At 44.0% G+C, this 57,671-nt stretch carries 47 protein-coding genes, 2 pseudogenes and 1 riboswitch (1 of these 50 running past the window's edge); of the genes and pseudogenes, 24 read left to right on the top strand and 25 right to left on the bottom strand.

Annotation, left to right across the window (positions count from 1 at the left end; genetic code table 11):
* Both queC and queE read right to left on the bottom strand, forming a co-directional pair.
* On the bottom strand, positions 1-248 hold the 5' portion of the coding sequence (gene queC, locus AB6E78_RS00245; RefSeq protein WP_004733611.1) for a 7-cyano-7-deazaguanine synthase QueC. Its footprint begins 448 nt before the window's first position; 248 of the gene's 696 nt are visible here — the first part of the coding sequence; the start codon lies at positions 246-248; its stop codon lies off the left edge, out of view.
* A gap of 58 nt (positions 249-306) precedes the next feature.
* The gene (gene queE / locus AB6E78_RS00240; RefSeq protein ID WP_346762947.1) at positions 307-975 is read right to left on the bottom strand and encodes a 7-carboxy-7-deazaguanine synthase QueE; all 669 of its coding nucleotides are present in this window, start codon (positions 973-975) and stop codon (positions 307-309) included.
* A 184-nt stretch (positions 976-1,159) separates the two neighbouring features.
* On the opposite strand from queE, the gene AB6E78_RS00235 reads away from it, so the two are divergent.
* A complete protein-coding gene (locus tag AB6E78_RS00235) occupies positions 1,160-1,969 on the top strand; it encodes a Cof-type HAD-IIB family hydrolase (RefSeq protein ID WP_372132264.1) in 810 nt (269 codons plus the stop codon).
* Between the two features lie 100 nt (positions 1,970-2,069).
* Here the strand turns inward: AB6E78_RS00235 and AB6E78_RS00230 are convergent, their stop codons facing one another.
* From AB6E78_RS00230 to AB6E78_RS00180, 11 genes are all read right to left on the bottom strand, one after another.
* Positions 2,070-3,482: an NUDIX domain-containing protein gene (locus AB6E78_RS00230; protein ID WP_372132267.1), complete on the bottom strand. Its 1,413-nt coding sequence runs from the start codon at positions 3,480-3,482 to the stop codon at positions 2,070-2,072.
* Between the two features lie 86 nt (positions 3,483-3,568).
* Positions 3,569-4,048, bottom strand: coding sequence for a GNAT family N-acetyltransferase (locus AB6E78_RS00225; protein WP_009846623.1), 480 nt, complete (start codon positions 4,046-4,048; stop codon positions 3,569-3,571).
* Between the two features lie 215 nt (positions 4,049-4,263).
* Positions 4,264-4,665 carry a glycine zipper domain-containing protein gene (locus AB6E78_RS00220; RefSeq protein WP_017062298.1) on the bottom strand — a complete coding sequence of 134 codons (402 nt, stop codon included), beginning with the start codon at positions 4,663-4,665 and terminating at the stop codon, positions 4,264-4,266.
* Positions 4,666-4,901: 236 nt separating this feature from the next.
* Positions 4,902-5,348, bottom strand: coding sequence for a hypothetical protein (locus AB6E78_RS00215; protein ID WP_050648228.1), 447 nt, complete (start codon positions 5,346-5,348; stop codon positions 4,902-4,904).
* Between the two features lie 147 nt (positions 5,349-5,495).
* Positions 5,496-7,400: a propionyl-CoA synthetase gene (locus AB6E78_RS00210; protein ID WP_372132270.1), complete on the bottom strand. Its 1,905-nt coding sequence runs from the start codon at positions 7,398-7,400 to the stop codon at positions 5,496-5,498.
* A gap of 118 nt (positions 7,401-7,518) precedes the next feature.
* A complete protein-coding gene (prpF, locus tag AB6E78_RS00205) occupies positions 7,519-8,691 on the bottom strand; it encodes a 2-methylaconitate cis-trans isomerase PrpF (protein WP_017062295.1) in 1,173 nt (390 codons plus the stop codon).
* A gap of 9 nt (positions 8,692-8,700) precedes the next feature.
* Positions 8,701-11,337 (bottom strand): Fe/S-dependent 2-methylisocitrate dehydratase AcnD, encoded by a 2,637-nt coding sequence (acnD, locus tag AB6E78_RS00200; protein WP_102321434.1) that lies wholly within the window; start codon positions 11,335-11,337, stop codon positions 8,701-8,703.
* 101 nt (positions 11,338-11,438) lie between these two features.
* Positions 11,439-12,653: a 2-methylcitrate synthase gene (prpC, locus tag AB6E78_RS00195; RefSeq protein WP_372132273.1), complete on the bottom strand. Its 1,215-nt coding sequence runs from the start codon at positions 12,651-12,653 to the stop codon at positions 11,439-11,441.
* A gap of 147 nt (positions 12,654-12,800) precedes the next feature.
* Positions 12,801-13,697, bottom strand: a complete 897-nt coding sequence (prpB, locus tag AB6E78_RS00190) for a methylisocitrate lyase (protein ID WP_086049501.1) — start codon at positions 13,695-13,697, stop codon at positions 12,801-12,803.
* Between the two features lie 100 nt (positions 13,698-13,797).
* Complete coding sequence (locus AB6E78_RS00185) at positions 13,798-14,517, bottom strand: GntR family transcriptional regulator (protein ID WP_372132315.1); 720 nt, start codon at positions 14,515-14,517, stop codon at positions 13,798-13,800.
* A gap of 391 nt (positions 14,518-14,908) precedes the next feature.
* Positions 14,909-18,082, bottom strand: a complete 3,174-nt coding sequence (locus AB6E78_RS00180) for an HD domain-containing phosphohydrolase (RefSeq protein WP_372132276.1) — start codon at positions 18,080-18,082, stop codon at positions 14,909-14,911.
* A gap of 499 nt (positions 18,083-18,581) precedes the next feature.
* Between AB6E78_RS00180 and AB6E78_RS00175 the strand changes: the two genes are divergently transcribed.
* From AB6E78_RS00175 to AB6E78_RS00155, 5 genes are all read left to right on the top strand, one after another.
* Positions 18,582-19,553, top strand: coding sequence for a tripartite tricarboxylate transporter substrate binding protein (locus AB6E78_RS00175; RefSeq protein ID WP_017062289.1), 972 nt, complete (start codon positions 18,582-18,584; stop codon positions 19,551-19,553).
* A gap of 245 nt (positions 19,554-19,798) precedes the next feature.
* Positions 19,799-20,299, top strand: a complete 501-nt coding sequence (locus tag AB6E78_RS00170; RefSeq protein WP_004733594.1) for a tripartite tricarboxylate transporter TctB family protein — start codon at positions 19,799-19,801, stop codon at positions 20,297-20,299.
* 10 nt (positions 20,300-20,309) lie between these two features.
* Complete coding sequence (locus tag AB6E78_RS00165) at positions 20,310-21,830, top strand: tripartite tricarboxylate transporter permease (RefSeq protein WP_012603793.1); 1,521 nt, start codon at positions 20,310-20,312, stop codon at positions 21,828-21,830.
* A 192-nt stretch (positions 21,831-22,022) separates the two neighbouring features.
* Positions 22,023-22,781, top strand: coding sequence for a sulfite exporter TauE/SafE family protein (locus tag AB6E78_RS00160; RefSeq protein ID WP_102333369.1), 759 nt, complete (start codon positions 22,023-22,025; stop codon positions 22,779-22,781).
* Positions 22,782-23,007: 226 nt separating this feature from the next.
* The gene (locus AB6E78_RS00155) at positions 23,008-23,199 is read left to right on the top strand and encodes a hypothetical protein (protein ID WP_017059711.1); all 192 of its coding nucleotides are present in this window, start codon (positions 23,008-23,010) and stop codon (positions 23,197-23,199) included.
* Positions 23,200-23,331: 132 nt separating this feature from the next.
* On the opposite strand, the gene AB6E78_RS00150 is transcribed toward AB6E78_RS00155, so the two are convergent.
* Entirely contained in the window at positions 23,332-23,745 is a 414-nt protein-coding gene (locus AB6E78_RS00150; protein ID WP_010438513.1) for a VF530 family DNA-binding protein, read from the bottom strand.
* A gap of 239 nt (positions 23,746-23,984) precedes the next feature.
* Between AB6E78_RS00150 and AB6E78_RS00145 the strand changes: the two are divergent.
* Positions 23,985-24,191 (top strand): annotated as a pseudogene (locus tag AB6E78_RS00145) (metal-dependent phosphohydrolase); the annotation flags it as partial.
* Positions 24,192-24,329: 138 nt separating this feature from the next.
* Here AB6E78_RS00145 and gnd read toward each other — a convergent pair.
* The 5 genes from gnd to AB6E78_RS00120 form a co-directional block, all read right to left on the bottom strand.
* A complete protein-coding gene (gene gnd, locus AB6E78_RS00140; RefSeq protein WP_017059712.1) occupies positions 24,330-25,778 on the bottom strand; it encodes a decarboxylating NADP(+)-dependent phosphogluconate dehydrogenase in 1,449 nt (482 codons plus the stop codon).
* Positions 25,779-25,806: 28 nt separating this feature from the next.
* Entirely contained in the window at positions 25,807-26,541 is a 735-nt protein-coding gene (gene pgl, locus AB6E78_RS00135; protein WP_017066266.1) for a 6-phosphogluconolactonase, read from the bottom strand.
* Positions 26,538-28,040, bottom strand: a complete 1,503-nt coding sequence (gene zwf / locus AB6E78_RS00130) for a glucose-6-phosphate dehydrogenase (protein ID WP_372132318.1) — start codon at positions 28,038-28,040, stop codon at positions 26,538-26,540. Before zwf ends, pgl begins: the two co-directional genes overlap by 4 nt.
* Before the next feature lie 410 nt (positions 28,041-28,450).
* Positions 28,451-29,146 carry a response regulator gene (locus AB6E78_RS00125; RefSeq protein ID WP_372132280.1) on the bottom strand — a complete coding sequence of 232 codons (696 nt, stop codon included), beginning with the start codon at positions 29,144-29,146 and terminating at the stop codon, positions 28,451-28,453.
* Between the two features lie 66 nt (positions 29,147-29,212).
* Positions 29,213-30,820, bottom strand: a complete 1,608-nt coding sequence (locus AB6E78_RS00120; protein ID WP_372132321.1) for an ATP-binding protein — start codon at positions 30,818-30,820, stop codon at positions 29,213-29,215.
* A gap of 669 nt (positions 30,821-31,489) precedes the next feature.
* Here AB6E78_RS00120 and AB6E78_RS00115 point away from each other — a divergent pair.
* The 6 genes from AB6E78_RS00115 to AB6E78_RS00090 all read left to right on the top strand — a co-directional run bounded on the left by AB6E78_RS00115 (position 31,490) and on the right by AB6E78_RS00090 (position 38,930).
* A complete protein-coding gene (locus AB6E78_RS00115; RefSeq protein ID WP_009846577.1) occupies positions 31,490-31,717 on the top strand; it encodes a hypothetical protein in 228 nt (75 codons plus the stop codon).
* Positions 31,718-31,932: 215 nt separating this feature from the next.
* Positions 31,933-33,372, top strand: a complete 1,440-nt coding sequence (locus AB6E78_RS00110) for a TolC family protein (protein WP_017063805.1) — start codon at positions 31,933-31,935, stop codon at positions 33,370-33,372.
* Positions 33,373-33,375: 3 nt separating this feature from the next.
* Entirely contained in the window at positions 33,376-34,350 is a 975-nt protein-coding gene (locus AB6E78_RS00105; protein ID WP_017070946.1) for an HlyD family secretion protein, read from the top strand.
* A gap of 7 nt (positions 34,351-34,357) precedes the next feature.
* Positions 34,358-35,659 (top strand): ABC transporter permease, encoded by a 1,302-nt coding sequence (locus AB6E78_RS00100; protein ID WP_372132283.1) that lies wholly within the window; start codon positions 34,358-34,360, stop codon positions 35,657-35,659.
* A complete protein-coding gene (locus tag AB6E78_RS00095; protein WP_372132286.1) occupies positions 35,656-36,828 on the top strand; it encodes an ABC transporter permease in 1,173 nt (390 codons plus the stop codon). The genes AB6E78_RS00100 and AB6E78_RS00095 overlap by 4 nt, the downstream gene beginning before the upstream one ends.
* A gap of 560 nt (positions 36,829-37,388) precedes the next feature.
* Entirely contained in the window at positions 37,389-38,930 is a 1,542-nt protein-coding gene (locus AB6E78_RS00090) for an alanine/glycine:cation symporter family protein (protein ID WP_372132289.1), read from the top strand.
* Positions 38,931-39,073: 143 nt separating this feature from the next.
* Here AB6E78_RS00090 and AB6E78_RS00085 read toward each other — a convergent pair whose 3' ends face one another.
* Together AB6E78_RS00085 and AB6E78_RS00080 are read right to left on the bottom strand one after the other, a co-directional pair.
* Entirely contained in the window at positions 39,074-39,289 is a 216-nt protein-coding gene (locus AB6E78_RS00085; RefSeq protein WP_372132292.1) for a hypothetical protein, read from the bottom strand.
* 322 nt (positions 39,290-39,611) lie between these two features.
* The gene (locus AB6E78_RS00080) at positions 39,612-40,346 is read right to left on the bottom strand and encodes a chromosome partitioning protein ParA (protein ID WP_372132295.1); all 735 of its coding nucleotides are present in this window, start codon (positions 40,344-40,346) and stop codon (positions 39,612-39,614) included.
* Between the two features lie 609 nt (positions 40,347-40,955).
* Positions 40,956-41,075: riboswitch (glycine riboswitch) on the top strand.
* A 128-nt stretch (positions 41,076-41,203) separates the two neighbouring features.
* Between AB6E78_RS00080 and AB6E78_RS00075 the strand changes: the two genes are divergently transcribed.
* The 4 genes from AB6E78_RS00075 (at position 41,204) to AB6E78_RS00060 (ending at position 46,265) form a co-directional block, all read left to right on the top strand.
* A complete protein-coding gene (locus tag AB6E78_RS00075; protein WP_372132297.1) occupies positions 41,204-42,574 on the top strand; it encodes an alanine/glycine:cation symporter family protein in 1,371 nt (456 codons plus the stop codon).
* A gap of 384 nt (positions 42,575-42,958) precedes the next feature.
* On the top strand, positions 42,959-43,771 hold the full coding sequence (locus AB6E78_RS00070; protein ID WP_372132300.1) for a transcriptional regulator: 813 nt from the start codon (positions 42,959-42,961) through the stop codon (positions 43,769-43,771).
* The gene (locus tag AB6E78_RS00065) at positions 43,768-44,229 is read left to right on the top strand and encodes a hypothetical protein (protein ID WP_017059728.1); all 462 of its coding nucleotides are present in this window, start codon (positions 43,768-43,770) and stop codon (positions 44,227-44,229) included. Before AB6E78_RS00070 ends, AB6E78_RS00065 begins: the two co-directional genes overlap by 4 nt.
* A 560-nt stretch (positions 44,230-44,789) precedes the next feature.
* A complete protein-coding gene (locus AB6E78_RS00060; RefSeq protein WP_017063796.1) occupies positions 44,790-46,265 on the top strand; it encodes an aerolysin family beta-barrel pore-forming toxin in 1,476 nt (491 codons plus the stop codon).
* Between the two features lie 106 nt (positions 46,266-46,371).
* Here the strand turns inward: AB6E78_RS00060 and AB6E78_RS00055 are convergent, their stop codons facing one another.
* Positions 46,372-47,007 (bottom strand): LysE family translocator, encoded by a 636-nt coding sequence (locus tag AB6E78_RS00055; RefSeq protein WP_017077131.1) that lies wholly within the window; start codon positions 47,005-47,007, stop codon positions 46,372-46,374.
* A gap of 297 nt (positions 47,008-47,304) precedes the next feature.
* On the opposite strand from AB6E78_RS00055, the gene AB6E78_RS00050 reads away from it, so the two are divergent.
* The gene (locus AB6E78_RS00050) at positions 47,305-48,777 is read left to right on the top strand and encodes a carboxypeptidase M32 (RefSeq protein ID WP_372132304.1); all 1,473 of its coding nucleotides are present in this window, start codon (positions 47,305-47,307) and stop codon (positions 48,775-48,777) included.
* Positions 48,778-49,107: 330 nt separating this feature from the next.
* On the top strand, positions 49,108-50,019 hold the full coding sequence (locus AB6E78_RS00045; protein WP_017069525.1) for a LysR family transcriptional regulator: 912 nt from the start codon (positions 49,108-49,110) through the stop codon (positions 50,017-50,019).
* A gap of 529 nt (positions 50,020-50,548) precedes the next feature.
* Here the strand turns inward: AB6E78_RS00045 and AB6E78_RS00040 are convergent.
* Entirely contained in the window at positions 50,549-50,827 is a 279-nt protein-coding gene (locus AB6E78_RS00040) for a hypothetical protein (RefSeq protein ID WP_102321458.1), read from the bottom strand.
* A 391-nt stretch (positions 50,828-51,218) separates the two neighbouring features.
* Here AB6E78_RS00040 and AB6E78_RS00035 point away from each other — a divergent pair.
* The 5 genes and pseudogenes from AB6E78_RS00035 to AB6E78_RS00015 all read left to right on the top strand — a co-directional run.
* A pseudogene (locus AB6E78_RS00035) lies at positions 51,219-51,488 on the top strand (carboxypeptidase M32); the annotation flags it as partial.
* A 461-nt stretch (positions 51,489-51,949) separates the two neighbouring features.
* The gene (locus AB6E78_RS00030; RefSeq protein WP_108085955.1) at positions 51,950-53,155 is read left to right on the top strand and encodes a DUF1611 domain-containing protein; all 1,206 of its coding nucleotides are present in this window, start codon (positions 51,950-51,952) and stop codon (positions 53,153-53,155) included.
* Positions 53,152-54,288 (top strand): alanine/ornithine racemase family PLP-dependent enzyme, encoded by a 1,137-nt coding sequence (locus tag AB6E78_RS00025; protein WP_372113046.1) that lies wholly within the window; start codon positions 53,152-53,154, stop codon positions 54,286-54,288. Before AB6E78_RS00030 ends, AB6E78_RS00025 begins: the two co-directional genes overlap by 4 nt.
* Positions 54,245-54,610, top strand: coding sequence for a type II secretion system pilot lipoprotein GspS-beta (gene gspS2, locus AB6E78_RS00020; RefSeq protein WP_016788065.1), 366 nt, complete (start codon positions 54,245-54,247; stop codon positions 54,608-54,610). Before AB6E78_RS00025 ends, gspS2 begins: the two co-directional genes overlap by 44 nt.
* On the top strand, positions 54,611-54,841 hold the full coding sequence (locus AB6E78_RS00015; protein ID WP_065584872.1) for a hypothetical protein: 231 nt from the start codon (positions 54,611-54,613) through the stop codon (positions 54,839-54,841).
* A gap of 164 nt (positions 54,842-55,005) precedes the next feature.
* On the opposite strand, the gene AB6E78_RS00010 is transcribed toward AB6E78_RS00015, so the two are convergent.
* Together AB6E78_RS00010 and ltrA are read right to left on the bottom strand one after the other, a co-directional pair.
* Complete coding sequence (locus AB6E78_RS00010) at positions 55,006-55,602, bottom strand: tyrosine-type recombinase/integrase (protein WP_016792302.1); 597 nt, start codon at positions 55,600-55,602, stop codon at positions 55,006-55,008.
* Positions 55,603-55,761: 159 nt separating this feature from the next.
* The gene (ltrA, locus tag AB6E78_RS00005; protein ID WP_017091811.1) at positions 55,762-57,234 is read right to left on the bottom strand and encodes a group II intron reverse transcriptase/maturase; all 1,473 of its coding nucleotides are present in this window, start codon (positions 57,232-57,234) and stop codon (positions 55,762-55,764) included.
* Between the last annotated feature and the right edge of the window lie 437 nt (positions 57,235-57,671).

The raw sequence follows: 57,671 nt of genomic DNA, 5'->3' as shown, positions 1-57,671 counted from the left end.
TGAGACACAGGAATATCGTCACGAGTCAAAGAGCTGATAGCCAGTTCATTCAACAGAGTCACATCCATCACTTTGTGCGCTTTCACACCAAGCTCTTTCGACAATGACTCAGCAACTTCAATCTCGAGTCTATGGCGCTGACCATAATCAAACGTAATCGCATGAACTTCATCATACTCTTTTAATGCTTGAACAAGACACGTTGTTGAGTCTTGACCACCACTGAATACTACCACTGCTTTTTTCATCTTAAATCCTTACGAGAACCTTCTACTAGCGACTTATCTTGCCCAGTAAAAATACAACCTATGCGATGCTCAAATATTTGTGAGTTTGTATTGATAAGCGCCAATTGCGCTCAATGCAGGTATCAATACAAAGCTGAGTAGCGCGGTCTTTTTGGCTGATTGGTTGCAGAGCGATAACAGTGTCGTTAGGAACTGCTGCTCGCTCCAATAAACCGTCAAGTTGTTCGATGTCTTTGCTTGTACCTACTGGATGCTTAATTTCGTTAGCACGTTGCAAGGCGCTATCTAAGATTTCCAGTTTCGCTTTCATCGCCACTTTCGGTGACACCGTAACCCAAGTGTCCGGTGTGGCTTTAACTTCTGATGTTCCGCTAGTCTCAATCTGACAGCGACAACCGTGCTGCTCAAACGCTTCAGTAAGAGGAACAAGATCATAAATGCATGGCTCACCACCAGTAATCACAATGTGCTTAGCAGTGTAACCTTGCTTGATATATTCATTCACGATTCCTTGAGCATCGATTGCTGACCAAGTAGGTGAATCTTCTGTCTTAACCATAATATCGCCAAGGCTGGTTTCCTCTTCTGGCAACGCTTCCCAGGTCTGCTTGGTATCACACCAAGAACAGCCCACTGGGCAAATTTGCAGACGAACAAAAACAGCGGGAACGCCAGTAAACACGCCCTCACCCTGAATGGTTTCAAACATTTCATTAATCTTGTACAACTTTCCCTCAGCTCAATCATTTGATGAAATTAATCAACCGCAGACCTTAAAGCACTTCCCCCTTTTGGTCAAACAAATGAGTACTGATAAATGAGTTGATCAAAGCCCTAGCCTGAACTTTCAAGTTCCCTTATCCTTTCGCCCATAGATTTCGTTAGCTTTTAATTTTTTATTAAGGAACAACATGTACAAACTGATTGCTCTTGATATGGATGGCACACTGCTCAACAGTGATAAAGTAATTTCTCAAGAGAACAAAGACGCGATTGCCAAAGCACGCGCTGCAGGTGTGAAAGTGGTTCTGGCTTCTGGTCGTCCTTTAGAAGGCATGCAGAGTAAGTTAGACGAGCTTTCAATCAACGGCGAAGATGACTTTGTGCTCTTCTACAACGGCTCTATGGTTCAAAACGTCTCTACAAAAGAACTCATTCACAGTGAGATCAGCAATGGTAAAGCCGCTAAAGAGATCGCAGCCCTCGCTGTACAGCTTGGCGGTTATGTTCATGCATTCAGCAAGATTCATGGCTTAATCACCCCTGAAAACAATGAGTACACAGCTATTGAAGCGCGTATTAACGGCTTAGAGATTACCGAATTCGACTTTTCTCAACTAGAAGACGACCATGAAATCATCAAAACTATGATTGTTGCAGAGCCAAGCAAGCTCACCGAAATAATCAGCAAGTTGCCACAAGAGCTTAAGACTCAGTTTACTATCGTGCAAAGTGCACCATTCTTCTTAGAATTCCTAAACCCAAATTCAAACAAGGGTGTCGGTATTGAGGCGATAGCTAAGCACTTGGGTATTACAGCAGAAGAAGTAATCTGCATGGGTGACGCTGAAAACGATCATCATATGCTTGAATACGCTGGCCTTGGCATTGCAATGGAAAACGCAATGGAAGAAACCAAGAAACTGGCGGATCACATCACAGCGAGCAACGACGACCATGGTGTAGCGGTCGCGATTGAGAAGTTTATCTTCAACTCATAAACGCTCAGCAGCTATAGTGATAATTACTTTTTGCTTGTTGTACAAATGACAAAGGCTGTGCACTGCACAGCCTTTTTTGATTTTATATTAGTCGGTTCGCCTACTCTCTTTTCCATGGCAGACGAAATGCCACCACACCAAACAGAATCAAGATTGGGAAACGTAACGTTTCAACAATAAATGAAGCAATACCGCTGAAAGAGACAAAGCTTCCAGCCCAGCTAATCAGAAGATTTCCCGCTAACAACATCGCCATCACTCCAAGAACGATCTTGAATGAGAACTGACCAACCAAAGGTTTCGAGTCTGTTAACGTCACTAGGCATGCAATCGTCATCAAAATCGCCACCCAGAATGAGAATGTTGGCAGTGGCCATATCACCGTCAGAACAATCGACAGTAAGCACAATGCCCACCAAACACCTTTAGAACTCAATAAGGCGCTAATATCAACATCCGGTTTCGCGTCTAATCTCACGATATGCCACGTCGTTAAAGCGCCTAATACGCCACCCATTAATACATCACTAAAAAACGCACTACCTGAATAAGACTTAAATAGCATGATCCACAGCAGGCCAGCGAGCACTACCAGAATGGCTTTTTGCTCCAAGAGGCGCTTTAGTTTCCAAAAGACTAACAAGGTTAAACTGACCCACAAGGCAGCCAACAGACTTGGAAAACTATACCCACTGCTCATCACCAGTTTCAATGTTGGCATGTAAGCGTGTGGACGTGGAAAACCAAAACCTTGGTGCGCGATTAAAGTAAGTAGTGTCACCGAGATCAAAGTGAAGCAAAACTTCAACGCGAAGTTACGGCCAAAGTACCAAGCAATTAACGGCAATATCACAATGAAGACCCATGGCTTGGCCAACAAGTCAGTCAAAAGCACAGTATTCGCAAATACGCTTGGCATCTTATCGAACGTGTTTTGAAGTGACACAATCCAATTTAATTCAACTTGATGGACTTTGGGTGCCGCGCCCACCAGCTCAGTCACATACGTCACCGGTTGATCTGTCGCAGATAAAAACAGCTCGTTAATCTCAGACCACTGTTCTGGGTAGCGGTATTGGTGATCTTGCAATTCAGTAGGAGGAAGTAACATCGCTCGGCTGACTTCCACGCCATAATGAGGAGCAAACCAAATCGGCAGCTCAAAGCCACCTAACTCATTTCGAGCCTTGTAACTGATCACTTCAGAGTCAGAAATACAATCAAACACGACGGCACTGTCGGTATAACCTAGCACATCACCGACCGTTACCGACAAACCAGCCTCTTCCCACGTTTCACGTTGCGCCGCGACGGCTGGCGGCTCACCTGAAACAACAGTGCCTCCCGGTAGAGACAATTGACCGGTGATCAACTCATCAACCAACACGATTTGGTTATCAGCACGTACTACACACAAGGCGCCCGCGATATGATCGGGCAAAGTGTCGTTTGCCCAAGCGGAAGTAGTACTCAAAAGAGACAGTATGAAAACTAATAAATATCGAATAACCAACGAGTTTACCTAAAAATTAATAGAAGAATATTGAAGACTGCTGTTGCAGTTGAACTATTGTAATCAAAGCCACACAAAATCGCTGTCTACGTTTTGTGCAAAGCCTTCCTCATCCATTGAATGTGAGGTGTGAACCCCATTTTTTGATAGAAGTCCTTGGCAGGCGAGTTAAAGTCCCAAACTTCTACAAAGACTTGTTCAACCCCATAATCATCAAAAGTACTTTCAACTTTGTTAAACAACTTTTCAGCAATCGATTCTTTTCGATAATCAGGCAAGACAAACAGTTCATCGACACTTCCCATCGGCACTGGTTTGCTGACCGTTGAGATAAGCTCACAAAAATGCCCAGAGATAAAGCCAACAATGAGCTCTCCTTTTAATGCCACATAAACCAAACATTCAGGGTCATCCAAGTATCGTGCAATGCTTTTTTCCTGCTCAATCTCTTCTGCCGTTTTAAAGTGCTCTGGGCTAGCAAGGTGGTGGTGATGGTGGAGATCGAACATTAACTCGTTAAGTTGTTCTAAATCCGCGTGCTTTGCGGCCCTTAAGGTGACATTCATGACTATTGCGCTTCTCAAACCAAATTAATATCTAAACTGAGTCTAGTTTACTTGGCGTGAGTATCTATACAAGTTATTGAATTAATTCATTGTTTGAAGTGTGTATTTTAGATACAAAAACGGCCACATTACGTGGCCATTCTGTTTGAATGATTTTGAATTAAACGAATATCGAAGCTATGTTTTTTGCTGTGGCTTTTGCTGTAGCTTCAGCTTTATGCACCGTTATCTTCTTTCTCTTCTTTGAGATCAGCAAGCTGTTGTTCCAGTTCAATAAGCTTAATTTCCGCCTCTACTTCCGCAACTCGCTTTTCTGCATCAGTGCGATTGTCTTGCGCTAGACCATCAGCAGTAACTTGGGTTCGTTGTGCGTTTCTTGCATCGTCCGTATCTTTCATTGAACCCGCAACACCACCAGTCACACCACCTAATGCAGCGCCCTTAACGGCTAAACTCGCATCTCCAGTTAGAGCGCCGGCTGTTGCTCCTAATAAAGCACCACCTACCGCACCACGATTACGTGCGGCATTCTCATTTTCGTTATCCATTGCTGGTGATGCGCAACCAGAAAGAGTCACAATCAGTGTCGCTAAAAGAAAAGGTTTAGTGAATTTCATAGGAGTCTCGCTTAGTTCTTCGTTTGGAGTAGAGCCATCTTAAGCAGAACCGTTAATGAAATAAATAAAGCCACGTTTAGACGATACATCATGTTCAGTTATGTATCATTCAACCATCGCATAAGTGCTTATTGATATATATCTTTGAGCTCGCCTTAGCCTGACAAACAAAAAAGGCGACCAATAAGGTCGCCTCAATCGCGCTTTCTCTATAATTCTTGCCTTTCACATATCTCTTAGCCTTTAGACCAAAAGTTTTGCATGTTTGCTACGCTAGGTGGTGGCCTAACACCACAATCTCGATAATGATTTTTATCGCCGATCCCCAGTATCTTGCCATTTTCGTCATCAATCATAGCCGCAACTTTAACACCGTCTCCCACATGGCGAGTTAACACGACAATTTCACCAGCTCTTTCAGACCTTACTGCGCCTAAGATTTGATATTCGTAGCGGCCTTTCCTTGAATTAACGATCATCTTCGAGTTAATAGGGTCGGCTTCATATCCCACACCAATATCAAAAACCGCTTGATAGAGATCGACGCCAGTCTTTGATACACATTTAAATACCTTGGGATGACTCAAAGGTTCTAACAACGCTCTACTCGCTTCATCCTTTGAAATACTGGCACTAGCAGCACCACTGACCAATAAAGCAATCAACAAAAAGTAAGCTCGCATAAAAAGACCTCAATATGTGGGATTCATAATGAGGTCATAGTAAACGCAATGGATAAGCGGATGAATAAAGTAGAGTTTAGGTAAACCATCACGCCGGATTATGTATAAATCAACAAGCCGAAGGTGAGATTACCTAAACTGCGACGTCTATTTGCCGAGCTTTTCAGCAATTTCAGTTAAGCTGGTAGGGTCGTCAATAGTTGAAGGCACCACATATTGTTCACCTTCTGCGATCTGCCGGATCGTTCTACGTAAGATCTTACCTGAGCGTGTCTTAGGTAACCTCTCAACAACCAAGGCTTGCTTAAAACAAGCTACCGCGCCGATCTCATTACGAACCTTGCCAACCAATTCCCTTTGCAACTCAATGCCATCGACTTTTACGCCATCTTTTAACACAACTAGACCTAAAGGAAGTTGTCCTTTCAAGTCATCGTGAATCCCGACTACCGCACATTCTGCAATGGCTGGGTGACCACCCACGATCTCTTCCATTTCTCCAGTCGACAGACGGTGTCCCGCTACGTTTATCACATCGTCGATACGGCCCATAATAAATAGATACCCATCTTCATCGAGATAGCCACCGTCCCCAGAAACATAATAGCCTGGGAATTGGCTCAGATAGCCAGATTCAAATCGATCATGATTACGCCAAACCGTTGGCAGACAACCGGGTGGTAGTGGACGTTTGAGTGCAACAAAGCCTTGCTGATTAGGCTGTGCCGTTTCACCCAATTCATTAAGAATCTCGACTTGGTAACCGGGCACAGGCTTAGTTGAAGAACCTGCTTTCACTGGCAAAGATTCCAGCCCTGTCGGATTGGCAGAAATAGCCCAACCCGTTTCGGTTTGCCACCAGTGGTCAATAACCGGTTTATTGGTATGAGACTCAACCCAATCCAATGTTGGCGGGTCCAAACGCTCTCCCGCCATAAAAATCGACTTGAGCGATGATAAGTCATACTTGGTGAGTAACTCGCCTTCAGGATCTTCTTTCTTGATAGCTCTAAATGCCGTTGGCGCAGAAAATAACACATCGACGTTGTACTCTTCACACACACGCCAGAATGCCCCCGGATCTGGCGTTCTAACTGGCTTTCCTTCAAACAAGATGGTTGTGCAACCATGAATCAATGGCGCATACACAATATAGGAATGCCCCACCACCCAGCCGACATCAGAAGCCGCCCAAAACACACCATCTTGCGGCATATCGTAGATAGTGCTCATCGAGTATTTCATCGCGACCGCATGACCACCATTATCGCGCACCACGCCTTTTGGCTTACCCGTCGTCCCTGATGTATACAAGATATATAGTGGGTCAGTCGCTAGAACAGGCACACATACGTGAGGCAAAGCATCCTCAACAGCTTGCTGCCAAAGTACATCACATTCGTTGTTCAATTCGGCTAGAGACTGCTCTCTTTGGAATACCACCACTTTCTCAGGCTTCCATCGGCTGTCCATGATCGCGCGATCGACCATCGGCTTATATGGCAGGACTTTATTTATCTCGACACCGCAGGATGCAGTAATCAACACCTTGGGCTCGGCATCTTCAATTCGAACGGCAAGCTCATGAGGGGCAAAACCACCAAACACCACCGAATGCACCGCACCTAGTCGTGCACAGGCCAACATTGCCATCGCCGCTTCAGGAATCATTGGCATGTAGATCACCACACGATCACCTTTGGTAACGCCTTGCGTGGCTAACATACCTGCGACTTTAGCCACTTGGTTACGCAATTGATTGTAAGTGTACGAGGATTGAGTTCCTGTAACTGGAGAGTCGTAAATCAGTGCGGTATTGTCACCTCGCCCATTTTCACAATGATAATCCAGCGCGAGCCAGCAGGTGTTCATCACCCCATCAGGAAACCAACGCTCAATTCCGTTATCGTCAGTTTGTAATATCGTTTTTGGTGGTTCAAACCAATCTATCGCTTGTGATTGTGTTTCCCAAAACGAATTTGGGTCTTCCCTCGCCCATTGATACTCGGTGATGTAATCTGTTTTTCTAGTCATTCGATTCGTAGCAGACATAGTGCCTCCTCCATGATTTATCCATTAGTCCAAGCGACTAGCTTTTAACAGTTTCACTTGGGTGCACTCTTTTCTCAGCGTTGTATTCGTGAACATTTAACCGTTCACGACAATCGCTTTACTTGGGAAAAGGCACACGAATGGCACCTTCCATGATCACTCGGGCACTACGACTCATAATCGCCCTCTCTATTTTCCACCCACTTTCGGCCTGCAGCGCTTTCGCACCTACCTTTAAGGTTCCTGACGGGTGTCCAAAGGTCACGAAATCACGACTTCCCTCACCGGCTGCCAAGTTCACTAAGGTGCCAGGAACACTTGCCGCTGAAGCAATAGCAACCGCAGCCGTACCCATCATGGCATGGTGCAGTTGCCCCATAGACAAAGCACGCACCAGAAGGTCAGTATCTTCGACAGCAACCGATTTACCACTGGAAGCTTGGTACGCTTGAGGCTTAGCAACAAACGCGACTTTAGGTGTATGTTGACGTGATTCAGCTTGTTCTAAAGAATCAATAAGACCCATTGCTACTGCACCATGTGCTCGTATGGATTCAAACAGAGCCAAGGCTTTGGTATCACTATTGATATCTGATTGAAGTTCAGTGCCTTGGTAGCCAACCGATTCAGCATCAACAAAAATGGTGGGTATCCCAGCATTAATGTATGTCGCTTTGATGCAACCCAGATCGGGAACATCTAAAAAATCGACAACATTCCCTGTTGGGAACATAGAGCCACTCGCATCGGCGGGGTCTAGGAAATCAACTTGGATCTCAGCGGCGGGGAAAGTCACACCGTCGAGTTCAAAATCACCTAACTCTTGAACTTCGCCACCAGCGATAGGTACATGAACAATAATGGTTTTCTCTATGTTCACTTGCCATACTCGCACCTCGACCACACCGTTTTCTGGAATACGATTCGAGTCGACTAGGCCACTATGAATAGCAAATGGGCCCACTGCAGCAGACAGATTGCCGCAGTTACCGCTCCAGTCCACAAACGGCTTATCAATGGCAACTTGGCCGAATAGGTAGTCAACATCGTGATCGGCTTTACTACTTTTCGAAACAATCACGGTTTTACTGGTACTGGATGTTGCACCACCCATACCATCGGTTTGTTTGCCATAAGGATCTGGACTACCAATCACGCGCAGAAGTAATGCGTCTCGAGCTTCTCCGGCAACTTGCGCAGCTTCAGGTAAGTCACTTAAGTTGAAAAAAACGCCTTTGCTTGTTCCTCCCCGCATGTAGGTAGCAGGTACTTTTATCTGTTTGATGTTCATAACTAGCTCCTACTGTGAAAGAAAGTCTTTGGCAAAACGCTGCAACACACCACCAGCGCTATACACATTCACTTCATCTGCGGTATCTAATCGACAGGTTACTGGCACATCAAGCTTTTCACCGCTTTTACGAGTGATCACTAAAGCCAAGTCTGAACCTGCTTCAATGTCGCCGTACACGTCGTAAAGCTCGGTACCGTCCAATTCTAAGGTATTGCGATTGGTCCCCGCTTTGAATTGCAGAGGCAACACGCCCATGCCAACCAAGTTGGTTCTGTGAATTCGTTCAAACCCTTCAGCAACAATCACTTCAACACCCGCTAAACGCACACCTTTGGCTGCCCAGTCCCGTGAAGAGCCTTGCCCATAGTCTGCGCCAGCAACGACAATCAAAGGTTGCTTGCGATTCATGTAGGTTTCTATCGCTTCCCACATTCGCGTAACTTGACCTTCAGGTTCAACTCTTGCTAATGAACCTTGCACGACTTCTCCAGCGTCCTTCACCATTTCGTTAAACAGCTTAGGGTTGGCGAATGTTGCTCGTTGCGCGGTTAAGTGATCGCCTCGATGGGTCGCGTAAGAGTTAAAGTCCTCTTCCGGCACTTCCATTTTGGTGAGGTATTCCCCCGCAGCGCTCGAAGCGAGAATCGCATTTGAAGGGGATAAGTGATCTGTGGTGATGTTGTCACCCAAAATCGCTAAAGGTCTCATACCAGATAGGCTTCGCTCTCCCGCCAGAGCTCCTTCCCAATAAGGTGGTCTGCGAATATAGGTACTTTGAGGTCGCCAGTCATAAAGCGGTTCAGTAGTCACCTGTTCCTCGTCTGGCTGGAACATTTTCACGTAGATTTGTTGGAATTGCTGAGGCTTAACATGTTCACCGACCACTGCATCGATCTCTGCATCACTCGGCCACAAGTCACTTAAATAGATCGATTTTCCGTTGCTGTCTGTACCTAAGCTGTCTTTTTCGATATCAAAGCGAATCGTACCAGCTAAGGCATAAGCGACGACCAATGGCGGTGATGCTAAAAACGCTTGTTTGGCATAAGGGTGAATTCGACCATCGAAGTTTCGATTCCCCGATAGCACAGCGGTTGAATATAGGTCACGGTCGATGATCTCTTGTTGAATTTTAGGATCCAACGCACCACTCATTCCATTACAGGTTGTGCACGCATAACCGACGATACCGAAGCCTAGTTTTTCCAGTTCAGGCAACAAACCGGCGGACTCAAGATAAAGCTTGGCAACTTTTGAGCCTGGCGCGAATGACGTTTTTACCCATGGCTTACGAACTAATCCAAGCTGATTGGCCTTCTTAGCCACCAATGCTGCGGCGACGACATTTCTTGGGTTACTGGTATTGGTACAAGAAGTAATCGCCGCAATGATCACGGCACCATCTGGCATTTGTTCATCAGAATATTGTTCAGCGTGTTGCTCTTTCCAAGAAGCTTGGCTGATGCCTTGTTTGGCAAGTTCACTGGTTGGTAAACGACGATGTGGATTGGATGGCCCTGCAAGGTTGCGCTCAACTTTAGACAAATCAAACTCAAGCACACGTTCGTATTGAGCGGAATCTAAATCATCGGCCCATAAGCCAGTTTGCTTAGCGTATAGCTCAACTAACTCAACCTGTTCAGGCTCGCGTCCTGTCAGCTTTAGGTATTGTATGGTCTGTTCATCGATATAGAACATACCTGCTGTCGCGCCGTATTCTGGTGTCATATTCGATATAGTGGCGCGGTCGCCAATGGTCAGTGCACGAGCCCCTTCACCAAAGAACTCTAGATAACTGGAAACCACTCTCTGATTGCGAAGAAACTCTGTAATCGCAAGCACAATATCCGTTGCGGTTATCCCTTCTTGTCGTTGACCCGTCAGTTTAACGCCTACAATATCAGGCAATCGCATCATAGACGGACGACCGAGCATCACAGTCTCAGCTTCCAAACCACCTACACCTATTGCAATAACACCCAGAGCGTCAACATGAGGAGTATGACTGTCGGTGCCGACACAGGTATCAGGAAACGCGATGCCTTCTTTAGATTGAATCACTGGAGACATTTTCTCCAAGTTAATCTGGTGCATAATTCCATTACCCGCAGGAATCACACTCACGTTTTTAAACGCGATTTTACACCAGTCAATAAAATGAAAACGATCTTCGTTTCTGCGTTCTTCAATCGCACGGTTTTTATCAAAGGCTTCACTATCAAAGCCTGCATGTTCCACAGCTAAAGAGTGATCAACAATCAGTTGGGTTTCGACAACGGGGTTCACCTTGGCAGGGTCTCCGCCTTGGTCGGCAATCGCGTCTCTTAATCCAGCCAAATCTACTAGGGCTGTTTGACCAAGAATGTCATGACACACCACACGCGCAGGATACCAAGGGAAATCAAGGTCACTCTTGCGTTCAATGATCTGTTTTAAGCTGTCTTCAAGGGTTTCAGGATCACAGCGTCTTACTAATTGCTCTGCCAATACTCTCGACGTATAAGGCAAGGTTTTATAACTGCCCGGAGATATCGCTTCTACCGCTTCGCAAGCATCGTAATATTCTAAATGAGTTCCGGGTAAAAGTTTTCGGTACTGATTTTTATCAAGGTACTGAGCTTGTTCAAGTTTCACATCAGACATACATCCACCATTATCTGTTAAATTCTATTCGTTGGTTCTTGAGGCCTTGTCGTATGAAGACGGAAGTCACCTCAAGACATAAGTCGGCTCGTTATAGAGGGCTAACGTAGATGAATAGGTAACCAGTCTTGATGCTCTGGCCCGGTGTAGTCTGCACTTGGACGAATGATGCGATTGTTTTCTCTTTGTTCGAACACATGCGCCGTCCAACCTGTAAGGCGGCTCATCACAAAGATCGGAGTAAACAATTTGGTTGGGATGTCCATGAAGTGATATGCCGATGCATGGAAGAAGTCAGCATTACAGAACAAGCCTTTCTCGCGCTTCATAACCGCTTCAACACGTTCTGAAACGGCGTAAAGCTGTTTATCACCGACCTCTTGAGCTAGCTCTTTTGACCAACGCTTGATTAGAGCATTTCGTGGGTCGCTTTCACGATAAATGGCATGACCGAAGCCCATGATTTTGTCTTTGTTAGCAAGCATCTGCATGATGTTAGTTTCTGCTTCATCAGCGGATTTCCAATCTTGGATCATTTCCATTGCCGCTTCATTCGCACCGCCATGTAAAGGACCTCTTAGTGTGCCAATTGCTGCTGTAACGCACGAATGAATATCTGACAGTGTTGATGCACAGACACGGGCAGCAAAAGTAGATGCGTTAAACTCATGCTCTGCGTAAAGCGTTAGCGAACAGTGCATTACCTGCTTATGCAGTTCACTCGGCGCTTTATCTGTTAGCATTTTCAAGAAGTAGCCACCCAGACAGGCTTCACTTTGATCTTCAGTATCAATTCGCACGCCATCATGGCTAAAGCGGTACCAATAACAAATAATGGCAGGGAAAAGCGCGAGCATTCGTTCAGTCGCAGGCAGTTGCTCGGAGAAGTCAGACTCTTGCTCTAGATTACCTAGCATTGAACAACCCGTTCTCATCACATCCATCGGATGAGCGTCTGCAGGGATCAGTTCTAAGGCCGCTTTCAAAGGTTGAGGCAAGCCGCGCAGACCAACTAACAAGGCTTTGTAGTCATCGAGCTCTTTTTCAGTGGGTAAGTGGCCTCTTAGTAGCAGATGCGCCACTTCTTCGAACTGAGCATGATTAGCAAGGTCGGTAATATCATAACCACGGTAGGTTAAGCCGGTTCCTGACTGGCCTACGGTACATAGCGCCGTAGTTCCCGCACTTTGGCCACGTAGACCAGCACCACCGATTGCAGGTGCGCTGGCTGGATTGCTTTCGGGTTTTTCGCTTTGTTGTGGGTTTTCTGTTGAAGCCTTATCGACAGCTGCTTTATCACTCAAAGATACAGACATGGTGAACTCCTTTTCTGTGTTAGCCGCCTGCACTCTTTGGTGCTGCTTGTTTATATGTCCGATGATCTTTATCATCGGTACTGGATATGGCGACTAACCATTTCACGTTATTGGATTAAATTGATTTTTGATTAATTGAAACTGTTTTTACCCTTCGCTTGAAAACAACTGATCAAGCTTGTTCTCGTAGTCGTGGTAATTAAGGTGTTCGTACAGCTCTTTACGGGTTTGCATTGAATCCAACAGAGCTTCCTGATTACCTTCAACTAACAAGTGCTTGTAAACATTCTCAGCCGCTTTATTCATCGCACGGAACGCACTCAATGGGTAAAGCACCATGTCGACACTTGATTGGGCTAACTCGTGACAGTTGTAGAGTGGTGTTTGGCCGAACTCAGTGATGTTCGCGAGAATAGGCACGTGCTTACCCGTTGCAGATTTCAGCGCTGCCGAGAACTTCACGTATTGATCGAGTTGATTCATCGCTTCAGGGAAAATCATGTCAGCGCCCGCTTCAACACAAGCAATCGCCCTTTCAATCGCACTATCAATGCCTTCAACCGCCAATGCATCCGTACGCGCCATAATCACAAAGCTCTCATCGGTTCTAGCATCGGTTGCCGCTTTGACTCTATCGACCATCTCTTGCTGGCTAACAATCGCTTTATTCGGTCGATGACCACAGCGTTTCTGGGCCACTTGATCTTCCATATGGATTGCTGCTGCGCCTGCCTTCTCCATAGCGCGAATCGTACGTGCAATATTGAATGCGCCACCAAATCCCGTATCGATATCCACCAGCAATGGCAGATCACACGCGTTGGTAATACGTTCAACATCTACCAACACATCGTTCAATGTGGTGATGCCTAAATCAGGCAACCCATAAGACGCATTGGCGATGCCTCCGCCAGACAAATAGATCGCCTGATGCCCCAAGTTCTTTGCCATCATCGCGCAATACGGATTCACCGTACCGACGATCTGCAATGGGTCGTTGTCTTGCACAGCTTGTCGGAACTTAGCTCCTGCTGATAACTTCATAATGACGCTCCCTGTTAATTGTTTATTTCTAGCTAACCTTTATGACTACTGATGTTTAGCTCTCGCCAGCGAAGAACCGCTAGCAAATACCAGTCGCCAATTAATCAAGATCTTTGGATTGAATTTGTTGCTCTATAAGTAATCGGCTTCCCGAGATGTGTCTTCGCATTAGCATTTCTGCTAGCTCTTCATCACGGTTGCGAATCGCTTGTAGGATGTATTTGTGTTCATCGAGCGCCTCTTTGGGCCGAGACTGAGCCCTAGGCGATTGATAGCGGTACATGCGTAATAGGTGATAAAGCTCATCACACAGCAGCGAAATCAGTTTGCTGTTACGACTCGCTTTAATAATGCGGTAATGGAAATCGAAATCCCCATGTTGATGAAAGTAAGAAGAACCTTCGACTTCATCGATGTATTTTGAGTGTGTCGACAATAATCCTTCAAGCCCGATAAGCTCTTCTTGTGTGATATGTCGCGCTGCTAGGCGAGCCGCCATGCCTTCCAATGCCTCTCGCACCGCGTAAAGCTCTAGTAGTTTGTCTGCCGAAAAAGTAATAACTCGAGCCCCTACATGAGGAATGCGTTCAATCAAGCCAAGCCCTTCCACACGCATTATCGCTTCACGTAATGGACCTCGACTTACTTCAAAGCGTTTAGCCAATTCAGGTTCCGAAATCTTACTGCCCGGTAGTAATTCACCGCTAACAATCGCCTCAACGAGATACTCAGTGAGATTTTCTGATTTAGTGTTCTCTTTATCGCTAACACGTGTTTTCGTGTTTGCATTTAAGCTGAGATCTTTTATCGCAGTATTCATATTCACGCTGCTCACTTCTATTTGCTGAACCTTAATTGTCAACAATTCCATAACATGAACATAAAATACACGATTAAATTGTCGACAATCAAGCAAATTGTCGACAATTTAGACTAAGGTAGTACTTTCTATAGGCGATAAAAACTTACTTAAAAGGACACTAAAAACAATTCAACCACTTGTTATTTATCGATTTAAGCAAAGAAAGAGCCGCTAAACCCTTCCCTACCCTGAAATCACTCGAAACCAATGTGTCGACAACTTATAGACAGACTTGACAAACGCAGAGCACTTTGTGTCGATCTACCTGTTCACCGATAAACAGATATAAAAAAGGCGCACTCATGTGCGCCTTTCATTCATAGACCCCGTTCTAACAAGCCACCTTTACTCAAGCAATCTGACGAGTAACATCTAGGTATTTGCTGATATCAACGAAATCAATTTGTTCCGGCTTCAGATACTCTTCTGCATAACGCAGGTGAGTGCCGCTGGTTAAGAACAATCTAAACAGTTCGATATCGAGATGCTCGTCCAATGCCATTTTATACATGATGTCGACAGCAACACTGATTGGCTTAGCCTTCTTATAAGGCCTATCTGCAGCGGTTAATGCCTCAAAAATATCAGAGATCACCAGAATACGTTCTGGGATTGAAAGGTCATCACCAGTCAGCTTCCTTGGATATCCCGTACCTTTGAGTGTTTCATGATGCGTCGAAGCATAGCGAGGAACACGGCTTAGCTCTTTCGGGAATGGCAGATTCTCAAGCATCTTAATCGTGCCAAGCATGTGCTCGTTTATCTTGAATCTGTCTTCTGCAGTCAACGTGCCGCGTGCAATACTCAGATTGTAGACTTCGCCTAGGTTATATAAGTGCTCAGGTACATCCATTTTGATTTTATGTTTCGGGTCAAACTCTAACGGCCTATCTCTTCTCATTATATGTTCAGGTTTATCACTTAACAGTGGCTCTGTCGCAGGTAAACTTGCACTCGGTTCTCGGTTCAACGCCTCTATCGGTGATAAACCAAGTTGATCATCAAAGTTACGCGTCCAAGTCGTCTCAGCTATCGCGTGAATACGAGCGACTTTGTCTTCACTCATGAATTCACCACCAACGTTCGATGTCGCGATAAAAGTAAAGTCATCTTGTAGCTGTTGTTTGGTTGTCGCAAACTCATCTGCAATTTGCTGCGTTGATAGCGTACCTTCAAGTTGCTTTCTCAAAGCGGTGATTTCCGCATCACGCCAAAGTACTTCAAATCGAGTTCTCACCTCGTGAATTCGGTTGTAGTTCGCTTCTAGCTTCGTACCTTTATCGACGATGTGTTCGGGTATCGTGATCTTGCCACAATCGTGAAGCCAAGCCGCAATTCTGAATTCACGACGTTCATCATCATTTTTAAACTCAAAATCTTTGAAATGATCGGACTGTGATTTCTCAACTGCATCAGCCAACATCAAGCCGAGTTTTGGTACACGATTACAGTGCCCTGCCGTATAAGCAGATTTATCATCGATAGCTTGGGCGATAAGCTTGATAAACGACTCCACAAACGCCTCTTGTGTCTGTTCATGCTGCTTAATCTCTGCCGCCATGCCTTTCACTGCCACAGACAGCTCCCATACTTCTTTGATTCGAGTGTCAACAAGCTCGACACTATCATAATCACGCATCTTGATCTTATGAGTCTCCTCCTCTAATTGACGAATAGGACGCACTATCGGTGCACCAAAACCCCAAGCAATAGGCAACGTCAAACTCATCAGTAACATCGTTATACCAACAGAGGTTGCTAGACGTTTATTGACTGTACTAAAGATTTCAGATTCGGGAATCAATACCGCAAAATATTCAGAGTAGTGTTCGCCCGTGTCTATTTTCTTTAAATAGAGATGCTTGATCTCGCCATTCAACTCTACCCTTACCATACTGCCTTCAACCGTTGCTTCCTTAGTCAAATCATAAAGTTCAATATAAGGAACCGTCGTATTCGTATTAAAGCCGGTATAATGGAGCCACTTTTTCGCTAAGGTATCAAGTTGTTCATCACTTAACCTGCCGATAGCTTTGTCAATAATTGGAAGCAATTGCTTATGCTTGCTCTGCAACACCAAATGGAATTGATTTGAGTAGTTCTGTTTTAGATCTTCTAGAGCCCCATTTACAACAAGGCCTGGTTGGAAAAACCTATCTAATGCAAACGAGAGTACGGGTTCAGCGTCTAAGAATGCAAAGTTCTCTCCGCTTTCAATTGAATCAAATGCGGACTCTAGGTTTTCAAACTCAACTAAATCAATATTCGGAAAGTCTTCCCTTAGCTTAGGAATAATTGACCACCCAGATAAAATGGCCACTTTTTTATCCTCAAGCTCGGCATAATTAGTAATAATCTTCGCGTCTTCTCTGGTCACGATAGCAAACGGTAAATCATAGATTGGAGTGGTGTAGAGGCCGCTTATGCCATTATTTTTATAATTTTGCACCGATTGCAGCCCATCTATAGTTCCTTCTTGAAACTTATTAACAAGCTCTCCCCAAGAAAAACCATTCACAAATTCAAACCTGATCCCAGTCATACCACCAATCATTTTGAGAAGGTCTATCGCATAGCCGTCTGGTCTTCCCGCCACTGAAAAGTCCATCGGCCCCCAATCATTTTGATTAGACACTAAAAGCGGAGGAGTATCATTAACCAAGGCTTTTTGCTCAGATGATAGCATCAGTTTTGATACATCAAACTCCGATTCCTGATTATTAACCTTGAGGTTAGACGCAATAATGTTACCCGATTTCGAATATAAGAAAGACTCAACCTTACTATCTTCTGCTAATCCAAGCGCCGTACCTGATAATTTGTTAGCCAAAGAAGACAGCACAATATCAATACCAATCACATGTTGAATTTCAGATTCGATTTTCGACTCAAACGCTAAAGAATAAGTTTGTCCGGTAATTTGTAAATGCTGAAAAAGATATGGCTGAGTTTTTTCGACCGACAGAACATTGGCAGCAACATACCAAGGCCTGGTCGTTGGAAAGTAGTTGCTCTGCTCCGTAGTTGAGCTTCTGAGGGAAAACTCTTGGTCAAAGTATTTCGTTGTCCGGACTCGCTCCTGCCCTATATTTTGAATCTCAACCACAACCCAACGATCCGTTTGTTGTGCTCCTATTTTTTCTCTAACGACAGGGGCAGATTCTAGGTTAATAATTTGGAAGAAATTTTCATCGGATGAGCCAATGTAAATACTATAAAAGAGAGGGTTATCTTTAATGGCTTCAGAAAGAATACTACGCGACTCTTCTTTCGATATTTTGTTACTGATAGATCGTTTCACTGTAGCAAGTAAACGCGCGGTGTTGGCTGCGTCAGAGTCAATCGCGCCGATATAATCACTCAGGTCATGAGATACCATCGTCAACTTTGACAGAGTATTCTCCGTCGCCATTTTTTTACTGAAGTAGTATTGAAGAGAGACCGCAACCACAGCCGTTAGCACAGTCGCGAGTATGAACATTGTTCCAACGGTAAAGCGTAACGAAATTTTTTTTAATGCCATTATTTCATCCTTGAATAATCGCCAACTCCAAAGTTAACAGCCTAGCGCAATCAATACCGCTTAAGTTGCATATCAACTATAGTAACTCATTATTCCACATCTAAAATCTAACACCTCTATACACCTGACTCTTTTGCAGAAATAGTTATCGTAGTCACATCTAACAATATAGACCAACAACCAATGCACTCGAGTAGAAAACGCTAGTTAAATCCAAACTTTGTCAATGAATTCAATCATTCTGAGACAATAACTACGATTTTAGAATCCAGATATCATTCAACAGTAAATGGACAAAAACACGTTACCGTGAACTTTATGAACAATATTAATCCAATGTTCTTTATTCTCAATATCGCCGCATTACAGACATTTCATTAACACACCGTTAACTTTAGCTTCATCTGCTAAGCAATATCCTACTCATCTGTTTAGTAGCTGGAAATAAAACATAAGTTTCTCTCCATTGAAGAGATCCCCTACATAAGGAACGTGAACCATGTTCAAGGCACTGAAACCTACTCTTGCGGCTTCTATCATCGCAGCAACCTTTTCTTTCAACACTTTTGCTGCTGACGTAGAAAAAATCCACTTCCTAATCCCTGGCGGCGCTGGTGGTGGTTGGGATATGACAGCTCGTGGTACGGGTGATGTATTGGTGAAATCAGACATCGTAGAAAATGTCTCTTTCCAAAACCTGTCTGGTGGCGGTGGCGGTAAAGCGATTGCTCACCTAATCGAAACAGCACAACGCCAAGAAGACACGCTAATGGTGAACTCAACGCCTATCGTTGTTCGTTCACTAACAGGTATCTTCCCTCAATCTTTCCGTGACCTAACTCCGGTAGCAGCAACTATTGCCGATTACGGCGCAATCGTCGCTCCTGCGGATTCTAAGTACGACACTTGGGAAGACGTCGTTAAAGAGTTCGAAACCAACCCACGTAAAGTGAAGATTGCTGGCGGTTCAGCTCGTGGCAGCATGGACCACCTTGTAGTAGCGGCAGCGTTCAAAGGCGAAGGTTTTGATGCGAAGAAAGTACGTTACATTGCCTACGATGCTGGCGGTAAAGCGATGGCGGCACTGCTTTCTGGCGAAACACAGCTGCTTTCAACGGGCCTTGGTGAAGTACTAGAGATGTCTAAGTCTGGCCAAGTAAAAGTGCTTGCTGTGACGGCTCCAAAGCGTCTTGACGCTGCGCCTAACATCCCAACACTGACTGAATACGGCAACGAGACAGTATTTGCTAACTGGCGTGGTTTCTTTGCGGCACCGGGTACAAGCCAAGCAAAAATCGACGAGTGGAATGTAGCGCTTGGCAAAATGTACAAAACCGATGAGTGGCAAGTGGTTCGTGACCGTAACGGTTGGATCGACAACTACAAAGCTGACAAAGATTTTTACGCCTTCCTAGAAGATCAAGAAAAACAGATGGGCGACCTAATGCGAGAGCTTGGTTTCTTGAAATAACCAACAACCATAGAGGGCCTATGTGCCCTCTTACTCTTTCCTTGTTTCGCCGTGCATGAGTTAACTTCAAACTCCTTTGTTTATTCGTAGACGTATTACTAACGCTTGCCGATTCGTTGTAAACGCAAGTGGCTGATAAACCAGTACCGTAATTCGCTTACCTTTGGTTAGTGATCCCAGACATTTCATTGACTCGCTCATGTACGGCTTTTTTACTTTTTATACCACCCCAAATGGAGTTGGATATGTCGGACTTACCAACCAAATTTCTGAGTAAGGAATCTTTGCTTTCGAAGGATCGCATCGGAGCCATGCTCTTTATGCTTGCATGTTTATGCTATGGCTACCAAACCACGCTGATTCCTTTGTTCCCCGGTGACGAGTACGAACCCTTCACAGCAAGAACCTTACCTATCCTGCTAACGTTTATCGGCATTGGCCTTTCGTTGATCCTGCTTATAACCGGACAGCCGGATAAAAAAGTTACATGCGACACTACGCCGCTGAACTGGAAACTGCTTATTGGCTTCTTGGTGTTAATGGCTCTGTACGGTGTTGGACTGACTTATCTTGGCTTTGTTTTAGCAACCAGCTTCTTCTTACTTGCAGGCTTTTACCTACTGGGTGAGCGCCGCAAAGCTGTCTTATTTGGCGCGTCGTTTCCTTTCGTTATCGCGTTCTTTCTTTTATTAACTCAAGGCTTAGATATCTACCTAGAGCCTGGTTTAATCTTCACTCTTTGGTAGGGATAACATTATGTTAGACGGAATTTTACAAGGACTTTCTACCGCCGTGATGCCAATGAACATCATGATGGTAATTGTTGGCTGTTTTGTTGGTACCTTTATTGGAATGCTACCGGGACTCGGTCCAATTTCAGCAATCGCGTTGATGATCCCGATTACATACGGCCTAGATCCTTCTTCTGGCCTAATCTTGATGGCTGGTGTGTACTACGGCGCTGTATTTGGTGGCTCGACGTCATCCATCTTAATCAATGCTCCGGGTTGTTCTTCAACGGTAGTAACCGCGTTTGACGGCTACCCGATGGCTCAAAAAGGCCAAGCAGGTAAAGCACTTGCTCTCGCGGCTTACTCTTCTTTCACAGGCGGTACGCTTTCAGCAATCATGCTTTTGATTGCCGCACCGGCTCTAGCAAGCGTGTCACTGAGCTTCCAGTCTTCAGACTACTTTGCGTTGATGCTATTAGGTTTGTCCGCTGTAGCGGCGTTTGCAGGCCCAGGTCAGGTAATCAAAGCGTGGATGATGACTATTCTTGGTTTGATGCTATCAACTGTAGGTATCGACAAAGGTGTTGGCGTTGAACGGTTCACTTTTGGCCTTACGGATCTGATGGATGGCTTTAGCTTCCTATTATTAGCGATGGCAACATTCGCACTGGGTGAAACCTTGATGGGTATTCTAAAACCAGAGCAAGACACCAGCGCGGAAGAAAGCCAAAAGATGTCGGATATTGGTAGCATGAAGGTCACCAAAGAAGAGTTCAAAGAAGTGGCACCAGTTTCAATTCGATCTTCTATTCTCGGTTTCTTTACCGGTGTTCTACCGGGCGCAGGTGCCACTATTGCGGCATTCCTAAGCTACGGTATGGAGCGTAGCCTCGCGCCAAAAGACAAGCAGAAAGAGTTCGGTAAAGGCAGTATCCGTGGTCTTGTTGCTCCTGAATCAGCAAACAACGCCGCTTCAAGTGGTTCATTCGTTCCGCTACTAACGCTGGGTATTCCGGGCTCTGGTACAACTGCGATTATGCTTGGTGCATTGATTGCCTACGGTATTCAGCCTGGTCCTCGCTTGTTCGTTGAACACCCAGACGTATTTTGGTCGGTGATTATCTCGATGTACTTTGGCAACATCGTGCTGGTTATCTTAAACCTACCGTTGATCCCATATATCTCTAAACTGCTAGCGGTACCTAGAACGGTTCTACTGCCAATGATTATCTTCTTCTCAATCACTGGCGTGTACTTGGTGTCATTCAACACGATGGACGTATTTGTGATGCTACTGGTAGCGATGGCTGCGATAGCATTAAGGCTAGCCAATTTCCCATTGGCACCATTACTGTTAGGCTTCATATTGGGCGGCTTGATGGAAGAGAACTTAAGACGAGCATTGATGATCAGCGATGGTGAGTTGAACTTCTTATGGGAACGCCCTATTACGATGACCTTCACTATTCTGGCGGTATTGGTGCTGTCTAGCCCGATTCTAGTGAAACTATTTAAGAGTTTTAGAGCGAAGCCAGTAGAAGTGTAAAGCTTTATCGAATCAACTAAACCTCAACGAAAGGAGCCATTGGCTCCTTTTTTCATTTAAAGCCTCAATTAAAACCAGCGGTTAAAGATGGTAGCAAACTCACAAACCTATCTTTACAACACACATGGCGCTGATATTCATAACAAATTCAAGTAAGGTAACCAGTTAGTTAACGTATTGGATTCTAAAACTATGGATTGGTTGATTCTATTCTTATCAGGGGTGGTTGGCGGTGTGCTTAACTCCATTGCGGGTGGCGGCAGCTTCATCACTTTCCCTGCTTTGTTATTTGCTGGCGTTCCACCAATAGCAGCCAACGCGACCAACACCTTTGCTTCATGCGCTGGTTACATCAGTGGTGCTTACGCACTGCGCCACGAAATTCAATCTGGTACCAAACAACTCAAGCTCGTTGTTGGGCTATGCGTAATTGGCGGCGGCATTGGTGCATTTTTACTACTACACACGCCAGAAGCGCTATTTACCCAATCCGTACCTTGGTTATTACTGTTCGCCGCTCTGCTTTTTACCTTTGGTGGCACTCTCAACAAATGGCTAAAGAAAGTAACCGCTAAACATAAGCACGCCACCAGCGCAGGGGCGTTCTTTTCCGCTGTATTGCTTTTGATCGTGTGTGTTTATGGTGGTTATTTTAATGCAGGCTTAGGCATTGTGACATTGAGCTACTTGGCGCTGGCTGGTTACACCAACATCAACGTGATGAATGGCATCAAACTGCTCGTGTCCGCGTGTGCTTCCCTCGCAGCGATCGTATTTTTTATCGTCAATGGTTCGATTGATTGGCCGTCTGGCATGGCTGTATTATTGGGTACATTGGTTGGTGGTTATTATTCAGCAAAAATCTCTCGCCGCATCCCTCAACACTATGTTCGAACCACAGTGATCATCGCGAGCTTTTTGATCACCGCTTACTTTTTCTATGCTAATTAGACGTTCGGTTTAATAAGACTTGCAACTGAAAAGATAAAGCCAAAAGACTCCACCCTGCTCATACCGATTTGGCTATTTTATTACTTATAAAATAGCCAAGCCAAAATGTGTGAGACGAGTCCTTCAATTAGCAAATTTGATAACAATTTAGACTGTTTTTTAGCCTTTATTTTGCCAAAGATAGGATAATTCTCCTGTCGAAAGTGAGACTTCATTAGGAGGCGTTATGAACACTAAACTCGGTCATGTCATGTCATCAAGTCGACTCATTTGCTTTGTCGCTTTTCTTGCTGCCACATTCGCGTGGATCTTAAAAATGCCCGCTCTGTTTTCTGTGTCAGCGCTATTCTTACTGGTCAGTGCGATCGTTTATGTCACCGATCTTTGGAAGAATCAAAGAAAGAACCGCGAAGCTTAGCCAATTACGGTTTAATCGAACGAATTAAAAAAGGAGCTCATAGGCTCCTTTTGTGTTTTTCGCTTATCTAATTAGCCGTGCTAATCGCCGACGCCTTATTTAGCGACGGTTCTTTCTAGCGACGTCTTCTTGTTAACGACGGAAGTTACGACCGTTACCGCCGCGGCGCTCTTTAAATGCAGACGCAGCTTTAGCTTGAGAAGCGTGGATAGACTCAACCGTTAGTTCCATTGGCTCACGAGGCTCTAGCCCATGGCGGAATGTACGTGAACGCGGAGGCATCTGGTATTCGATGTCCGATGCTTTAGGCATGCGCTTGAAACGGTAAAGGTAGAAGTTTTCAACCTTCTCACGAGCCCATTCGGTTTTCTTCAGGTATTTAACTGCGCTTGCCACTGTAGGCTTAGTGTTAAAGCAGTTCATACGCATTGCCGCATCTAAAATTTCCCAACCATAATGATCCACTAATTCAGTGATCATGGTTTCAAGCTTTAAGCCGTGTAGCGGGTTATTTTGTTGCAGTTCGATTCTTTCTTCTTCAGTCATAACATTACCTTTTTCAAGGCAACTAAAGGCCTTGAATTTACTCTAGAACACCGTCATCACTGACCATTTCTAGCTCAATCACTTGGGCATTACATCCATTGCCCTTATTTATGCCTTTATGATGGCATAAAGCATGTGCGTTATCCTATTTATCTTTTCATTTAATTTTAAAATGGTTATTTAACGTCCAGATCATCATTAACAGCACTTTAGTTAAGCAATAGCGCATACGCTATTAACTGGCAGACGTATTCGATGCGTTAATGAGTAAAAGAGCCTATAAACACGCTTGGTCACTGAATGAGGTGATGGCCTATATAGAAGCAAACACTGGTTCAATGTTTGACCCAGAGTGGGTTGAAGCGCCTAAACAAAACCTAGACAGCTTTATGGCCATTCGAGATCAATACAACGACGATGTACAACCACATATCATGACCGCCTAAGCGATAATTAGTTGTGTGTTTGAAGTGACCATCTAAAAATACGCAAACCAACAAAAAAGGATGCCAGTTGGCATCCTTTTGTTTTCTAGTTTACAGCTAATAAGAACAACAAGGTTCTTAACTGATTCAAACTAACGATTATACGTCGTAAGTTGTAGAAGCAGTATCGCCGCCTGTACCAGTCCAGTTTGTGTGGAAGAATTCACCACGTGGACGGTCAGTACGCTCGTAAGTGTGAGCACCGAAGTAGTCACGTTGAGCTTGAAGCAGGTTCGCTGGTAGACGTGCAGTTGTGTAACCGTCTAGGAAAGATAGCGCAGAAATCGTACATGGCATTGGGATACCAGACTCTAGAGATTTCGCTGCTACTTTACGCCATGCCACTAGGCTGCCTTGTAGGATGTTTTTGAAGTACTCGTCAGAACCTAGGAACGCGATGTCTGGGTTTGCTTCGTACGCATCACGTATGTTGCCTAGGAATGCAGAACGGATGATACAACCACCACGCCACATTAGCGCTACGTTACCGTAGTTTAGGTCCCAGCCGTTTTCGTTCGACGCTTCACGCATTAGCATGAAACCTTGAGCGTAAGAGATGATCTTAGAAGCCAGTAGAGCTTGACGTAGTGCATCAACCCACTCTTGCTTGTCGCCTTCAACTGGAGTGATTGTCTTCTCAAACAAAGCTTCAGCTTCAACACGTTGGTCTTTAAGAGCAGACAGGCAACGAGAGAATACAGACTCAGAGATCAGTGTTAGTGGGATACCTAGGTCTAGTGCGTTGATACCAGTCCACTTACCCGTACCTTTTTGGCCTGCAGTGTCTAGGATCTTCTCAACTAGCGCTTCACCGTCTTCATCTTTGTAGCCAAGGATGTCAGCAGTGATTTCAACTAGGTAGCTGTCTAGCTCAGTCTTGTTCCAGTCAGCGAATACTGCTTGCATCTCGTCAGCAGACATACCTAGGCCATCTTTCATGAACTGGTATGCTTCAGTGATAAGCTGCATGTCACCGTATTCGATGCCGTTGTGTACCATCTTAACGAAGTGACCAGCACCGTCGTTACCAACCCAGTCACAGCAAGGCTCACCAGCGTCAGTTTTTGCCGAGATACCTTGGAAGATTGGCTTAACCGCTTCCCAAGCTTCAGCAGCACCACCTGGCATGATTGAAGGACCGAAACGAGCACCTTCTTCACCACCAGATACACCAGTACCGATGAAGTGGATGCCTTTCTCACGACAATGCGCTACACGACGGTTAGTGTCTGGGTAGTTAGTGTTACCACCATCAATGATGATGTCGCCTTCGTCTAGAAGTGGGATTAGGTTTTCGATGAACGTGTCTACAACGTCACCAGCACGAACCATAAGCATCACTTTACGTGGCGCTTCTAGCTTCTCAACTAGCTCTTCTAGAGAGTAAGCACCAACAATGTTAGTACCTTTAGCTGGGCCTTCTAGGAACTCGTCTACTTTAGCAGCAGTACGGTTATGAGCCACAACTTTGAAGCCGTGGTCGTTCATGTTTAGGATAAGGTTCTGACCCATTACTGCTAGGCCAATTACACCGATATCACCTTTCATTATTTTATCTCCTTGCGGCTATTCGCACTTATGCGATAGCACTTGCTGCATTTGAATCTAGGAACCACTCTGTTTCGCCAGTTTTAGACTGGATTTTCGCTGCCGGGTAAGGCAGTTCTGAAGCAGGAGTTGTATGAATTTCTTTAACGATCTCAACTTTACCTGCACCCAGTACTAGGTAGCTGATTCGTTTTGCTGCTTCTAAAACTTTCGCTGTTTTAGAAACACGGATTTGACCAGACTCAGGGTGAGAAGCTAATACAGATAGGTTCTCATCTTGGTAGTTGGTTGCACCTGGGAATAGTGAAGCTGTGTGGCCGTCTGCGCCAACACCAAGCAGAATCCAATCGAATACAGGCGTGCCGTTTTCTGTTGGGATTACGTCTGCCATCTCTTTTGCGAAACGCTCTGCTTCTGCTTTTGGTTCATCTTCACCTCGGATGCGGTGGATGTTTTCAGCAGGAAGGTTTACTTGAGTAAACTCTTTTAGTTTTGAAAATAAGAGCGCGTTTGCTTCACCGAAATTGCTTTCAGCGTCGTCTGGTACAACGCAACGTTCGTCGCCCCACCAGAAGTGAAGGTTATTCCATTGAATACCTTCCGCGTATGGCGCCTGTGCTAAAAGTTTGAAAAGCATTTTTGGCGTGCTGCCACCAGACAGTGAAATGTGAACAGGTTTGCCCTGCTCGCTGTATGCTTTCATTTCATTTGCTAGGTTTTCAACAACCAGTTCAGGCGTTGCAAAGATCTTGTGATTGATCATAGTTCGCAGTAATCCGTGTCTGTTAAGTTTTTGCATGGGAAACGCCATGCGCGGCCATCACGTTGCAGAAGTTCATCTGCTTCCTGTGGGCCCCAAGTACCACAAGCATAGCCAAACAGTGCTTGAGGATCTTGCTTGAAGTCTATGATTGGTTGAACGTACTTCCAACATGCTTCTACCGCATCGGTACGTGCAAACAGAGTCGCATCACCGTTCAGTGCATCAAGAAGAAGACGCTCATAAGCCGTCAGCATCTGAGTTTCAGGCAAGTCAGAGTAAGAGAAGTTCATTTTCACTTCTTTTGCTTTGAAGCCTGCGCCCGGCTCTTTCAAACCAAAGCTCATCTGAATTCCTTCATCCGGTTGGATGCGGATAATCAGCTTGTTCTCTGGTGCATCTTGACCAAATACTGGGTGTGGCGTGTTCTTAAAGTGAATCACGATTTCAGTCACACGTGTTGGTAAGCGTTTACCTGTACGTACGTAGAAAGGAACACCATTCCAACGCCAGTTATTGATGTGAGCTTTCAAGCCGATGTAAGTCTCGGTACGAGAATCATCCGCTACACCATGCTCTTCACGGTAACCTAGTAGGTGCTGACCACGAACATCTGATGCTGTGTACTGACCTAATACTAAGTCTTTACGCAGATCATCTTCTTCTAATGGTTTCAGACACTGAAGCACTTTAACCACTTCATCACGAATAGAATCAGCGTTAATTTGTGCAGGCGGCTCCATACCTACCATCGCTAGCACTTGCAGCAGGTGGTTTTGGAACATGTCGCGAACTGCGCCAGAACCGTCGTAGTATCCGCCACGCTCTTCAACGCCAAGGAACTCAGCACCTGTGATTTCAACGTATTCAATGAAGTTACGGTTCCACAGTGGTTCAAACATCGCGTTTGAGAAACGAAGCACTAGAAGGTTTTGAACCGTCTCTTTACCAAGGTAATGGTCGATACGGTAGATCTGGTGTTCTTGGAAGTGATGATGGATCTCTTCATCCAACGCTTGAGCTGATGCTAAGTCGTAACCAAATGGTTTTTCGATGATCAGACGACGCCAGCCGTTCGATTCATCGTTAAGGCCATGCGCAGCAAGGTTTGCTGGAATCACACCGTATAGGCTTGGCGGGGTTGCCAAGTAGAACAATGTGTTATGGTTTTCGAATTGGTAGTCTTGCTCAAGCTTGTCTAGACGTTGTGCTAAGCGAGCATAGTCGTCTACATCTGAAGTATTGATCGCTTGGTAATGCAGATGTTCAATAAATGCATTCAGCGTCTCTGGTTCAGTTTTTTCCATTTCCTGAAGAGACTTCTTCAGCTTCTCACGGTAAGACTCATCGCTGTACTCAGTACGGCTCACTCCAAGAATCGCAAAGGATTCTGGTAGTTGATTGCTAGCATACAGGTGGTATAGAGCAGGAATTAACTTGCGGTAAGTTAGATCTCCCGACGCACCAAAAATAACGATGCTGCTGTTTTCAGGTATTACCATCATCTTTCCTATAAAAACAAGGTTTTTAGTATTCGCCAAAGGTATCAGCGACATACGAAAATAGATAATAGGTCTTAACTATTACATCAATAGTAAGCGCCTATTAAATTTGAGAATGCGTTTGGTAAACGAGGGTGAAAGCTATCACCTCTATTCGGGACAGTATTGTCTATGACTATTTGATTTACATCAACCACTGTGAAAGCAATCGATTAAATATTGACTCATTTCGAACAAATTCTAATCGATAGTTCCGTTCATTTGACCCGAGGGAGAAGCAAATCGGCATTCTCAAACAGTGTAGTCAAGAAAGAACGGTATCTGGTCGGTGGAGTGAGCAATAGGAAAGGGAGAAAAAGGTAAAACCAGCTTATTCAACTGGCTTTATATTTATTTTGATGGTGTCGTGTTTATCTTTGCGCTTTGTTGTAGCAGCGCTCCGGGCGACCTACGGTACCGTAATTTAAGTCTGCGACTAACTCACCAGTGGTAATCAAAAATTCTAAATAGCGTCTGGCGGTGGTTCGGCTAGCACCAATTCGTTCTCCGGCTTCATCGGCGGTAATATTAACGGCATCAGCTTGCTGAAAAATGGCTCTGATCTTATCCAACGTTACGCCATCAATGCCTTTGGGTAAGGTGGATACTTTTCCAGAGTCCGCTTTGGCATTGGCTTGCAGCATCTTATCAACCAAACCTTGATTCAAATCCGACACACTTTCAAACTCTTGTTTTTGAGATTGATACTTTTTCAGTGCCGCTTCCAAACGAGGGAACATTACTGGTTTCAATAGATAATCGACCACCCCACCACGCATTGCTTGCTGCAGCGTATCGACATCCCGAGCAGCAGTAATCAAGATAACGTCGCAGCCTTGATTGCTCCCTCTTACGTGATTAAGAATATCGAGCCCACACCCGTCCGGCAGATACACATCCAATAACACCAAATCAGGTTTTAAGATGTCCAGTTGCATGAGCGCTTCAGACTGTGTGGTGGCAATGCCGACCACGTCAAAGCCACCCATCTGTTCTAAATAACGATGGTGTAGCTCTGCAATCGCAATATCATCTTCAATGACCATGACTCTCGTGATTGCGTTCATTTATGTTCTTCCTTTAACCATGCTTTTTCCGTCACGATGATCTTCGCAAGATCGTTTCGTGCTTAATTATTGTTCTTCTTTTGGCAGATAAACCGTCATTCGCGTGCCAAAATCGTGGTTGTCGACCATTTCAAGCTGCCCTTGATATCGGTCTGCCAGCTGCTTTATCAGATACAAACCCACACCACGATTTTGCTTCGCTTTGCTCGATACGCCTTTTTCGGTGAGTGCTTTGGTCGCCAACTCTTTCGGCAAACCGCACCCTTTGTCTTCTACTTCTACGATAATTTCATTACCAAAATCACTGATTGAAACTTCAATAACCCGACGCGCTGGCGCAATTTGACCCTCTTGCTTAATCGCCGTCATGGTGGCGTCAAAGGCGTTATCAATCAGGTTGCCAAGAATTGTGACAACGTCATCCGCGTTTAACCAGCTAGGCAGAGCTTCAAGCCTTGATCCCTCTTCCACTTTAAGCTCTAACCCAATCTCTCGAGCTCGCTCTGTTTTGCCTAAAAGCATGCCTGCAATAAGAGGGTCTTTCACCGTCTCTCTTAAGAACTCAATTAAGATCTGGTAATGAGCGGTTTCTTGACCAATCAATTGTTGAACAGAATCCAACTCGCCCATCTGAATCAAGCCACTAATAGTGTTAAGCTTGTTTTGATGCTCGTGGGTTTGTGAACGCAGTAGATCAGCATATTCTTTGGTTTGTGAGAGCTGGTCTGTTAAATCGTTGATTTCATCTCGTAATCGGAAACTCGATACCGCCCCGACCACCTCACCTGCCACTATAATCGGGCTTCGGTTAGCAATGATTCGCTTATTGTTTAAATACAACTCAACATCGTGGTCGGTGTCGCCGGTTGATAGCAGTTGTTCTAAATCACTGCCTGGCAATACATCAGAAAGGCGCTGTTGATTGAGTGCTTTATCCCTGTCTATCGATAAAATATCGCAGGCACTCTTATTAATTGAACGTAAAATGCCGTGCTTATCGATGCTCAGAATGCCCTCTTTCACGGTACTCATGGTTACATCTAGCTCAACATACAACCGGCCTATCTCTTCAGGCTCAAAGCCCAAAATAGCGCGTTGAAAACGGCGAGATACATAACTCGAAATCAAAGCGTTGACCGCAACCACCAGCAACGCCATCACAATCAAAAAGGCTAAGTAAGGTTCGATTCGATCTTGCAACGAATCCAATAAGTAACCAACTGACACCACACCAATAACGGTACCTTGGGTGTCTTTTACCGCGGATTTACCACGAACTGAAAAACCCAGCGATCCTTTGGCTGTCGACACATAAGACTCGCCCAATACCAATGCTTTTTGGTTATCGCCACCACGCATGGGTTTACCGAGCCTGTCATCATAAGGGTGAATCAGGCGGATACCTTTATCATCTCCAACAACGATAAACGCCGCGCCAATGAGCTGAGTAAGGTTACGAAATTTAACTTGGGTTTCTTCAGACAAAACGTAGGGAACGCCATTAGGGTCCAACGTTCCATTTTCTTGAATAATGCTGGTGACAAGCGGCGATTCAGATAGAAATTCAGCAACACCTAACGCTTTCAAACCCATCTCTTGTTCTTGAGATTGTTTGATGTAGTAAAAACCAGCAGCTGCAAGAATCAAAAGTTCAACGAGGCCAGTGACCGTCATGATAATCAGTAACCTTTTACGGAAACTGATACTGCTCCATTTCATATTCCACCGTCCCTAGTGTTAGACGATCAATGTTAACACCAAGTTAATCGCATGACCTTTCTAGGGACGTGAATTTGTGACTGCTACTCAACTAAATAATTGAGCAGATTGTTAATTGATAATCCTTTACGTTGTTCATCTCGATTAATCGTTCATTTTTAGGACTGATTAGCTTAAAAACCAAAATAAACGAATAAATATTGAGCTAGATCACTAAGCTTTTAGGTGTTTTTTAGGTTGTTTAAAATAAATACAATTATAATGGTTGCATATGAAGAAGTTTATTGTTGCTAAGCCATAGGTCATGATTTTCAGACCGCGCTTTGAATCGAAACTTCGATTAACAAAATAGCAACAACCCTTCGCTCGCTGGACGTATCTATAACTAAAAGTTGCACGCTCGCCGTTACGAATGATGAACAAACGGATTAAGTATTCTCCCCTATTCATCCATCGCTATTTCAAACTCGGCTAGCCAGACAACGAAGAGGTGACTGATAAAAGCATCACCCAATAATAAAACATTGATGAGCAGGAAGTATCGATCAGTGGCCAGTGGCAACGTCCAATAGAAACAGGATAACAAACATAACGTATAAACATTGTTGAAAAGGAAACAAGGCAATGAAACGCGATAACTTTGGAATTTGTCTTACTAAGACTATGCTGTTCAAACACTTACAATCGACTTTTACTCACGTAAGAGCCTATGAGAAAGATGGCACCTCCCCACTCGATCTCAAGGTATTGTTAGCATTCCCGCAAATGTCAGGGAGAGATTTATTACAAACAATGCAAGGTTCAAGACAATTGGTATGGCGCGCCGATCACCATTGTCCTAGCTTTAAATAAGCCACTTCATTTTGTAAAAACACTTCTATACTGAACTTAAAGAGCACGCTTATGCGTGCTTTTTAAGTTTCATTTATCTTTGATATTCACGTCACTCAATCTTATTTACACTTGATTAACGAGTTATGAAAATTTCTATTCATATGAGACAATCTATTCAAGACAAATGACTATCGCCCTGTTAACATTAGAGTTAATACTCTAATTGGTATTTAATGCAGATGACCAAACCAAAATTCCGATACCTTGCGATCGCCAGTATGCTTCTCGGCACTATGGCTTCGCCAGGCTATGCAGCTCCGCTCACTTTTTCTGAAGCGTGGCAAATTCTCCAAGAGAACAACAACTCTCTTGCGGCTCAACAAGCCAACGTTGAACGTTATCAACACCTTCAGAACTCAACAAGTAGCCTCAATCTTCCTTCTATTACCTTAGGGGCTAACTACACGCACCTTGATAGTGATGTGACGATTAATGGTGAACAGTTTTCAGATAGCTTGAGTGGAGTAAACCCTGCTATATCCGCGATTTTGCGCCCTCTAGTTGGTGGCGTTACCTCAACGATTACCGAACAAGACATCTTTAGCTCTTCCATTCGTGCTGTGTGGCCTATCTTCACTGGTGGTCGAATAACCGCTGCGCAAAATGCGGCTGAAGGTAAAAGCGAAGAAGCGCAAAGCCAACTGTTGATGGAGAAACAAGCTCGCTACGAAGACTTAAGTAAGTATTACTTCTCGGTGATCTTAGCGGAAGACGTGGTGAGAACGCGTCAAGCCGTTGAAGCAGGCTTAACTCAGCATCGTGATTTCGCCATCAAGCTTGAACAGCAAGGACAAATCGCCCGAGTAGAACGCCTACAAGCCGATGCTTCTTTAGATAAAGCGATTGTAGAGCGCACGAAAGCTCAGAACGATCTTAAAATTGCGCAATTGGCGTTGACCCAAATCCTTGGTCAAAATGAAAGTGTAGAACCCTCTGAACAACTGTTTATCAATAAGAACCTGCCTCATATGGACGTGTTCATTGACCAGACACTCATGACCTACCCCGGCCTTAAGATTCTTGATGCAAAAGAGAAACAAGCAAGCAGCTTAATTAAAGCCGAGAAAGGTAAATACTACCCAGAGGTTTACCTTTATGGTGATTACAGCCTGTATGAAGATGACTCTCTAGCCAGTGAAATGAAACCCGATTGGTTGGTTGGCATTGGTGTGAATGTGCCACTGCTTGATACCTCTGGCCGTTCCGACAAAGTCGCTGCGGCTCACAGTGCCGTATCACAGGTTCAATTCCTTAAGTCACAAGCTAAGCAAGACTTAACCGTGTTGGTACAAAAGACTTACCTTGAAGCAAACCAAGCCATTGAAGAGGTTCAAGGCCTAAACTCGAGCTTGTCTTTAGCTCAGGAAAACCTATTACTTCGTAAAAAAGCCTTCACACAAGGGTTATCTAACTCATTAGAAGTGGTTGATGCCGAGCTTTATCTTGCGAGCATTAAAACCCAGCAATCTGCTGCTCGCTTCAAATACCTAATCTCTCTCAACAAGCTGTTAGCGCTAACCAGCGAAATGAATGCTTACTCCAGTTACTTAACCTCCTCTGTTCCGTCTGATTTCGACTCAAAAACAGACACCGTTAGCCAGTCAAAAGGATAATTCATGAAACCTATTAAGCCCCTTCTTCTATCTTTAGTTGGTATCGGCGTTATTGGCTGGGTCGGATACAGTTTCTATCAAGCTTATCAACCTCAGCCGGTTAAGCTTCAAGGTCAAATCGATGTGCAGCAATACAGCATCTCATCGAAAGTACCTGGCAGAATTGATGAAATATTCGTGCGCAAAGGCGATTCGGTTGAAAAAGGCGAATTGATCTTCTCTCTACTAAGCCCTGAGATTGATGCGAAGCTAGAGCAAGCAAAAGCTGGTCAGAAAGCCGCTGGTGCATTAGCACAAGAAGCAGAGAATGGCGCGCGTACTCAACAGATCCAAGCGGCTAAAGACCAATGGTTGAAAGCCAAAGCAGCTGCCGATCTGATGGACAAAACCTACCAACGTGTAAACAACCTTTACAACGATGGTGTGGTTGCCGAGCAGAAGCGTGATGAAGCCAAAACACAGTGGCAAGCGGCGAAGTACACCGAAAGCGCTGCATTCCAAATGTATCAATTAGCGCAAGAAGGTGCGCGTGACGAAACCAAAGTGGCCGCCGCTCAAAAAGCGTTAATGGCAGCGGGTGCGGTAGCGGAAGTTGAAGCTTACGCAAAAGACACACAGATCCACAGCTGGTTTAATGGCGAAGTCTCTCAGGTTCTATTGAGCAGTGGAGAACTTGCACCACAAGGCTTCCCTGTTGTGACTGTTATCGACACCAAGGATGCTTGGGCTGTGCTCAATGTTCGTGAAGACATGCTTAAGCATTTCGAGAAAGGCAGCCAGTTTGAGGCGTACCTACCGGCTCTGGATAAATCATTAACTTTCCAAGTAACTCACATCGCCGTAATGGGTGATTTCGCAACTTGGCGCTCAACAGACGCAGCACAAGGCTTCGATTTACGTACTTTTGAAGTAGAAGCGCACCCTGTCGATACGAGCGAAACACTGCGTATGGGCATGAGCCTAGTGGTTGAGCTTTAGGTTACTTATGTCTGCTAACTCTCAATATACTGGATCGCAATCTAGAGGCTCGCAATCAACTGAGCATCATAGAGCGAAGAATACCTTGCTTCGGCAGTGGGCGATTGTCCGCAAAGACAAATGGTTGTTGTCTTGCCTAACTTGGATTCCTTTGCTGCTTGCTGCCAGTATCTGGCTGATTTTTTCACAAGGGATCGCTCGTGACTTACCGGTCGCAGTTGTCGATCTTGAGCACAGTCAAATCTCGCAACAGTTCACACGCCTTGTTGATGCGTCACCAACGCTGCAAGTCACTCAGAAATACAGCTCTGCGAGTGATGCGGCGAAAGCGATGATCGAACGTGATATCTATGGTTATGTTGTGATACCAAGGCACTTCGACCGAGACCTTCTGCTCGGCTTGAATCCGCAAGTGTCTGTATTCTATAACAGCCAATTTATCTTAATCGGTAAGCTGGTGAACTCTGCCTTGCTGCAGGCTCAAGGGACTTTTAACGCGCAACTTGAAGTCGTGAAACAGCTGTCACACGGTGATACCACGGTGCAATCCGCATTAGGCCAAGCAGTAACGGTACAAAGCCAGATCACGCCGCTGTTCAACAAGAACACCAGTTATGCACAGTTCTTGGTGTCTGCGGTTATTCCTGCACTGTGGCAGATCATGATTGTGGTGGGCACGATATTGGTTTTGACGGCGAACGTTAGAGCTCGTGGGCTTCACGCTTGGTTATCCAACGCCCCTATGAAGTCACTCGCATCAACATTAACGCCCTACCTTGTCTTTTTTTTGATGTTTGGTATCGCGTTTAGTTTTTGGTTCTATGTGCTCTTAGACTGGCCATTTAACGGCAGCTTTGTGGCATTGACTATTGCCCAACTGCTAACCGTGATCAGTTGTATCATTATGGGTTGTTTGTTTTTCTTCTTAACACTTGATCCAGCAAGGGCGATGAGTTTCGCTGGCGCATTTACGGCACCAAGTTTTGCGTTCATGGGCATCACCTTTCCAGTGACAGACATGAACACGGCAGCTCAAATTTGGAGAAGCTTATTGCCCGTGAGTCATTACATCGAAGTACAAACGGCGCAGTCTAGTTATGGTGTGAGCGCAGCACAGTCTTTGATCAGCCTCTCTTCTATGTTGTGGTACGCAGTTCCTGCTTTCGTGGTAATGTTGCTAATTAAGAAACACTTGGCGCAATCAACTCTAACTGCACAAGCAGATCCATCTACAAAAGCAGCTATATCTGCAAAAACAACGCCGTCAACACAGCCAGAAGCATCAGCACAACAAGGAGTAAAACGATGAGCTTTACTCAACTGCTCAAGCAAGAACTCTTAGCGGTATTGCGCAACCCTGTCGTGCTTCTTACGGTATTTGGTGGTGTGGTCTTCTATTCCTTCTTGTATCCATTGCCTTACGCGAACCAAGTTCCTCAACAACTGAAAGCTTCGGTTGTGAACTTGGATAAGAGTCAAAGCAGCTATCAATTAGAGCGTATGGTGGATGCCACCTCTCAGATCGAATTGGTCCGTCGAGACTCCACCATCGCCGATGCGAAACAAGCCGTGCTTAACCAAGAGATTGGCGGATTCCTTGTCATTCCAGAAGATTTCTATAAAGACTTGTTGCTCGGTAAGAGCCCGACACTTTCTTACGCTGGTGATGCTTCTTACTTTTTGGTCTACGGAACCATTGTTGAAGGGCTTGCCAAGGCCGGTGGTACGTTAGCTGCGCAAGTTAAGGTCAGCCATTTGTTAGTCGAAGGTGTGCCTTTAGAATCGGCAGCCAAAGGCTACAGTGCATTCAGCTTGAACCTGAAACCAACGTTTAATAGTCGCATGGGATACATCGATTACGTAGTTCCAGCCGTCTTTGTGTTGATCCTGCAACAAACCTTAGCCATGGCTTCAGGTTTAGTTGGTGCAACCCAAAATGCTCAATCGACATTTGGCTACTGGAGTAAGACCTCTCCAGCGAAACTGATGCTTGCCCGCTGTTGTACCTTAGTCGGCATTTATTACCTGTTGTCGATGTACTATTTCGGCGCTAGCTTTTCGATGTATGGGATAAACCAGCTCGCCTCAACAACACAGATCTTAACCTTACTTCTGCCCTTCTTACTGGCCAGTTGTTTGATCGGGATTTTTATTGGTGAGTTAGTGCCACGAAGAGAGCTAGTCACGGTTGTAGTGTTAATCAGTTCAATGCCACTGATCTTCTCTTCAGGTTTTATCTGGCCAGTTGAAATGATGCCCGAATGGTTAGTTCTATTATCACAACTGTTCCCAAGCACACCGGCTATCCAAGGTTTCTTAGCACTTGATCAGATGGGTGCATCTTGGCAAGAGGTGGCATCTCAATGGACATTACTCTGGGGACAAGTTTTGTTGTGGGGTTCGTTATTGGCACTTAAGCTCTACCACAAATCCAGCAAAAGCATGGTTGGCAATAGCAATAGTGATCGAGCCGTTTAGTTTTATGTGCTATCGGAAAGTAGTCATGCTTTCCGCTCATCAAAAAAGCTCTTATAAAGGGCTTTTTTAATATCCTAAGATCCGAACACACCTTTAGCCTTCGTATGTTTAAACACCTCGAAAACATATCGAATACTCGAAATCCCCTACGCGCCCTCTATGTCCCTCCAGCCCATCACTCTGAATTCTCCTTCACCCGACTCTATAGCAGCTACTGCATATGCTTTTCTCAGCATAAAAAGCATCGACTTATTCCCAAATGATGACAAAACCCGAACAACTGTAAATTTATTGTAAAAATTTCTTTGTTGGCATTATTTTTATGTATAGGATTATCAGTAGGACTTGGTAGCCCGAATACCATAGTCTTATTGGTGCACATACCAAAAGGATATCCATACAAAGCAAGATCAGTACTTATATTTATTTCGTTTTTCGACCTAGCTACAGCCGTTTATGTTGCCGTCGAATGAAGTAGATAAACCACTGAGATATACAAATCAAATAGAAAACAAACACAACAGCAACAAACATAATTTATTAAAAAGACAGGGAAAACCATGAAAAACATACGTAAATTATTTTTTGGGTTTATATTATTGTTTAGTTCCAGTGCATTTGCAGAAGAAGGATCATTTAACCAAGCTATCAGCAACTTAAGTCAAAGTGTTGATGGTTTTTTCAACGAATACACAGGTTGGTTCGTTGGGCTGATATTTAAAAGTGTACCGATTGGTGAAGCTAACTTCCCAGTGATTGTTGGCTGGCTGTTGCTCGCTGCGATCATCTTCACTGTTTATTTTGGCTTTGTTCAATTTAAACGTGTCGGCATGGCGATAGACATTATCAAAGGTAAGTATACCGATCCTAACTCTAAAGAGGACGGCGAGGTTTCTCACTTTCAAGCGTTAACAACGGCGCTTTCTGGTACTGTCGGGCTTGGTAACATTGCCGGTGTAGGTGCTGCACTTGCGATTGGTGGCCCTGGCGCGACATTCTGGATGATCTTGTGTGGCCTTCTGGGTATGGCTTCTAAGTTCTGTGAGTGTACCTTAGGTGTGAAATACCGAACTATCCTACCTTCAGGTGTTGTTTCGGGTGGTCCAATGTACTACCTAAGCCAAGGTCTGGGTGAAAGAGGTTTAGGCGGACTAGGTAAAGTGCTCGCTATTGGTTTCGCATTAATGTGTATTTTAGGCGCATTGGGCGGCGGTAACATGTTCCAAGCTAACCAAGCACACGCCATGTTAACTTACGCATTTGATGTACCAAGTGAATACGGTGTGATCACTGGCCTTGTACTTGCCTCTTTAGTTTTCTCTGTGATTGTTGGTGGTATGCCTTCTATCGCATCGGTAACAGAAAAAGTTGTTCCTTGGATGGCTGCTCTGTATATCGGTATGGCTCTGATTGTCATCGGTTCTAACCTTGATCAAGTTGGCCCTGCGTTCAGCGCAATCTTTACAGGTGCATTTACTGGTGAAGGTGTTGTTGGTGGATTTATTGGTGCGCTAATTCAAGGCTTGAAACGTGCAACATTCTCGAACGAAGCAGGTGTAGGTTCAGCAGCTATCGCTCACTCAGCGGTTAAAACAAAAGAACCAATCACCGAAGGTCTAGTATCACTATTAGAACCGTTCGTTGATACGGTAATCATTTGTACAATGACCGCATTGGTTATCACTATCGCTGGTTTAAACGTAGGTCCATTCGATGGCTCTGGTTTAACGGGTGTAACGCTGACTGCTGCATCGTTTACTGAAACGGCAGAAGTATTCAAATACACACTCGCTCTCGCAGTAATCATGTTTGCGTTCTCGACGATGATTTCTTGGTCGTACTACGGTCTTAAAGCTTGGACTTACCTATTTGGTGAAGGCAAAACAACGGAGCTGATTTTCAAAGTGATGTTCTGTGTGTTTGTTGTTATTGGTGCCACGATTCAATTTGGTGCGGTAATCGACTTCTCTGATGCGGCTATCTTTGCGATGTCTATCTTCAACATTCTTGGTCTGTACTTCTTGATGCCAGTTGTGAAGAAAGAACTGCAATCGTTTGTTGCTCGTGTGGAATCAGGCGAAATCAAAACGTATGAGAAATAACGTTTAGTGGAATGAGGTTTTGCTCTAGTAGCCAACTGCATTCTAAGAAACGACACAGCTCTAAAAACGAAACTGTTCTAAAAATTTTTGTAAGACCCTTTGCTTGAGAAAACGAGAACAGGACTGCAACTTATCCAAAATCCCTACCAGCTTGGCTTGTGGGGATTTTTTATGTCTGAACGATTAGGCGAATAACTACCTTCAATGCCCTGCTCACTCTTTTCACCCTTTTCACTCTGTTCATCATCGACACGACGAACCAACTCTTCTACTTTGATCATCTCTTTTTGCGCTAATGGCGAGCGACAATCATCGAAACAATAAGCTATGGTGCAGTTCTCACAAAGATACTCTGGCATCACTCCATCCCTTGTCGTCAAAGCAGCCAAATGCGAGCTAGCAATCGACTGCGTGTTCATCCTGAACAACACTATTATGCAGCGACTCTGAGCTGAAAATATGTATGCAAAGTCATTTAATAGACAACAAGTAACATATCATTGTGGATATACGTAACTATTCACAAATATCTAAGCAAACAATGAAAACACTTAAATAATCTATAATGAGAACGCACCGGATCTATGCTCTCGACAAACGCAAAACGCCCACATCACGTGTGTGATGTGGGCGTTTCAATATTTAATGCAAAACTAACGTTAGGTTGGTAAAGCCTTCAGCTTATAAACCCATCTCTTCAGTGAGCGTTTTGATCTGCTTGAGATCCATGGTGTGGACTTCAATCATTTGTCTGATATCGCTCAGTCGAGAGTTAGCGTTATCTTGCTTCTCACACGCGTCAGATTTCGCATCCCATGATGTGCCATCTAAGTAAACATCACACGCTTTCTTAAGAGAACCAAGATTCTGCTCGAGTTGATCTCTTTCTTTCTCAAGTTTGTCAAGTTCTTGAGAAATCTGTAATTCTTTTCGGAAAACTTCACGCGCACGCTCAAACAAAGTCGATTGCATGTCAGCCTGACGATTAAGTTTCTGGTTGTCTTGCTGAGTTTGCTCTAACGTTTGCTTCTGTTCATTTAGCTGTTGCTCTAACGAGTAGTTCGCCTTCTCTAAAACCGAAGACTGCTTCGCTAATTCCTGGAGCTCTTTTTGATGCTCTTCCGTTTGTTTCACTAGAGCGGCTTCTACTTTCGCATCGATTTCGGTATCAACTTTTGCCACTTTAGTTTCAACGGATGTCATCAACTGTGCTCTGCTGTCATGCAGTTCTTGATAACGAGTTTCGAGTACCTGGTAAGTGGACTCCCACTTAGAAGCCGTAACTGTAGAACCAATTAAGCCACCCAGTGCTAAACCTATAACCGCAGCAATGCCGATATAGAGCTGACTGCGCTTATCGCGTTCTTCTATAACAACCACTTCATCTTGTTCGCTTTGTCCAGATTGCTGGTTCACTAGCGGGTACTCCCAAAAATTTATTTAACGTTACGCGGTCACTGACACGAATGCCAATACTGATTGTGAAGGCTCAGTTAAACCTATCGCTCAAGCCAGAAGCACTTAAGCTTTACTAACACATTCATCCCACCTGTTTACAGGCAGGCTTAACGAGTTAACTCCGAAATCATCAAGCTGGCAGTATACAAAAGGAAACTGCTAACGATAACTATCACTACCCATTTTTGCAGTTTTTCGTTTGTCCGGTAACGAAATAGTACAAATGCCAAAGCCAATAAAAAAACAATCGCTATTAGTCGAGTCATAACTCCTCCTTGTTTCTCTATTTTATACCATTTAAATAAGCAAGTTACGTCAGAGACTCGTTGTTTGATCATTTAGTTGAACAACATTTGTGCAAACAGATATTTTGTAGCTGACATCACATTTTATATGATCTAGGATACGCCTACAGATTACCTAATTATTTAGGTAATTGTTCCGATGAAGACTGCAGGAGAGTGGTTTTTAACTAAACATTAACATTTAGTTAGATTGACCCGCCGAAGAAGTAAATCTTTCAGGTGCTTTATGCTGGAGAAATCCAGAAAAGTGAGGACTGTCGTTGGAGGAACCTCTGGAGAGAACCGTTAGATCGGTCGCCGAAGGAGCAAGCTTAGTGCCCGTTACTTATCTATAAGTGATTCGCTAAGTGAAACTCTCAGGCAAAAGGACAGAGGAGTGGAAAGCAACAGCCTTAATTAACACAAGAATTCTATCTAGAAATCCGTATGTATTAAGTAGTGCCCCCGATCCCTGAGATCTGTACTGCCTTCCCTCTTCTCCTTAAATTTTTAATTTATTAAGGGGAATCTATGAACCACCTACAAGCTACACTACAAACCATCAACCAATTCGTTTGGGGACCACCACTGCTTATTCTGCTAGTGGGTACAGGTATCTACTTTACTTTTCGCTTAGGCTTACTCCAGTTTAGACACCTCCCAACTGCACTGAAAATGGTGTTCAGCAAAGACAAATCTGGTACGGGTGACGTATCGAGTTTCGCGGCTTTGTGTACTGCACTTTCAGCAACCATTGGTACAGGTAACATCGTTGGTGTAGCGACCGCAATCAAGATTGGTGGCCCTGGTGCCCTATTCTGGATGTGGCTTGCCGCTGTATTTGGTATGGCGACCAAGTACGCAGAATGTCTACTCGCCGTTAAATACCGCAGAACCGATAGCAATGGCGAAATGGTTGGCGGCCCAATGTACTACCTGCAATACGGTGTCGGCTCACGAATCTTAGCGGTAATGTTCGCTGTCTTCGCGCTCGGCGTTGCTTGCTTCGGTATCGGTACCTTCCCACAAATCAACGCTATCTTGGACGCAACTCAAATCTCATTTGGCGCTTCGCGTGAGATGTCTGCTGTCGTTCTTACGATATTAGTGGCAGTGGTTACCCTTGGTGGTATCCAATCTATCGCTAAAGTGGCAGGGAAAGTTGTTCCTACTATGGCGGTTATGTACGTCGTCGCGTGTTTAAGCGTTCTGATTTCAAATGCCGACCAACTACTGAATGCCATTACCCTTGTTGTGACTTCTGCGTTTACCAACACAGCAGCAACCGGTGGTTTCTTTGGCGCGAGCATCATGCTTGCTATCCAATCAGGTATCGCTCGTGGTGTGTTCTCGAACGAATCTGGCCTAGGTAGCGCACCAATGGCTGCAGCAGCGGCTAAAACAGACTCATGTGTGAAACAAGGACTTGTCTCTATGACAGGTACCTTCTTCGACACCATCATCATCTGTACGATGACAGGTTTGGCGCTTATCTTAACGGGTGCTTGGCAGACTGATCTTTCAGGCGCTGCGATGACCACTCACGCATTCGCTGTTGGTCTGAATGCAGATACCCTTGGCCCTATGTTGGTTTCTGTTGGCTTAATCTTCTTTGCGTTTACAACAATTTTAGGTTGGAACTACTACGGTGAGCGCTGTGTTGTGTTCTTGCTAGGTACCAAAGCTGTATTGCCTTACAAGATCATCTTCATTGCGTTGGTGGCTTCTGGTGCATTCTTAAAGCTCGACATGATCTGGATAATGGCTGATATCGTGAACGGCCTAATGGCAATTCCGAACCTAATCGGGCTTATCTTGCTGCGCCACGTTGTTATCGAAGAAACCAAGCTATTCTTCAAACCGTTGACGTCTTCAAATGATTGTGAAGCAGTTAAAGCGTAAACTGAAGTGATTGAATACCAAGCCCGCATTTAACTGCGGGCTTTTTTATTTTCATCACATAGCGAAACGTCTTAAATTATTATGCAGCACATATGCCCTTATAAATAACAAGAATATTAAATCGACCACTATGCGATTTAATAAAGCGAATAGTAGACTACTAAACAGGACACTAATAAAACCAACACTTAATTAGATATTACTTATATTTAACAGATTGTGCGTTGGTGTCAGGCGTTTTGTAACAAACATATTAAATTTATTTTCGTTTCAACGACACAAAAAACCAGAAGAATAAAACATGTGACTTTAATTCATATATTAGTCAGTTTATAGTCATCTACATTGTAGAGAGAATTATAATAAAAATAAAACGTTGGCTATATGATCAGATTCGACCCGATTAAAAACCGTATTTATAACGATGAACGTTCTATTAAAGTAGGATACCGTGAAACTCGGGTCCTGGAGTTATTACATAAAAACTCACCCGATATTGTTAACAAACAAGATATTATTAGCTTCGCTTGGGGAAACGAGTTCATAGGGGATACGTCACTAGCGAAAAGTATAAGTTTACTGCGCCAAGGGTTCGTTAGATTAGGCATCAAAGAAACCCCAATCGTCACCGTTCCTAAGGTGGGCTATCGCCTTATCGATGAGTGCGTGGTAATCGACTCCCCCATCAATAATGCAGCCACAACTCCCCTTGCTGATGCGAGCAACCTGATACCCGTCGGCAATAACGGTATTGCTATCGGTGCAGCTGTTGCAGTCGAACCTAAGCCTAACCCTAAACAAAGTTCGTCGGCTTACTTTCCCACTGCTGAAAACCGAAACAAGTTGTGCTACTTCACCACTGGCTGCTTACTGTTGGCATCAGCGTTATTGGCTTTTGCTAAGGTTAATGAGAGAAACCTCAGCGATATCAACCCCATTAACCGGCTCAGCGAGCAATGGATAGGTCAAATACAAGTTTTCCAAGCCCCTGAAATGGCGATGACGCCAGAGCTAGAAAGCATTCTCTATCAGTATCAATGTGATTGCGTGGCGTACATTAGCGAAGAAGCGGAATATTCTGAGCTCTCTATTCTGAACAAAGCCACACGCCAGTCCGTCAACATCTTTTACACGCCAACCCAACTAGATCAGGCCAGTACCGAACTGGCCCTATTCCTAGAAAGAGGTCAATTATGATGCCAATCGTTGCGCTCATTTCTGCATTCGTTTTATTGGTTGGCATATGGAGTATCCCTTCGCCCCAACCAAAAGAAGAGCATCGCTACCAACATAGCGTGGTGGACCTGATAGTGAATGACAATGTATTACGTACCGACGGATTAACGAAAATAAGTAACAACAAGGTGCTGCACCTGATGTCCGTTCAAGACGACAACATGCCCGACCCACTTGTTCTGCGATTCAGAGGAACAGCCCGTCCTTCTCAATCACTTTTCTTTTCTATTTCTGGCACCATTGACTTAGTCTCTGTGCAAAAAATAAATAAAACAATGAATGACAGCCGATTGGCGCCTTACCTGTTAATCAACAATGACCCATTAACGGTAAAGATTGATATCTTAAGTTCGAATGATTTATTTGCCATCATTAAAACGTGTAATACAGGCCGAACGCAACTTCTGGCCAAACGATAATTAGAGATAGTTTAACCACTAGCAACAAGTGCCCTATTATCAAGTAGCAAGCTTTTCCGATATTACACATAAAAAACGGATGGTTATTTTCATTATTTTATCAGTAATACAATTATTACAGTCTTCCTTACTTTAAGTGTTTGCATTTTAAAACCGATAGCAAAGCAAAATATTCAAGTTAGATTTTTACTCTTTGTCACTCACTACCTGCCCACCTTAAAACTACGAGTATTGTGAATGGTTATACCTGTTCTTCTAATTAACCATTCATACAAACGCCAAAAATAACGTCAAATAATTTTGACGTCTAAGCCCGAATAATGGGCCTTCATTTTTCTAAAAACGGTTTGAGCCCCATCAAACAATTTACGTTCAGTTGCATACTCTTTCACCGTAAAAACACTAATGACAATACAAGCCATTGAATTAACTGGGTAATTTAATTCAACCCTTTTCAGTATCTATCTATTTATCAACATGAAAAAGTGAACTTGTCTTGTTAACTGCACGGCACACAAAACATTATCAAAATAGAAAAATTACAAATGAGGGAATTGTTAATGATCACAGTAAACAGAAGTCTCTTAGCAACCGCAGTGTTGTCTGTTCTATCAACCGGTGTAAATGCGAAGATTTACCCAGACCAAATAGTGTTTGACCAACTTGGTGAAGATGTCTGTCGCTCTGGTTATCGTCCTATAGACCGTTATGAAGCAGAAGAGCAGAAGAGTACTTTGGTCGCTCGCATGGGCACTTGGCAGATCACCGGGTTAAAAGGAAACTGGGTAATCATGGGGCCGGGTTATCATGGCGAAATTAAGCAATCAAGCAGTGGGTCAACGTTCTGTTACCCAAACAACGACCAATCTGAAATCCCTAACTATTCCGCCAAATCGGTTCAGGAAGGCAGCGAAATCGATGTTCAGTATGAATTAGTGAACAACCGTAACGACTTTGTACGCCCATTAAGCTACTTAGCCCACAACCTAGGTTACGCTTGGGTTGGCGGTAATAACAGTCAGTACGTGGGCGAAGACATGACGATAAAGCGCTCTGGCAACAGTTGGGTAATACAAGGAAATAACAATGGCTCTTGTAGCGGCTATCGCTGTGATGAAAAAACCAAAATCACCGTCGACAATTTTGCCTACACCGTTAACGACGACAACTTTTGGCATGGTGATGTTGTCGAGTCGGATCGTGAACTAGTGAAAACGGTTTACGCGACGGCAAGAAACAACAGCAACATCGCGCAACAAGTGGTGGTAGACCTAAAAGTAGACGAATCAACAAACTGGTCGAAAACGAACAGCTACGGATTCTCACAGAGCGTTCAAACAGAGAACACCTTCAAGTGGCCTTTGGTTGGCGAAACTAAGCTCACCGTTAAGTTCGAGGCTAACCAAAGCTTCGCTGAAACAAATGGCAACTCCACTAGCGAACAAGTAACACTTCAAGCTCGTCCTATGGTTCCTGCGAATTCGGAGCTACCGATTCGAGTTGAGCTGTATCGTTCAAGCATCTCTTACCCGTACCGATTCAACGCCGATATTAGCTACGATGTTGAATTCAACGGCTTCCTTCGTTGGGGTGGCAACGCGTGGCACTCTCATCCAGATAACCGCCCGTACAAGGCTCATACCTTCACCATGGGCCGTGGCAGCAGTGAATCTGCCGACATTCGCTACCAATGGGATCACCGTTACATCCCAGGTGAAACTAAATGGTGGGATTGGGGCTGGGCGATTAAAGAAGCTGGCTTATCAAGCATGCAATACGCGACTGGCGGAAGCTTACGCCCCTTCCACTCTTACGTGTCTGGAGATTTCTACGCTGAATCTCAATTTGCAGGTACTATCGAAATTGGACAAGCAACACCAATTACTAACAATCTACGCAGCAAAAGAAGTACTGATTCCGTCAACGAATCTACTGAGCGCATTGGCGACATCGAAGTTACCACCAACTTTAACGCCGATGAGTTGAGTGACTTAGGTTTCGAAGGTGCTGAGATGAACATTAGCGTCGTTGAATAACTGCGCTGTAGAATAAGATCGGTACAAAGATCTACCAGTAATAAAGCACAAAGCCCACGACACATCGTGGGCTTTCATATATTCATGTTCAACTGAAAACGGTGAACTACACAGGCTCTTCCATCAGAAGCTTAACACCCAGCCCAACCAACACCATGCCCGTCACGCCTTCCATCCACTTCATAAAACTCGCGTTTTTGAGCAAGTTTTTAGCGGAATTAAGAGCGCCAGCCAAACCACATTGCCATACCATCGCAATCATAAAGTGTACCGAAGCCATCAACATAGATTGCAATAAAGGCGAACCTTCAGGGTTTACAAATTGAGGTAAAAAGGCCAGATAGAAAACTGCTGTTTTTGGGTTAAGAACGTTAGACAGAAAGCCTTCACGCAAAGAACGCTTTGCACTGTAAGCCTGCTGAGCTTGTTCTCCGACCTTCAAACCGCCACCGTTTTTCATCAACGCTCGCAAACTGCTTAAGCCAAGCCAGATGAGGTAAACTGCACCTACCATCTTAACGGCTTGAAAGAGTTCAGCAGACTGGGCAAGAATTGCAGAAATACCCACAGCAGAGAAAAAGGCGTGTACATAGAGGCCGCTACAAATACCAAAGCTGGTCATTACACCATCAGATAAGCCCGAGCGGCTCGTGTTACGAATAACCAAAGCCGTATCTAAGCCCGGCGTTAGCGTTAAAATAGTGATGGCAATTAGAAATGCCTCAAAGTTCAAAATATCCATATTATTGTCATTGTTGTTCAGCGATCTATCATCAATACCGTGTCTCTGAACAATTCGCAAGCAACAATTGCCACCAGCTATACAACTCACTGATTTTGTGCACAATAGAACAGTTTGATTTGTTAAGAAATAGTAAATTCAAGGCATCGTACCGCCTCATGCTTTTATCGCTATATCTTCGACTCCGAAGGTAAGCGTCTTTTAAAAGTGAGCCATAATCAAAGTACATGAGAGATGAACCTTAACGCTGACGCAGTCCTAAGGATCATTTACAGAAACCAAATTAAGAGTAGTCAAATGAGCGCATTCAAAAAACTAGTCGAACACTCTCAAAAATGTTCACGCTTTCAACACCTAGCCTCGATTTGTGGTTGGGACCAAGCTTCAATGATGCCTGCCGGTGGTAACCAAGCTCGTAGTGAAGCAATGGCCGAGCTTTCGGTTCATATTCACGGATTAATGACGCAACCACAGCTTGGTGACTGGATTGAAGACGCTGAAAACGAAGCGCTAAATGGCGAGCAACAATCGTCTCTGCGCGAAATTAAACGCCAATGGCAACAAGCCAATCTACTCCCAGAAAAGCTGGTTGAAGCCAAATCTCTAGCTGGCTCAAAGTGTGAACATGCATGGCGCAGCCAACGTGGTAACAACGACTGGGTTGGATTCGAAAAGAACTGGCGTGAAGTGGTTGAACTCTCTCGCGAAGAAGCTCAGATCCGCGCCGACTCGGCGAATCTAACGCCTTATGATGCAATGCTAGATATCTATGAACCGGGCACCAGCTCTGCTTCACTTGATACCCTATTTGCAGACGTTAAAACTTGGCTTCCAGGTTTAATTGATGAAGTGATCGAAAAACAATCGAGCGAGCAATTTAACGCACCATCAGGTATCTATTCGACCGAGAAACAGAAAGCACTGGGTTTAGAAGTCATGAAGCTGCTTCAGTTCGATTTTGAACACGGCCGATTGGATGAAAGTGTTCACCCATTCTGTGGCGGTGTCCCTTCAGACGTGCGTATCACAACACGCTATGACGAAGCGGAATTCGTTCAAAGCTTAATGGGTATTGTGCATGAAACAGGCCACGCACGTTACGAACAAGGCTTACCAAAACACCTAGCAGGACAACCAGCGGGGGAAGCTCGTTCTATGGGCATTCATGAATCTCAATCTTTATTCTTCGAGATGCAAGTCGGCCGCAGCGACCCGTTCATTGGACACTTAGCGAACTTGGCTGGTCAGCAATTCTCAGGCTCAGAATTTGAGAAAGAAAACTTCCAGAAGATCTACACGCGCGTGAAGAAAGACTTCATCCGTGTCGATGCTGATGAACTGACCTACCCTGCACACGTTATCCTGCGTTACGAGATTGAGCGTGACTTGATCAACGGCAAGATCAAACACACTGACGTGCCAGAGTTATGGAATACCAAGATGCAGTCTTACCTTGGTTTAAGCACTCAAGGTAACTTCACTAACGGCTGTATGCAAGACATCCACTGGACAGACGGCGCATTTGGTTACTTCCCATCGTACACATTAGGTGCGATGTACGCGGCGCAGTTCATGGCTTCAATGAAGAAAACGGTAGATATAAACTCTGTGATTGAAAGCGGTGACCTATCCCCTATCTTCACTTGGTTAGAATCAAACATTTGGAGCAAAGGCAGCCTGCTGACCACTGATGACTTGGTGAAAGGTGCAACGGGCGAAACCTTGAATGCGCAATACTTCAAAGACCATTTGAGAAGTCGTTATCTGTAGATAAAACGCCCAACCACATTGAAGGTTTCTACTTGCAGAGCTTGCTGTGTAAGTAGAACCAAGCTGAAAAAAGCATAGTACAAGTATTGTAAGTCAAAAGTCACAATTATGGCTGAAGGGTAGCTTTGGTTCTAACTAGAAAAGGGGCACTTCTGAGTTACGAAGTGCCATCTGTGAAGGTTCTGGACATTTCCGAGTTGCGTTTTATCTAATTTAGTAAGTCATGAATTAACAGAAGTAGGGCAACTCGCTTAGTCGAGTGTCCAGTATCACTGGTGCAGATCAGTTATCATATTTTAAGTAAATCACTCTAGAAAGGAAGCGAAACCTATGAATTTTAGTTTTGAACAACTTCTCGCGTTCGTGACCGTTTATGAACAACTCTCGTTTAGCAAAGCCGCGGTCAAACTCAATAAGCACCGAACTACGATAGGGCAGGTGATTACCAACCTTGAAGACCAACTAGCGGTCAGTTTGTTTGAACGAGTGGGGCGTTCGGTAGAGCCAACTGAAGATGGTCACCTTCTTTATCACAATGCTAAATTAACCATCGAGCAAGCGCGTACTTTCGATAAATTGGCGCTAAGCCTCTCTTATGGTGGATTAGAAAGCGTCAACATCGCTTATTCTAGTGTGATTCCTCATCGCGCTTTGGTTGAAATCCGCCAGCAATTTCTTCGCGATTTTCCGCTAATGCGCGTGAACTTTTTTGTTAGGAATAAACAGGACATCAAAAGAGGCATAGATAGTGGCGAATACCATTTTGGTATCGTCAATGTGCATGACCGTCAGGCGATGTATAGCTTTGATGCGACTTTCCTTGGGCATTTCGAATTTCTCCCTTTTGTTCAAAAAGGTGGAGATCTATCTAGGTTGGAGAAAAGTGCAGTCTTGGTAGCTCTGAAAAACAGCAAACAATTTGTCTTACGATCTTTTATTGAAGAAGGTATGTCAGAGAAGATTATTTACAGCTCAGACAATGAAGCAATCGATCAACTTGCCCTAGTGATAAAGATGGTCGAAGCGGGGTTGGGTTGGGCGTTACTGCCTAAAACCTTCGCTAATACTGAGTTTGCCAATCATGCCATTGAGCCAGTTGAAGCCGATGAGATGCTAGAGGGCTTCAAGTTTGGCTTCGCGCTTTGGTGTCCACATTCCAAACAAATTGTTGATATTAAAAAGTCGTTAATCACCGTGATAAACAATTATCGCAAGCGATTTGAAGACGGTCTCCGTCGTTAACTCATAGACTCATCCAATTTTTTAACAAGGTTCAATTAGAGCCTTGTTTTCGTTTCAGTTAACTTTAAGTTCGAGTTTTGATGGATTACACCCTTTATATAGGAGTGTGAGGTATCAAGCTGACTATCTCTTCAGTCATGTCACTTTCCCTGTACCTTTAAATAATATAAAAGATATCATACAGTTTGTTGTGATTTTACCCCCAGCCCGTGAAGATAAAGTGACTAAATGGTTGATGTGATACATAGCAATTGTTCACAACTAAAGTTCATAAGGATGGATGACTTTTAGTAGGGAAAATGTTCGCATCCTAAACGATGTAGAGTATTCAATCTAAGTGATTTTGGGGCAGATCTGAGCTAGCAGGCACTTTGCAAGAAAAGCGCCACGAGTAAAGCTTCAGGCTTATGAAGCCTCTGGACATTTCCGTTTTAGCAAGATTGCCAATTAAGCAAAGCATGAATTAAAAGGATAGAAAAAGTCGCTTACGTGATTGTCAGGGATCATTAGACCACTACAACTTCAATTGTCAGTTATAACTAAAACGGCACCTAGCCTTTGAGCAAAAAACCCTATATAACTCATCCCCACCTTCATGCACTCTTACTCGAAAGAAAAAAATACTCTTCCCTCCCTCCTCATACGCGAGAGCTAGCTCAGCATCATCTCTTATCAAACCTTCAGCTACTAAGTGAACTTCTAATGCATCGAGTGCTTTTTCTTCTAAGGCTTTATCGTGAATTGGTTTAAAACCTCCAAATGAAAGGGAAGAAAAAAAAAGAGCAAAAACAAAAAAAACAATTCGCATAACTATTCCTTTTTTATTAGTTCAATACTAATTCCAGTTTAGTAAGAAATTAAGATTGTCGCAGCAGTGAAACTAAATAGATAGCTCTCGTTTCATGCAATTAAAGTCGGAGTTCATCATTCTTATTATGGTAAATGGGTAAATTAGCTACCAAAAACAACCCTCAGACCTCCTCAAACGCTCTCAGCGAGGATTTTGGGCTTGTTCAAGGCTATGCTCATACTACCTTGTATGTGTGTGACTCTTTCAGTGCGATTTACAGAGCAAAAACTAGCGAATTCGTTTGAGTCAAGAACTGTACTCTGCCCCCACTTTTCGTACTTTGTGAGTTAAGTCGCCCCGTTAGCAATAATTTGGACAGCCGCAACTACCTTAAAATGCAGGTCACATTCTCCACTGGACGGACGGCGCATTCGGTTACTTCCCACCTTACACATTAGGTGCGATGTACGCGGCTCAGTTCATGGCTTCAATGAAGAAAACAGTGGATGTGAACTCAGTGATTGAAAGCGGTGACCTATCCCCTATCTTCAATTGGTTAGAATCGAACATTTGGAGCAAAGGCAGCCTGCTTACTACTGATGATTTGGTGAAAGGTGCAACAGGTGAAACCTTGAATGCGCAATACTTCAAAGATCATTTGAGAAGTCGTTACCTTTAATGGAATAAATCGATAGAGGCTGATCAGTTTATTGATTCAGCCTTTTTAATCACATTTTCAAAACATACTTAGATTGATTTGAAGGTTTTATCCCTTCATCGAACTTAACAATCACGGAAGATTCTGGTACCTACTAGCACGAAATTGGACAAAAACGCGTTAAACTCAAAACTCTAATTCACTTAACTAATATTAGAAAAAGTATCTTGAAACCTTAAAGCTGAGAGGTTGATACGGCGACGTTGAACAATGAGTCTTAGATCTCTAATCAATCACGTTAGTATGGGTGAAGCCTGAAAGTGATAGACTTAGAAAGCGTATTAATAATAATCAACAAAAGTCTGGTGAGTGTGTTACCTTGGTTGTTATCCCTACCGCTTAGTGGGGACTTCTTTTCTTTTCCGAACTCACATCTCGGCACTCCTTAGTTGCCCTCCTAAGCCTCACCGCAGGCTTTAATTATGTCCATTTCAACCCAAAAGTTAAGAAACATCTTCAAACTCACTAGAATTGAAAATGTAGAAATCAACAACGATGTACCCCATTTCGCACCTTGGTTACCACTTGCTCAGAAAGTAAAACCTGTCATCCCTTCTGCGATTATATATTGCGAAGGTAATTTTGGTAAAATTGATGGTAAAACCGCTAATGGGTTAGTGAGACATTCGTTAAGCTATCGTATTCTATCGGTTATTGATAGTGAGTCTGCTGGCTTAGATGCTGGTGAAGTTCTTGATAACAAAGCCAATGGAATACCTATCCTTGCTAATGCTGAAGAAGCTATCATTCACGCAGAAAGCATTCCTGATTACTTCATTTTTGGCATTGCGCCATCAAGTGGCTTTTTATCTGACTTAGATAAAAGCATAATTTTAAATGCCATGTCACTAGGAATGAACATCGTAAATGGCTTACATGAATTCCTAACCGATGATCCTCTATTTTTAGAAGCCAGCTTAAAGAATAACGTTCGAATATTCGATACTCGCAAACCCAAAAATAAAGGCGATCTGAAAACGTTTATCGGGAAAATACACAACGTTAAATGTCCGAGAATTGCTGTCATGGGGACGGATTGCGCGCTAGGAAAACGAACAACAGCAACAATATTAACGAATGAACTGACTAAAAAAGGCCTTAACGTCGTTCTGATTGCCACCGGTCAAACAGGCATTATGCAAGGCGCACAATACTGCGTTGCACTCGATGCTGTTCCTTCACAATTTTGTGCCGGTGAGTTGGAATCTGTCATTGTACAGGCCTATGAAAAAGAAAACCCGGATCTGATTATTATTGAAGGGCAAGGAGCCTTGAGTCACCCTGCGTTTTCAACCAGCGCTTTTATCTTACGTGGCAGCTGTCCAACGGGTGTGATACTGCAACATGCCCCTAAACGTTTATATCGTAGTGATTTTCCTGATTGCCCAATGCCTTCGATTGCCTCAGAAATCAATCTTATCGAAACGTTTTCTAATACCAATGTTATTGGACTAACACTGAATCATGAAGATATGTCGTTGGATGAAACACGCAGTGTGATAGACAGTTACACTACCGAATTTGGTCTACCTGTTACTGATGTCTTGTCACAACCTGTCGAACATCTGTTGCACATCGTAACGTCAGCTTTCCCTATAATAGAAAGTAAACTGGCCGAAAAAGGGTGAACTACCCTAGGTTAGACATCGATTGTGGGAAAGTTCACCATAACGCTCAATTCCTGATTACTCAGCTCTCACTGAAAAATATATCCGTTACGCCTGTAACAAAAGCCTTCCTCGGTCACCCTATCATCGCACAAGTTCTTATTGATGCTGGCGCACCAATGTTAGCCGATTCAAGAATCGAAAATCTTCAAAAGATGACTGAATCTGGCATTGCTATCCCTAAAATGCTGATACGTACACCCATGCTCAGTCAAGTGGCGAGCATAATAAAATACAGTGATATGAGTTTAAACTCTGAAGTTGAAGTGATTCAGAGGCTTTCACATGCAGCGGAACAACAAAATTGTCGTCACGATATTATTATTATGGTTGAGCTTGGCGATCTCAGAGAAGGTGTGATGCCTAATCGCGTTATTGATTTTATCCGTGAGATTATTTCTTTACCAAACATCACGATAAAAGGAATTGGTACGAATTTAGCTTGTCGGTATGGTGTCGCTCCAGATGATAAAAATATGAATATTCTTTCTGATCTTGCCGATGGAATTGAAGCTACATTTGGGGTCAGTCTAGAAATTATTTCAGGGGGTAATTCTGCTTCAGTTAACTGGGCTCTTCAGAGAACAGGCTTAACTCGAGTCAATAACCTTCGTATAGGAGAAGCAATTTTTTTAGGCTGTGAGCCTTTAGAGCACGAAAATATCAAAGGCTTACATACGGATGCGGTTTCTTTGACCGCTGAAGTGATTGAATCCAAAATTAAACCGACTTTGCCTTGGGGAAGTCGGGGGTTAAATGCTTTTGGTGAAAAAGAAAACCTTCAAGATAGAGGGGAGGTATCGCAAGCTATTCTGGCATTAGGCCGCCAAGATGTTTGTGTCGGCGGGCTTAAGGCTCCGAATGGGATTAAGATCATGTCTTCAACTAGCGATCACCTTGTCCTTGAATCCTCACAGAAACCACTACTTGTAGGGGAAAAAGTCACATTCAGTTTAGATTACAGTGCGCTCTTATCTTCTATGTCTTCACGTTATATCCATAAATATTTTAAGGCACCTAAAGGGAGAAGAAAGGAAGAAGGAGCGCATAATGCTACGAACAACTGTAATTCTCTTCGTCAGTGTCATGCTTAACGGTTGTCAGATAAGCCCAATAAAATCTAATGGACTTGCCGATTATAGAGCGACAGTTATTTCAAGCCAACTTCCACAAGAGTTAGGCTCAATCACACTCGTAAATGCACAGTCAGAGGGCGATAGTGTCACTCTTGTTTTCGTAAAAAAGAAAACTTTGAATATGGACCGATTAGTAGAAAAAGTCGCCGTTAGTTTTTGTGACAACATCGAAATAAGACCACTATTAGAGAGTGGGATCTCCTATCGAATCATTACCTTAGGAAAAAATGAGAAAGTAGAAAGCCTTAACGTCATTTCTCTAGCTAAGTGCTCTAATTGAATGCTTAGCAGTCGAATGGATAAAAGCCAATACGAGTTGTTCAATGTACTCAATGACACTATTTTATTGAGGTTTGACCGCCTTACGCCTTGGGAAAAAAACTTTATCACAGAGTTACACCATAAGGTCGTAACTAGACAACTCATTTCAATTAAACAAAAACAGCTTGCTTTAAGAATTTCAATGAAAGCCTATAAATCAAAGAAGAAAAACGCGCGTTCCAACGTTTAATTTAAGCTTGTGTATACCTAATCTGTTTAAGGCCATCTAAACCTTGGACAGATTAGTAGTATTTGCACTTAATGTATTGAAAATAATCAAGTGTAGCGGTGAATGGGTAACAACTTTCAGCGTAATAGCAATTGAAACACCTAAGTATTTAGGTTCCTTTTCGATTAACACTCAGTACCTTCTGAAAGCAACAATGCATCTTCTAATTCAACCCCAAGATAGCGGATTGTATTATCTACCTTGGTATGACCAAGTAGTAGCTGCACCGCTCGGATATTTTTCGTTTTTGCGTAGACTAACGTCGCTTTTGTTCGCCTCATCGAGTGAGTGCCATACAAGTTAGGATCCAACCCCAGATTAGAAGCCCATCTCCTCACTAAGTATCGATAGTACGAATAGCTAATCGGTTGTTGCTTTCGCCTTTGGCTTGGGAAAATAAAATTGCTGTCATGTAGCGAAGCCATCAAAATCCATTTCATTAGACTCTGTTGAGTTCTTGTCGTTATCTCAAATTGAACTTCAATATCTGTTTTGCGCTGGATATGCTTAACGCGGTTAAATATCCTATCTTGCGAAGATACATCGCAAACTCTGAGAACGAGCAAATCACTTGCTCTAAGTTTGCTATCAATAGCTAAGTTGAGCAACGCAAGCTGCATCAAATTATTTTCAATTTCTAATCTGGTTCTGATCCGCCAAATTTCCTCAAGCCGAAAAGGCTTTTTGACGCCACTTCGTTTCGTTTTGTTGAAAACTACCATGATGACCTCCTTTTTAATTTGGTCATCACGATTGTAGTTGGAAGGAAATGTCGAGTAGACGACACTTGTTACCAAGTGCCGCCCCTCTAAGAACTGTACGTGCAACTTTCACTGCATACAGCTCAAGCCTCCGCTAAGGCGTATTACGTTACCCAGCAATCACAATGCAGCTAAAGCAGGTTCGAACCATGAGTTTCGTCCCAATTTCTTTGCCTTTCGTTCTTTAAGGAAAGGTTCGTAAAAAGGATCATAAGGCGTTGCCTTGCTCATAATTTTTACATGCCTTTTAATTGGCGTTTTGGCTATCTGAACCAGATTAAAATGACAATCCATATTCGCGATCTTTTGCCAACCATGGAATTGCCATTCACCTCGTCGGTTCAAGTAATATTTTCTACGCACCCAATCTTTGTTTTTCGTCGGATGACGCCTTACCGCCCAACGCCATAACAACCAGAAAAGTTGATGACTTACATAGTCGAAAGTTCGCTTTGCCACGCAATGACGATAATAATTCGCCCAACCTCTCAGTTTTGGATTCAGTATTTTAATCAGATCGTTCACTGGAATTGTTGCGTGCTTTTTGATGAGTTCACGTAAGTTACTCAAAAATGACAGTACGTTGCTCTTACTTGGTTTAATAAGCAGTTTGCCTTTGTACTTTCTGAGATTAAATCCCAAAAAATCAAAACCATCATTGATATGAGTTACGTGTGTTTTCTCTTCAGAAAGTGTTAAACCTCTTTCTTCTAGAAAGCTAATTAGCTGCGGTTTGATGTTGTTCACCAAAACTTCCTTTGAAGTCCCAGTTATTACAAAATCATCAGCGTATCCAATGAAGTTGACTCTATCGCCAGTTTTACGTGCTACCGACTTAACCAGATTTTCTAAACCTGCTAACGTCAACAGCATAAGCGTTGGGGAAATTATACCGCCTTGAGGCGTCCCCTCTGCTGTCTTGTAAAACAGTCCTTTATCGATAAAACCGCACTCAAGCCATTGCTTCAACATTCGTTTATCTGTTTGAATGTTATCGATTAGCCACTGATGACCAATTTTATCGAAACAAGCCTTAATGTCCCCCTCAAGAACCCATTGTGCTGAACGTTTAAGACCCAAGCATTTGAAGCATTGTTCGATTGCATCGGCTGTGCTTCTATTAGGTCGAAAACCATAGCTATTTAGGTCAGCAATGGTCTCAGAGATAGGCTCCAAGGCAAGTAGATAAAGCGCTTGTTGCGCTCGATCTATCATACACGGAATACCTAAAGGTCTGAGTTTGCCGTTTTTCTTGGGGATATAGATACGTCTGAGTGGTTTAGCTTTGTAGCCTTTCCGACTCAATTGATTAACCGCTGCCACACGACGAGCATCCGTATTCCAGATGATGCCGTCGATTCCTGGCGTTTTGCTGCCTTTATTTTGTGACACTCGTTTAACGGCAAGAAGTTTTGCCGCTTTTGAGTGAGTTAGTATCCACTGCAATGCTTTCGCCTTACTGCGTTTACCTTCTCGAGTTGCTTTTGCAATGCGTATTTGAAGCTTTAATACGTGTTGTTCGACGGCTTTCCAGTTAATGGATTGCCATCGAGTGCCGTTAGGAGAGGCACTAACTTCTTTTGAAGCTACCATTTGCATTTCTCCTTGAATAAAGTTCTTCAAATTATCTTGCAACGGGAGACCAGCTAGAAGTCAGCTCGCTTTCGCGCCAGATAACAACCTGTATCCGCATCATTACAACGCGGCTTTCGCTTTTTCTAGCCTCCTTTACCTGCACCACTATCGGCTGTCTTTGCAGACCGCTTTCCCAAAGGGAGAAGTACAGGCTTACCCTGTTCCGTATGTCGCGCAACGTCGGGTTAGATGCCCACTATAATGCGGAGAGCGTCTTGATCACGAAAGAGCACTGTCCAATCTCTTTCCTACTCTCATGCCTTTTGGCCACAGCGTATTAACCACTTCCGCTGATCCACGTATAACGCATCTTAAATGGATTCACTTACGTTCATCATACCAACACCCTAGCACTCACCCAATTGTGGTTATCAGGAGGAACGTCCTCTCACGAA

Origin of the sequence: Vibrio sp. 10N.247.310.98 (assembly GCF_041467395.1) — a bacterium.
Classification (GTDB): Bacteria; Pseudomonadota; Gammaproteobacteria; order Enterobacterales; family Vibrionaceae; genus Vibrio; species Vibrio crassostreae_C.
Note: the sequence above shows the minus strand (reverse complement) of the source record. Positions and strands in the feature narration are given on the sequence as shown.

Excerpts from the sequence above, each read along its gene's own strand:
- AB6E78_RS00235 (WP_372132264.1), top strand. The coding sequence starts at position 1,160 with ATGTACAAACTGATTGCTCTTGATATGGATGGCACACTGCTCAACAGT.
- AB6E78_RS00225 (WP_009846623.1), bottom strand. The coding sequence starts at position 4,048 with ATGAATGTCACCTTAAGGGCCGCAAAGCACGCGGATTTAGAACAACTT.
- AB6E78_RS00220 (WP_017062298.1), bottom strand. The coding sequence starts at position 4,665 with ATGAAATTCACTAAACCTTTTCTTTTAGCGACACTGATTGTGACTCTT.
- AB6E78_RS00215 (WP_050648228.1), bottom strand. The coding sequence starts at position 5,348 with ATGCGAGCTTACTTTTTGTTGATTGCTTTATTGGTCAGTGGTGCTGCT.
- AB6E78_RS00210 (WP_372132270.1), bottom strand. The coding sequence starts at position 7,400 with ATGTCTGCTACGAATCGAATGACTAGAAAAACAGATTACATCACCGAG.
- prpF (WP_017062295.1), bottom strand. The coding sequence starts at position 8,691 with ATGAACATCAAACAGATAAAAGTACCTGCTACCTACATGCGGGGAGGA.
- acnD (WP_102321434.1), bottom strand. The coding sequence starts at position 11,337 with ATGTCTGATGTGAAACTTGAACAAGCTCAGTACCTTGATAAAAATCAG.
- prpC (WP_372132273.1), bottom strand. The coding sequence starts at position 12,653 with ATGTCTGTATCTTTGAGTGATAAAGCAGCTGTCGATAAGGCTTCAACA.
- prpB (WP_086049501.1), bottom strand. The coding sequence starts at position 13,697 with ATGAAGTTATCAGCAGGAGCTAAGTTCCGACAAGCTGTGCAAGACAAC.
- AB6E78_RS00185 (WP_372132315.1), bottom strand. The coding sequence starts at position 14,517 with ATGAATACTGCGATAAAAGATCTCAGCTTAAATGCAAACACGAAAACA.
- AB6E78_RS00180 (WP_372132276.1), bottom strand. The coding sequence starts at position 18,082 with ATGGCATTAAAAAAAATTTCGTTACGCTTTACCGTTGGAACAATGTTC.
- AB6E78_RS00175 (WP_017062289.1), top strand. The coding sequence starts at position 18,582 with ATGTTCAAGGCACTGAAACCTACTCTTGCGGCTTCTATCATCGCAGCA.
- AB6E78_RS00170 (WP_004733594.1), top strand. The coding sequence starts at position 19,799 with ATGTCGGACTTACCAACCAAATTTCTGAGTAAGGAATCTTTGCTTTCG.
- AB6E78_RS00165 (WP_012603793.1), top strand. The coding sequence starts at position 20,310 with ATGTTAGACGGAATTTTACAAGGACTTTCTACCGCCGTGATGCCAATG.
- AB6E78_RS00160 (WP_102333369.1), top strand. The coding sequence starts at position 22,023 with ATGGATTGGTTGATTCTATTCTTATCAGGGGTGGTTGGCGGTGTGCTT.
- AB6E78_RS00155 (WP_017059711.1), top strand. The coding sequence starts at position 23,008 with ATGAACACTAAACTCGGTCATGTCATGTCATCAAGTCGACTCATTTGC.
- AB6E78_RS00150 (WP_010438513.1), bottom strand. The coding sequence starts at position 23,745 with ATGACTGAAGAAGAAAGAATCGAACTGCAACAAAATAACCCGCTACAC.
- gnd (WP_017059712.1), bottom strand. The coding sequence starts at position 25,778 with ATGAAAGGTGATATCGGTGTAATTGGCCTAGCAGTAATGGGTCAGAAC.
- pgl (WP_017066266.1), bottom strand. The coding sequence starts at position 26,541 with ATGATCAATCACAAGATCTTTGCAACGCCTGAACTGGTTGTTGAAAAC.
- zwf (WP_372132318.1), bottom strand. The coding sequence starts at position 28,040 with ATGGTAATACCTGAAAACAGCAGCATCGTTATTTTTGGTGCGTCGGGA.
- AB6E78_RS00125 (WP_372132280.1), bottom strand. The coding sequence starts at position 29,146 with ATGAACGCAATCACGAGAGTCATGGTCATTGAAGATGATATTGCGATT.
- AB6E78_RS00120 (WP_372132321.1), bottom strand. The coding sequence starts at position 30,820 with ATGACGGTCACTGGCCTCGTTGAACTTTTGATTCTTGCAGCTGCTGGT.
- AB6E78_RS00115 (WP_009846577.1), top strand. The coding sequence starts at position 31,490 with ATGAAACGCGATAACTTTGGAATTTGTCTTACTAAGACTATGCTGTTC.
- AB6E78_RS00110 (WP_017063805.1), top strand. The coding sequence starts at position 31,933 with ATGCAGATGACCAAACCAAAATTCCGATACCTTGCGATCGCCAGTATG.
- AB6E78_RS00105 (WP_017070946.1), top strand. The coding sequence starts at position 33,376 with ATGAAACCTATTAAGCCCCTTCTTCTATCTTTAGTTGGTATCGGCGTT.
- AB6E78_RS00100 (WP_372132283.1), top strand. The coding sequence starts at position 34,358 with ATGTCTGCTAACTCTCAATATACTGGATCGCAATCTAGAGGCTCGCAA.
- AB6E78_RS00095 (WP_372132286.1), top strand. The coding sequence starts at position 35,656 with ATGAGCTTTACTCAACTGCTCAAGCAAGAACTCTTAGCGGTATTGCGC.
- AB6E78_RS00090 (WP_372132289.1), top strand. The coding sequence starts at position 37,389 with ATGAAAAACATACGTAAATTATTTTTTGGGTTTATATTATTGTTTAGT.
- AB6E78_RS00085 (WP_372132292.1), bottom strand. The coding sequence starts at position 39,289 with ATGCCAGAGTATCTTTGTGAGAACTGCACCATAGCTTATTGTTTCGAT.
- AB6E78_RS00075 (WP_372132297.1), top strand. The coding sequence starts at position 41,204 with ATGAACCACCTACAAGCTACACTACAAACCATCAACCAATTCGTTTGG.
- AB6E78_RS00070 (WP_372132300.1), top strand. The coding sequence starts at position 42,959 with ATGATCAGATTCGACCCGATTAAAAACCGTATTTATAACGATGAACGT.
- AB6E78_RS00065 (WP_017059728.1), top strand. The coding sequence starts at position 43,768 with ATGATGCCAATCGTTGCGCTCATTTCTGCATTCGTTTTATTGGTTGGC.
- AB6E78_RS00060 (WP_017063796.1), top strand. The coding sequence starts at position 44,790 with ATGATCACAGTAAACAGAAGTCTCTTAGCAACCGCAGTGTTGTCTGTT.
- AB6E78_RS00055 (WP_017077131.1), bottom strand. The coding sequence starts at position 47,007 with ATGGATATTTTGAACTTTGAGGCATTTCTAATTGCCATCACTATTTTA.
- AB6E78_RS00050 (WP_372132304.1), top strand. The coding sequence starts at position 47,305 with ATGAGCGCATTCAAAAAACTAGTCGAACACTCTCAAAAATGTTCACGC.
- AB6E78_RS00045 (WP_017069525.1), top strand. The coding sequence starts at position 49,108 with ATGAATTTTAGTTTTGAACAACTTCTCGCGTTCGTGACCGTTTATGAA.
- AB6E78_RS00040 (WP_102321458.1), bottom strand. The coding sequence starts at position 50,827 with ATGCGAATTGTTTTTTTTGTTTTTGCTCTTTTTTTTTCTTCCCTTTCA.
- AB6E78_RS00030 (WP_108085955.1), top strand. The coding sequence starts at position 51,950 with ATGTCCATTTCAACCCAAAAGTTAAGAAACATCTTCAAACTCACTAGA.
- gspS2 (WP_016788065.1), top strand. The coding sequence starts at position 54,245 with ATGCTACGAACAACTGTAATTCTCTTCGTCAGTGTCATGCTTAACGGT.
- AB6E78_RS00015 (WP_065584872.1), top strand. The coding sequence starts at position 54,611 with ATGCTTAGCAGTCGAATGGATAAAAGCCAATACGAGTTGTTCAATGTA.
- AB6E78_RS00010 (WP_016792302.1), bottom strand. The coding sequence starts at position 55,602 with ATGGTAGTTTTCAACAAAACGAAACGAAGTGGCGTCAAAAAGCCTTTT.
- ltrA (WP_017091811.1), bottom strand. The coding sequence starts at position 57,234 with ATGGTAGCTTCAAAAGAAGTTAGTGCCTCTCCTAACGGCACTCGATGG.